The organism is Blastocatellia bacterium, from assembly GCA_025054955.1.
Lineage (GTDB): Bacteria > Acidobacteriota > Blastocatellia > HR10 > J050 > JANWZE01.
The window spans coordinates 1-49,483 of sequence record JANWZE010000099.1 but is presented as its reverse complement, the minus strand read 5'-3'; the positions used below and the strand labels follow the sequence as shown (position 1 = coordinate 49,483).

Annotated in this window: 36 protein-coding genes and 1 pseudogene; 20 read left to right on the top strand and 17 right to left on the bottom strand. The window is 55.6% G+C overall.

The window, feature by feature from the left end:
* The 11 genes and pseudogenes from NZ823_12245 to NZ823_12195 form a co-directional block, all read right to left on the bottom strand.
* On the bottom strand, positions 1-513 hold a 513-nt coding region (locus NZ823_12245), incomplete at its 3' end, for an RHS repeat-associated core domain-containing protein (GenBank protein ID MCS6805892.1).
* 1,176 nt (positions 514-1,689) lie between these two features.
* A pseudogene (locus tag NZ823_12240) lies at positions 1,690-5,535 on the bottom strand (DUF6531 domain-containing protein).
* 635 nt (positions 5,536-6,170) lie between these two features.
* Complete coding sequence (locus NZ823_12235; protein ID MCS6805891.1) at positions 6,171-6,404, bottom strand: hypothetical protein; 234 nt, start codon at positions 6,402-6,404, stop codon at positions 6,171-6,173.
* A 16-nt stretch (positions 6,405-6,420) separates the two neighbouring features.
* On the bottom strand, positions 6,421-6,831 hold the full coding sequence (locus tag NZ823_12230; GenBank protein ID MCS6805890.1) for a response regulator: 411 nt from the start codon (positions 6,829-6,831) through the stop codon (positions 6,421-6,423).
* Positions 6,832-8,120: 1,289 nt separating this feature from the next.
* A complete protein-coding gene (locus tag NZ823_12225) occupies positions 8,121-10,460 on the bottom strand; it encodes a response regulator (protein ID MCS6805889.1) in 2,340 nt (779 codons plus the stop codon).
* Positions 10,457-11,098, bottom strand: a complete 642-nt coding sequence (locus NZ823_12220; GenBank protein MCS6805888.1) for a response regulator — start codon at positions 11,096-11,098, stop codon at positions 10,457-10,459. The genes NZ823_12225 and NZ823_12220 overlap by 4 nt, the downstream gene beginning before the upstream one ends.
* 56 nt (positions 11,099-11,154) lie before the next feature.
* Positions 11,155-13,953, bottom strand: coding sequence for a response regulator (locus NZ823_12215; GenBank protein ID MCS6805887.1), 2,799 nt, complete (start codon positions 13,951-13,953; stop codon positions 11,155-11,157).
* Positions 13,954-13,983: 30 nt separating this feature from the next.
* Entirely contained in the window at positions 13,984-14,634 is a 651-nt protein-coding gene (locus tag NZ823_12210) for a YfiR family protein (protein ID MCS6805886.1), read from the bottom strand.
* A 32-nt stretch (positions 14,635-14,666) separates the two neighbouring features.
* Positions 14,667-16,724, bottom strand: coding sequence for a TonB-dependent receptor (locus tag NZ823_12205; protein ID MCS6805885.1), 2,058 nt, complete (start codon positions 16,722-16,724; stop codon positions 14,667-14,669).
* 494 nt (positions 16,725-17,218) lie between these two features.
* Positions 17,219-19,939 carry a hypothetical protein gene (locus NZ823_12200; GenBank protein ID MCS6805884.1) on the bottom strand — a complete coding sequence of 907 codons (2,721 nt, stop codon included), beginning with the start codon at positions 19,937-19,939 and terminating at the stop codon, positions 17,219-17,221.
* Positions 19,940-20,471: 532 nt separating this feature from the next.
* Complete coding sequence (locus NZ823_12195) at positions 20,472-21,440, bottom strand: nuclear transport factor 2 family protein (GenBank protein MCS6805883.1); 969 nt, start codon at positions 21,438-21,440, stop codon at positions 20,472-20,474.
* 436 nt (positions 21,441-21,876) lie between these two features.
* On the opposite strand from NZ823_12195, the gene NZ823_12190 reads away from it, so the two are divergent.
* From NZ823_12190 to NZ823_12180, 3 genes are read left to right on the top strand one after another with little or no spacing between them, the layout of a single operon-like run.
* Positions 21,877-22,383 (top strand): MarR family transcriptional regulator, encoded by a 507-nt coding sequence (locus NZ823_12190; GenBank protein MCS6805882.1) that lies wholly within the window; start codon positions 21,877-21,879, stop codon positions 22,381-22,383.
* Between the two features lie 12 nt (positions 22,384-22,395).
* On the top strand, positions 22,396-23,271 hold the full coding sequence (arsM, locus tag NZ823_12185) for an arsenite methyltransferase (GenBank protein MCS6805881.1): 876 nt from the start codon (positions 22,396-22,398) through the stop codon (positions 23,269-23,271).
* 12 nt (positions 23,272-23,283) lie between these two features.
* Complete coding sequence (locus tag NZ823_12180; GenBank protein MCS6805880.1) at positions 23,284-23,739, top strand: GNAT family N-acetyltransferase; 456 nt, start codon at positions 23,284-23,286, stop codon at positions 23,737-23,739.
* Between the two features lie 88 nt (positions 23,740-23,827).
* On the opposite strand, the gene NZ823_12175 is transcribed toward NZ823_12180, so the two are convergent.
* The 4 genes from NZ823_12175 to NZ823_12160 all read right to left on the bottom strand — a co-directional run bounded on the left by NZ823_12175 (position 23,828) and on the right by NZ823_12160 (position 27,409).
* Positions 23,828-24,202: an Hpt domain-containing protein gene (locus NZ823_12175; protein ID MCS6805879.1), complete on the bottom strand. Its 375-nt coding sequence runs from the start codon at positions 24,200-24,202 to the stop codon at positions 23,828-23,830.
* The gene (locus NZ823_12170; GenBank protein MCS6805878.1) at positions 24,199-25,410 is read right to left on the bottom strand and encodes a hybrid sensor histidine kinase/response regulator; all 1,212 of its coding nucleotides are present in this window, start codon (positions 25,408-25,410) and stop codon (positions 24,199-24,201) included. The genes NZ823_12175 and NZ823_12170 overlap by 4 nt, the downstream gene beginning before the upstream one ends.
* Before the next feature lie 25 nt (positions 25,411-25,435).
* Positions 25,436-25,879, bottom strand: coding sequence for a response regulator (locus NZ823_12165; GenBank protein MCS6805877.1), 444 nt, complete (start codon positions 25,877-25,879; stop codon positions 25,436-25,438).
* A 66-nt stretch (positions 25,880-25,945) separates the two neighbouring features.
* A complete protein-coding gene (locus tag NZ823_12160; protein MCS6805876.1) occupies positions 25,946-27,409 on the bottom strand; it encodes a response regulator in 1,464 nt (487 codons plus the stop codon).
* Positions 27,410-27,709: 300 nt separating this feature from the next.
* Here NZ823_12160 and NZ823_12155 point away from each other — a divergent pair, with 300 nt between their 5' ends.
* From NZ823_12155 to NZ823_12125, 7 genes are all read left to right on the top strand, one after another.
* Positions 27,710-29,239, top strand: coding sequence for an ABC transporter substrate-binding protein (locus tag NZ823_12155; GenBank protein MCS6805875.1), 1,530 nt, complete (start codon positions 27,710-27,712; stop codon positions 29,237-29,239).
* Between the two features lie 121 nt (positions 29,240-29,360).
* A complete protein-coding gene (locus NZ823_12150) occupies positions 29,361-29,489 on the top strand; it encodes a hypothetical protein (GenBank protein ID MCS6805874.1) in 129 nt (42 codons plus the stop codon).
* A gap of 126 nt (positions 29,490-29,615) precedes the next feature.
* A complete protein-coding gene (gene mazG / locus NZ823_12145; protein MCS6805873.1) occupies positions 29,616-30,407 on the top strand; it encodes a nucleoside triphosphate pyrophosphohydrolase in 792 nt (263 codons plus the stop codon).
* A 30-nt stretch (positions 30,408-30,437) separates the two neighbouring features.
* Positions 30,438-32,483, top strand: coding sequence for a sodium-translocating pyrophosphatase (locus NZ823_12140; GenBank protein MCS6805872.1), 2,046 nt, complete (start codon positions 30,438-30,440; stop codon positions 32,481-32,483).
* Complete coding sequence (locus tag NZ823_12135; protein ID MCS6805871.1) at positions 32,480-32,635, top strand: hypothetical protein; 156 nt, start codon at positions 32,480-32,482, stop codon at positions 32,633-32,635. The genes NZ823_12140 and NZ823_12135 overlap by 4 nt, the downstream gene beginning before the upstream one ends.
* A gap of 380 nt (positions 32,636-33,015) precedes the next feature.
* Complete coding sequence (locus NZ823_12130; GenBank protein ID MCS6805870.1) at positions 33,016-33,927, top strand: PDZ domain-containing protein; 912 nt, start codon at positions 33,016-33,018, stop codon at positions 33,925-33,927.
* Between the two features lie 314 nt (positions 33,928-34,241).
* On the top strand, positions 34,242-37,415 hold the full coding sequence (locus tag NZ823_12125) for a hypothetical protein (protein MCS6805869.1): 3,174 nt from the start codon (positions 34,242-34,244) through the stop codon (positions 37,413-37,415).
* A 235-nt stretch (positions 37,416-37,650) separates the two neighbouring features.
* Here NZ823_12125 and NZ823_12120 read toward each other — a convergent pair whose 3' ends face one another.
* Positions 37,651-38,241 (bottom strand): nicotinamidase, encoded by a 591-nt coding sequence (locus tag NZ823_12120; GenBank protein MCS6805868.1) that lies wholly within the window; start codon positions 38,239-38,241, stop codon positions 37,651-37,653.
* Between the two features lie 153 nt (positions 38,242-38,394).
* Here NZ823_12120 and sucC point away from each other — a divergent pair, with 153 nt between their 5' ends.
* Complete coding sequence (sucC, locus tag NZ823_12115) at positions 38,395-39,558, top strand: ADP-forming succinate--CoA ligase subunit beta (GenBank protein ID MCS6805867.1); 1,164 nt, start codon at positions 38,395-38,397, stop codon at positions 39,556-39,558.
* A gap of 57 nt (positions 39,559-39,615) precedes the next feature.
* On the opposite strand, the gene NZ823_12110 is transcribed toward sucC, so the two are convergent.
* Positions 39,616-40,038, bottom strand: coding sequence for a carboxypeptidase-like regulatory domain-containing protein (locus NZ823_12110; protein ID MCS6805866.1), 423 nt, complete (start codon positions 40,036-40,038; stop codon positions 39,616-39,618).
* A gap of 82 nt (positions 40,039-40,120) precedes the next feature.
* On the opposite strand from NZ823_12110, the gene tgt reads away from it, so the two are divergent.
* The 9 genes from tgt (at position 40,121) to NZ823_12065 (ending at position 48,405) form a co-directional block, all read left to right on the top strand.
* Positions 40,121-41,278 carry a tRNA guanosine(34) transglycosylase Tgt gene (gene tgt, locus NZ823_12105; protein MCS6805865.1) on the top strand — a complete coding sequence of 386 codons (1,158 nt, stop codon included), beginning with the start codon at positions 40,121-40,123 and terminating at the stop codon, positions 41,276-41,278.
* A gap of 18 nt (positions 41,279-41,296) precedes the next feature.
* Positions 41,297-41,572, top strand: a complete 276-nt coding sequence (yajC, locus tag NZ823_12100; protein MCS6805864.1) for a preprotein translocase subunit YajC — start codon at positions 41,297-41,299, stop codon at positions 41,570-41,572.
* A 16-nt stretch (positions 41,573-41,588) separates the two neighbouring features.
* Positions 41,589-43,256 (top strand): protein translocase subunit SecD, encoded by a 1,668-nt coding sequence (gene secD, locus NZ823_12095; GenBank protein ID MCS6805863.1) that lies wholly within the window; start codon positions 41,589-41,591, stop codon positions 43,254-43,256.
* A gap of 10 nt (positions 43,257-43,266) precedes the next feature.
* Positions 43,267-44,772: a protein translocase subunit SecF gene (secF, locus tag NZ823_12090; protein ID MCS6805862.1), complete on the top strand. Its 1,506-nt coding sequence runs from the start codon at positions 43,267-43,269 to the stop codon at positions 44,770-44,772.
* A 111-nt stretch (positions 44,773-44,883) separates the two neighbouring features.
* A complete protein-coding gene (locus tag NZ823_12085) occupies positions 44,884-45,660 on the top strand; it encodes a TonB family protein (GenBank protein ID MCS6805861.1) in 777 nt (258 codons plus the stop codon).
* A gap of 41 nt (positions 45,661-45,701) precedes the next feature.
* Complete coding sequence (locus NZ823_12080; GenBank protein MCS6805860.1) at positions 45,702-46,436, top strand: MotA/TolQ/ExbB proton channel family protein; 735 nt, start codon at positions 45,702-45,704, stop codon at positions 46,434-46,436.
* Positions 46,437-46,438: 2 nt separating this feature from the next.
* Positions 46,439-46,882 (top strand): biopolymer transporter ExbD, encoded by a 444-nt coding sequence (locus tag NZ823_12075; protein MCS6805859.1) that lies wholly within the window; start codon positions 46,439-46,441, stop codon positions 46,880-46,882.
* 142 nt (positions 46,883-47,024) lie between these two features.
* Positions 47,025-47,477 carry a biopolymer transporter ExbD gene (locus NZ823_12070; protein ID MCS6805858.1) on the top strand — a complete coding sequence of 151 codons (453 nt, stop codon included), beginning with the start codon at positions 47,025-47,027 and terminating at the stop codon, positions 47,475-47,477.
* Positions 47,478-47,577: 100 nt separating this feature from the next.
* The gene (locus NZ823_12065) at positions 47,578-48,405 is read left to right on the top strand and encodes a tetratricopeptide repeat protein (protein ID MCS6805857.1); all 828 of its coding nucleotides are present in this window, start codon (positions 47,578-47,580) and stop codon (positions 48,403-48,405) included.
* Positions 48,406-49,483 lie beyond the last annotated feature (1,078 nt).

The following is a 49,483-nucleotide window of genomic DNA, read 5'->3' as shown; positions in this document are numbered from 1 at the left end:
GCTCTTGACGGTTGTGACAAAGAGTGGCCCTGGGGTGTCTCCTGCCCCGCCCACACCGATGCGATTGTCTGAGTTGGATTTAGTGCTCCTGACGGTTGTGACAAAGAGCGGCCCTGGGGTGTCTCCTGCCCCGCCCACACCGATGCGATTGTCTGAGTTGGATTTAATGCTCTTGACGGTTGTGACAAAGAGTGGCCCTGGGGTGTCTCCTGCCCCGCCTGCGCAGATGCAATTGTCTGAGTTGGAGTTACTGCTTATAAGGGTTTTGGCCAGGCCGAAGGGGTCAGTCAACGAAACCGGAGCGTTGCCAACATACGAATACCCATTGCCAAACTCAGTTTCATCACCCCACATTCCGATTGTATCGCGGGTGATGAAGCGCCCGACCAGCGGATCGTAGTACCGGGTGCGATAGTAGTAGAAACCCGTCTCAGGATCATACCGGCGAGCGGTGAACAGATACGGATTGCCGACTGCGCTCAACGCGCTGGGCCGACCATACGCATCGTACATCACTTGATCCACCACCATGCCGTTGGTGTCGGTCAAAGCTACAACGTAAGTCTTCGCATCCTGATGATAGAAGAACGTCCGGTCTACTCGGCCGTCATTGTTGTCATCGCGGTCGAGCGTCAGCGGCTCGTCTATCCAGTCGCCGTAAACGTACTGCTGGGTCGCATTAGCTCGTCGCTCTTCGATCTCCCGCCAGCCGTCGTAAAGATAACGCACGCGGTCATTCAATGCGCCAGCGTTGGTCACGATACGCTCGGTCCTACGATCGAATGCATCGTAATGATAAACGGCGATGACGGCGTTATCGGCTTTGCGCACCACGCGCCGCAGCCGATTAGCAAAATCGTATTCGTAGCGGAACGTGCCGTCGTCAATCAGATTGCCCTCGTCATCGTGCAGCCGGGCCACGCCAGCCAGCGATACGTACTCGTTTAGGTTGTTTGCCCGATTCGGCACGCCACGGCGATTGACCCAGTTGTTGACGCCGTCAATCTGCCAGGTGTCCGGCTGTTCACCTTGCCGGGCAAAGCGTCCTAAGCGATAGGCTGAATCATAAGCGTAATCTTCGCGCAGGTTGCCCAGATGCTGCTTGACTTCAGACACGGGGTTGTTGGCGCGGTCGAAATCGTTGGTGAATCCGGCCACGAGCGTGTTATTCGCGCGGAGGAATCGGTGCTGCACGATGCGCCGCACGCCATCGTATCCGACATCCTGCTGCCGCGCGTTGTCAAGATACGTCAGCCGAACGCCGTTTGAGAAGCTGCGCTCCAACACGCGATCAGGGCCGATGTAATCGTAATCGGCGAGCCGTGTTCCGCCCTCGGTGACCTGATTGAGACGGTCGAGGCGATCAAACGTGTGCGTGATCGCTCGGTTGTTGGGGTAGACCAAGCCAACGCGATTGTCATCGCCGGCGAAGCGGCTGGAGACAGCCAAGCCGTTCTGCACCTCTTCCAGTTTTCGATCCAACGAATCGTAAGCTACCGTGACCGTCGCGTCGTCGCCCGGATCATTCGGGTCGTTATTGTCGAACGCGCGTGTCAGCCGCGACAGCCCATCGTATTCGACCTGTTGGAGCGTCGTGCCGATGACTGACCAGGTGAGGTTCGGGTCTTTGAAGCCGCCGGCTGGATGCGGCGTGGAGGACGTGGCTCGCGTGACGTCAGCTCGGACCGGCCGGTTGATGCCATCATACGTGTTGCGGATGACATTGCCGTTTGCATCAATCACGCGGACCAGATTGTCATCAGCGTCATACTCGGCGACGTTGATCGTGCCGTCATCCATGATCTCTCGCGTCATGCGATTCAGATCATCGTAAACGTAGCGGCAGACGTTGCCTCTGGGATTGGTCGCTTCGATGATGCCGATGCTCGTGTTCTGATCGCCGGGCATGCTGCCATCATCGGCGCGCGCCACCAGCCGATTGTTCAAGTCCCACTCATAGTCAATGCAGATCAACCCATCAGGATTGGCCGGATTGGTTGTGTCAATGGGATTGCGGCCTTGCCCGTCCACGCGCAGATGGAGCACGTCGGCCAGCTTGCGGTCAAGGCCATCGTAGAACATCTCCATCGTGTTGCCAGGCCGATTGATTCGCGTTGTTGCCGCAACCAAGCCCAGCGGGTCAGCAATCAGATCAGCCGGATTGGCCGAGTGTTGTGCGTCGCTGGTGAAGATCAGATTGTCTCGGCTGTCGTAATGATTGCGCAACGTCTGACCGACATTATCGGTTGTGCGAATCAGCCGGTTGAGCGAGTCATAAACGTTGATCGTGGTGAAGGTTTGGCGCAGATTAGGCACGCGGCCTGCCTGCACGTCCGCAGGTTGCGTGACGTCCACTTCGACCACGCGCACGATGTTGCTGTTGTCGTCATACGTCGTGAGCACTTCATTCTGCTCAGGATCAACCTGACGAATGATGCGACCGACGCCGTCATAGAACGTGCGCGATGTGTCCAGATCATCTTCGACCAGAAACGTCATGCGGCTATTGCGGTCATACTCAAACCGCGTCACCACGCGGCCATCGTTCGCTGCGCCTAGTGGCCCGTCTGTTAGCACGGGCGGGCGAACGTAGGTAACGCCGCTCTGCCGATAATCGAACAGAATATCGTTCTGCTCAAAGAGGCGGCTCAATTCATCGTACTTGTATTCGACCTGACCGAGCAGCGGCTGACGAAATGATTGGGGCGTGAGCGGCTGTGTAAACGTGGCGGCTGCATTGTTGCGCGGAGTTGGGCCGCCTACGGGGCCGAAGTGCGACAGGCGCACCACGTTGCCTGCCGGATCATAGTTGATGAAGCTCTGATTGCCGACAGCATCAATAGTCGAGACGGGCCGGTCGAAGCCGTCATAGAGCGTGATGGTCGCTTCCGGTTGACCGTCGCCGGTGTTATCCGCGGCGTCAATGAACATAGTCAAGTTCCGATTGCCATCATAGACCCGCGATGTCGTAGAAATCTCGCGGCTGTCGGTGATCTGGCTCAACTCCGGGATGTCGGCGTGAGCGTCCAGGCGCACGAATTGATCGGTCAAGCCCCCGCGCGTTACAGTGAACAGCAGATCGCGCTCATCAAACACTTGCGAAACGACGTTACTCGGCTGTCGGTTTGCGACGGCCATCGGACTGATCTCCAGCACCAGATTCTCATTCCGGTCGTAGCGATACCGCGTCACCTGCTCGAGCCTCGGCTGCGCGCTAATCTCTTCGCGCACCTCGATGAGATTGTCCAGGATGTCGTAGCGCATGGCGGTTTCGACGAAATCGCCGACCAACGCCCGGTTGTTCGAGTCACGATTCTCCACCTCGCGGCGAATCACATTGTTGTTGTGATCGTAGAAGATGTTGACCAGGTAGCGGAATGCGACCATGCCGGCGCGACATTCAACCAAATTCGTATCCGCGCAGCCGCCCCAGCGCGGCTCTTCCGGGTTGCCGAGCGCCGCGCTCACGTCGGCGGCGCGAATGATCTGCACGACTTGATTGAGTTGATTAACGCTGTAGTCAGTCGCTACGCCGCGCCCGTCAATCTCGCGGATGACATTGCCGACGCGATCATAGAAGAAGCGAAGCCGAATCTGCGCTGGCGGCGGGTTGGTGCGCGAATTGCGCACGGCGGCACTCACTGCGTCGGTCGTGATGCTCCTCAGATAACCAAATGGGTCGGCGTTGAGGCCCGGCGTCAAATCCCGACCGTCGCCATCCGGGTCATTCTGCGGATAGTAGTCATACAACTCGACGTTGCCTTCGGGATCAACTTTCCTGGTGATCTGTCCGACTCGATTATAGGTGTAGAGCTCTTGAATCGGTTGTTGTGTGGCCCCTTCAACGGTGGCTTGATTCGAGCCGGGCAGCAATTGCACCGTAGGCGATTGCTGCCGGATAACCTTGCCGTTGATTTGATTGGTCACACCGTCGCCGTTGAGGTCGCCAAGGTTGAGCTGCACGCCTGCCGCTTGAAGCAGCGCCGAAACCTGGCTCTGAGTGAGGCCGGTTCGCGTGGCCAGCGCCGCCAGGTTATTGCCTTCCTGATAATCAAACGTGTAGGTCGTAGTATATCGAGCCGGAGAGGTCGCGCCGCCGTTTTGCGGTAGATAGCGCGGGTCATTACCGCGCGCTTCAGTAACGCTGCGCACTTGATTGTAGATCGGCTCATACGTGTAGCTCGTGATGATCGTCTGTTGATCGCCGCCGCGTCGGGCGTCGGGCCGGCGAATCTCGCGTAGGATATTGCCTTGCTGCAAGCGATCTGGGTTGTTGCTATCGTAAACGTACTCGGTCGAGTTGCCTTCAGGATAGATGATTCGCGTCACCTCTCCATCCTTGTTATATTCATAGCGCGTCTCGAAGAACTCCGGATCGTCCGGTCGAATCTGACGATTGGTGAACTCGCGGATACGCACGATGTTTCCCAGTTGATTGAACTGATACTCGGTCCGATTCCCATTGCGGTCGGTTACAGTGGTTTGCGCTACCGGCGTGATGAAATCATTGGCTGGAGCCGTTCCCAGCGATTGATACTGATAGCTGATCGTGCCGCCTGCCGGGACGCCCGTTTCATTGATGCCGCCGATGGTTTGCCTCAGCACGCGCTCGAACGTGGGCGAGCGGGGATTGGTGTCGTATTCGATGCGGATACGCGGCGGTCCGCCTGCGGCGACTTCGTTTGGCGCCGTGATGCTGACCAGATTGTGTTGCAGTTGTTCGTGCACACCAGAACCGACGATGTAACCGTACCGTTCAGTTTTGCCCTGCGGGAAGTCATTGCCGTTGGGTGTGCCGGTGACGGCAGGCGACGTGACGGCCACCAAATTGCCGTCCCCGTCGTAACTGAATTTGATGGAGCGACCGGCGAAATCCTGCACTTCGATCAAACGCCCTGTATCCGCGTTGTAGCGATACTCAATAGGCCGACCGAGCGTGTCCAGCACGCGAACCAACTGGCCGAGGTCATTGTAGATAAACCGCATTGTGTTGCCGTCCCGGTCGCTCAGGCTGGTCATCGGCGCCAGGCCGTTGGGGAAGGGCACGGCGTAGGTGACGGTCGTGCCAGAACGGTCGCGCTCGGTGAATGAGCCATCACGGTTTCTCACCAACGTGGTATAAAACCCGTTGGGCGAAACATAGCGATTCTCAACGAGCTCATAGCGGTCGGCCCGTCCGTAACCGTCCATGCGCACGACTGCGCCGTCGGGTTGGACAAACAATCGCCGATTGTAGTTGAACTCCCAGTTGTGGCCGAGCGGTCCTTCGAAGATGACACCGCTGCGATATTTTCGCTCGAATTTCCAATTAAACCCGCGTCCGGGAATCTCCAGATCAGTCACCATGTGATTGAACTCGCCGCTGTGGAGGAAGACGGTCGCAGCGCCGGCGTCATTGCTGATGCCCTGATACAGGATGTTGATGATCGGCGGCCGTCGGCGGCCACATCGTTCGGGGACCTCGACTTGACCGATACCGCGACTGTAGGTCGGCTCCGCGCGGCAGCCGCAGGACGGCTCACTGGGATTCTCCATCGGCAGCGTGAAAATCGGCGGACCGTTGTAGAAGGAAACGAATCCACCACCTTCCACCGTGAAGGCGCGTGAGCAACCATATTCCAACACCGGTCCGCCCAACGGCGATAAGTCAGCCCGTAGAGTGACATCCCGTGGTCCGACTTCAGCATTCGAGTCAACAACGAACGCGCCCGTGTAGGTGACCTTTCCTGTCGGGTCCAGACTAACCTGGAATAATCGAGCCTGAATCCCTGCCGGCCGAAAGCTGACTGTGGTCGCATTCAGCACGAGTTCGGGTTGAAACAATAGGAGTGCTAGGGCCAGTGGGTTGAGTGCTACATCCGGCCCCAAGGTGAGTGTGACAGAAACGGTTGCTGCCTGCCGGCCACGGTTCGGTTCAATTTGACAAGGCACGGCTGTTTGTGTGAGCGTCGCCGCTGATGTGGATGCTGTGGTCAAGCCTGTTGCCAGCCTCGCTCCACTTGCTGGCCACAGCAGCAGCCCGAGCAGCATCCCGACAAGCAAACTCCTAGCCATGCTGGAATGATAAGCGCGGATCGTGTCTGCTGCTGGAACCAGTCTGCTCGCCTGCGTGAGCCTCTGCGAAATCGTGTTGGTGTGAAATTTCTTCATCATAGTCTCCTCCCAAGTTTTCATGCTTCGTGGCGGGCCATACACATGGACGATTCCCATGAAGAATTTTCATCGTTCGTACCCCGGCTGCTAAATTCCCGCCTCCTGGCTCCCGACTCCTCCTCCTCGGATGTGGCGCAAGTTGCCCACCTGCGGATCGAAATAGTGGCCGTTTGTCCTTGCCATTCCTGTGTCAGCGTCAGCGCGTCGCCGTTGATGACCCGGCGCACGTCCCAATCTTTTGAGTGCTTCATGGGGTTTTCTCCTCCATCATGATTTGCATGAGTCCTGGTCAACCTGAGGCTTGAGGGAAATTCCCAGAGCGTGAAGCCGCGCCAGCAATTCAGGTATCAGGATCGCCTTCTCCCAGTAATCATCGGCGCCGCGCTGCCGGGCTTCCCGTTCAATCTCCGCCGATCCATAGCCCGTCAACAGCACGACACGCGTCATTGGGGACTGTTGCTTGATTTCGCGAATGAGATCAAGTCCTTCCCTATCGCGGCCGCCCTTCAGCCGCAGGTCCGTAATCACCAAATCAAAGGTCTCAGCGCTGTACAGCGCCTCGGCTTCCTCGCGCGATGATGCCGTCCGAATCACTACAGTATCTGATGCCAGCAATGATGCCAAACCCGTCCTCATAGCATCATCGTCGTCCACCACAAGTATCCTTTTTCTCTCCATTGGTGCCTCTCTCATCTCATTCGGGCCATCAGCTCCGGCCACTCATAGTGCAAATGGTATGCCATAGTTCGCGCATGGCGACGGCCATCGGCTAATTGATTGAATGTACACCAGTTGGGAGAAACGTTCCATGCAGGCGCAGGTCAAGCCATTGGACAAAGTGTCCGAAAGTTCGGACACTTTTCTGTCAGATTTTTCTGACATGTCAGATTTTTCTGACACAGCCCGCGGAGCACCAAGGAATCGCTCATGGGCAATAAGTCCGCAACGGACGGATTAAAGGCAACGCAAGACCGCGCATGAATCCTGAGTTTGGTCATGCCGCGGCCGCGTCGCGGCTCAACGACTGTAGCCGTGTACTTCTGTGCACGATGGGCAGGATCCTTAGCGGCGTTTTGTCGCGTTAGCGACGGCGGGGTCTATCTGCGAGCACTGCTCAAGCGTCGCTGACGCGAAGCAGATATGGGCCGATGGGGCGTTTTCGGCGTTTAAGCGCCCGGCTACATTCAGGCCCGCCGCAGCGCGGCGCGTTTATGGACTGGCTTCGGACGGTAGTCTTGGTAAGAACCGACCATCATCACCACTCTGCCCTGCGTAAGCGCGTTTATAGACTGGCTTCGGAGGGTGGTTTTGGTGAGTGACCTGCGGGCGTTGGCGTTCCGTCTGGGCCAATGTGTTCGGCAGGAAGGCCTCAGCATTAGGACGAGCGGGGGTAGCGTGGCGAAGACTGAAATCTGTCGCCACGTTGAGCGCGGACAGGATCGAGGCCAGAGCTTCCGTGTCAGGCGAACGCAGGAACCAAGCGCGTTCCATCAGGTTTCTGAGTTCGTAGTAGGTGGACAAAAGTTCCGGGACATTTTGGGGGACGAGTTGGAGGGACGGGAAGCTTTGCAGTGCGGTGACGTGTCACCGCTTTCCGGCCAAAGTTGCGACAAGTCGCAGCACTCCAAAAACGCTCCGAACTTTTGTCACGTTACTGTGCACACTGCCCGGCCAGGCGTGGCTCATGAGAATTTCCACACTTCGCTGGAGAGATGGCCGGCAATGAAGCTTGAGCGCCATGAAACGCGTCGAGAAAGTGGCGTGCTCCCAGCAGAATCTGTTCTCGTCGCTTCCGCAGGGGGTCCAGGTCATATCGAAACGCGTTTAACCGGAAAAGACTTTCCCGGAAACGACCTGCTGCCGCGTCGTCGGCAAAATTGCTCTGATGCTTGGTCGGTCCACTTGATTGAGCAGTGCATTGTGCCAGCAACGTCATTATTGGTGATGCGCTGACCGAGGCGAACCAGTTACCTATTGCCGCTCGGTATGGACTCAGTTGTTTGGGTTGCTGGTGATTGATTGATGAGTTGTTGCAACAGCGAATGAAGCTCGTGCATTTTGTAGGGTTTGATCACGCATCCTTTGAAGCCGAACTTTTCAAAATCAGCAACAACCGGATCGTTTGAGTATCCGGTTGATACAATCGCGTTCACCTGCGGATCAACTTGCAGAAGCCGTTGAATTGTTTCCTTACCGCCTAAACCATGAGGAACAGTCAGGTCAAGGATGACCGCATCGAACGGCTCACCTTCTTGACGCGCTCGTTGATAGATTTCGATAGCCTGCAGGCCGTCCTGAGCAAATTCGGCTTGGTAGTTGAGGCGGCGTAAGACGTGGGCCGTGACGTCGCGGATGATTTCATCATCGTCCATCACGAGAATTTTGCCGCGCCTGCTCGGGTGTTGCGGTTGAGCCGGAGGATCAGGAGGAAGTTGTTGATGTGGCAACGCTGGCAGATAGACAGTAAATGTGGTTCCGACGCCCGGGTGCGATTCCACAGTGATGTGCCCGTCATGTTTTTTCACGATGGAGTAACAGGTGGCCAGTCCCAAACCATTGCCTGTTTGCTTAGTGGTGAAGTAGGGATCAAAAATCTTATCGAGATATTCCTCTGGGATGCCGACGCCGTGATCCCGGACGGTGAGCTTGACGTAATGACGACCGCTCAGCGGCAGCGTGTGGCGATGATCTAACGTCACATTCTCGGCTTTAATCTGGATGGTTCCTCCATGAGGCATGGCTTGATCGGCATTGATGACGAGATTGGTGATAAGTTGGCTGATTTGACCGTGGTCGAATTCTGCTGTCCACAGATCGTCTGCCACAGCAAGGTCTAGACGCACATTGGAGCCGCGCAGCGCGAATTCGGCCGTTTGCTGCAAGATGGCAGCCAGCGAAGCGGCTCTTTTGATTGGCGCGCCGCCTTTGGAGAAGCTCAGCAATTGTTGCGTGAGGTCTTTGGCGCGGCTGGCCGCGTTTTCGGCTGCACCCAACCGTTGGTACGCCTCATCCTCTGGCGACAGCGCGAGCTTGGCCAGCGAGATGTTGCCCAGGATGGCCACCAGATAATTGTTAAAATCGTGAGCAATGCCGCCGGCCAGAATGCTCAGGGATTCGAGTTTTTGTATCTTCAGCAGCTCGTCTTCCATCTTGCGTTGATCGGTGATGTCGCGCACGATGCCCAGCGTGCCGGAGAATTGTCCGGCGTCATCATATTGTGGTGTAGCCGTGACCAGCAGCCGACGCTTGCAGCCGCCGGGTTGAATGATATCCAGCTCATACCGACTGTGCTCGCCGCGGCGTCGCCGCTCTGTTTGCGACCGGATGATTTCCATCTGTTCAGCGTCAGTGAACTCGCTAAGATGCCGTCCCACCAACGTGCCCAGCGCCACCCCGAAGATTGCGTCGCTGGCCGGATTGCTGAAAGTGACAACTTCATCTGGGTTGACAATGGCAATGCCTTCATCCTGGTTTTCGATCATTGCGCGCAGCTTCAGGATTTGTTCTGCGAGCCGTTCGTTGATGCGCATCAGGAGCCGGGCGCTGCGCGCTTTGCGGCTCAGCTCGATCAGGTATTCCGGGTCAAATGGGTTGCGCAAGCAACCATCGGCGCCTTGTTGCGTCCAGAGCAGTGGCTGAGCCGGATCAGTCTCACCAGCAGTCATCATGATGACGGCCTCGTGAGCCGATTGCTTCAATTCAATCAGCAGGTCTTCGGTTGAGAGATCAGGCAGTGGATGGGCAAGCACAATGACGACCGGGTTGACGTGTTGGACCTGTTGCCGCGCTTGTTGGCTGGTCGTCGCATGGTGAACTTCGTAGCCGTGGCGTTCAAACGCTTCGGCCAATGCCATCGCTTGCGTGCCGTCAGGTTCGACGATCAGCACGGGGCGCGAGCGCTTGGCTGGGCGCTCTTGCATCAGCGTCCGCGCACGTTCGCTGAGCATTGCTGGCGTGTAAGGAGAACCGAGAAACGAGTCAGCCCCAAGCTCAGCGGCAAGCTGGTGAGGGTCGCTGCCTGAAAAGATCGCCGAGACGGCCAGAATCGGGATGTTGCGCAACGCCGCATACTCTGCTGAGCGGAGCAGACAACAGAGCTGCCACCCCTGCGTGCCGGGTATGCACAGCTCTGTCAGAATGAGGTCAATTGGTTCCTCACTCTGCAAGACTTCAAACGCTTGCTCAGCGCTTGCGCAAGGCACAACGCGCCATCCATCTTTCTCTAAGGCGCTGGTCATCAAGCGGCGTTGCGAAGGAACGTCGTTGAGGATCATCACGGTTGATTGTTTATTATTGTTGCTGTTCATAGCGGGTGGCTCAGATGGAGCGTTTCGGCTTGCAATTCTTCCAGTCGGTTCAGTTCGTTCATCACTTTGACATAGCAATCAGGGCAAATGCTATGGCTGAACCGTGTATTTGAATGAGCGCTAATGTAACTCTCGGCTTGCTCCCAGTAATCTTGGTCATTGCGGATGCGTTTACAATAGGAGCAAATCGGCAACAGCTTCTGCAATTGTTTGACGTGCGCCAGCGCTTCTTCCAGTTGCTTGACACGTTCGGCCAGCTTCTGTTGTAACTGCACGACACGAACCGCCACTTGAACGCGGGCGTGCAGTTCCTGCCGATCAAATGGCTTGATGACGTAATCATCGGCGCCCGCTTGCAAGCCGGCCACAATATCGGCCTTATCTCGTTTGGTGGTCAGCAGGATGATGTAAATCGGCTGGTTTGTGCTACGCTCGCGTACTTTCTGGCAAATCTGGATGCCATCCATGCCGGGCATCATCCAATCCAGGATGGCCAGCGGCGGCGCGTCCTCTTGCTGCAAGTGATGCCAGGCCTGAGGGCCGTCGGCGCATGCGATCACATCATAACCCCACTTGGTCAGCGTGAATTGCAAGAGATGGCGTGAGATTGCGTCGTCTTCAGCAATTAAGATTCGCATCGTTGATTCTCCGGCGCTCATAATCATCGGCGTGGTCTGCACCGTCATGCAATTGATCAAGCGTGTTCCGTCTGCAAGTGCTTCAGGCGCAGCAGAGCGGGCTGGAGTCGCTCCAGTTCCTTCATGAGATGATTGTAGGCACGGCTTGCTGCCTCCAGGTCATTGTGGCGCGCGAGCGTTTCCAGTTGCAGGGCGGCGTCGAACGTCGCATGGGCTGAAAAATTGCCCACTGCGCCTTTGAGCCGATGCGCGGCGCGGGCTGCCGCTTCGCCGTCGTGTTGGGCAATGGCAGACTCAAGAGCCTGCATCATGTCAGGCAATTCTTCTTGGAAGATGTCCACCATCTCGGCTAGCAGCGCCGCGTCACCATCAACGCGGGCGAGCGCTTCTTCTGTGTTGATGATGTCGTTGATGGGCGCTGCGCTGAGATCGTTGTGGACGAGCGCTTCATCTGTGTTGATGATGTTGCTGACGGGCGTTGCGCTGACATCAACCGCGTCAGTTGGGAACGCGCGCGAATGCAGCGCCACGTCTTCAATCATCTGGAAGAGCGCGTGTGCCTGAATCGGTTTGGGAATATAGCTGTCCATGCCTGCTTGCAAGCAGCGCTCGCGGTCGCCTTTCATAGCGTGGGCGGTCAAAGCGATGATCGGGATGTGGCCGCCGTTGGTTTTCTCTTGCTCGCGGATGGCAGCGGTGGCCTCCAGGCCATTCATTTCGGGCATCTGCACATCCATGAGGATCAGATCAAATGGCTGCTGGTGCAGCGCGGCCAGCGCGTCACGGCCATTGGCCGCAATGACACACGTATGTCCCCACTTGGTGAGCAGGCTTTGCATCAGTTTTTGATTGACCAGATTATCTTCGGCCACCAGGATGCGCAGCGGCTGCTGGCTCAGGCCCCAGTCCGGCTCTGGCGAGGCGCTCGCTGGGCGCTCTTGAGGCTCGGATGAACCGAGCGCCTGTATGATGGCGTCAAGCAATTCGGATTGGGTGATGGGTTTAATCAGGTAGAGCGAGATGCCCAGTTGACGGCACCGTTGCAAGTCGCCGGCATGATCGTCGGAGGTCAGCATCATGATCGTGGCATCGGCCAGTTCATCATGTTGCTTGATTTGCTCGGCCACCATGAAGCCATCCATGTCGGGCATGTGACCATCAAGCAAGACCAGCGGGAACCGTTGACCGGCATGATACGCTTGTTTCATCAGTTCGATGGCGACTTGGCCGGTTTCGGCCAGCGTTGGTTTCATCTGCCAGCTTGCCAGTGTTTCCTGCAGTATCCGGCGATTGGTGGCATTATCGTCCACGACGAGCACCGGCATGTTATGAAGCTGCGCGAAGCTGACCGGCGTCGTGTACGTGGTCTCAGGCTTGGCCACGCCGAAGTAGGCTGTGAAATGGAACGTGCTGCCACATCCCAGATCGCTTTCCACCCAGATGCGGCCACGCATCAGATTGACCAGCAGTGAGGAGATAGCCAACCCTAAGCCTGTGCCGGTATGGCGTCGGGTTGAGGACATATCAGCTTGAGCGAATGCCTCGAAGATTAGTTGCTGTTTGTTCTTGGCAATGCCGATGCCGGTATCACGGACAGCAAAGTGCAAGCAGACCTCATCGTCTGGCCAGTCTTCCACGTTGACGTGGAGGACAACCTCGCCTTGATCGGTGAATTTAATGGCATTGCCGATGAGATTGTTCAAAATCTGGCGCAGTCGTCCAGCGTCGCCAACAACCCATGTGGGCGTATCCGGCGCGATGTGCACGGCCAGTTCCAACCCCTTTTGATGGGCGCGCAAGGCCAGCGCCCGCGCGGCATCCCGAATCGTCTGCTCGAGGTTGAACGGCGTCTGATCCAGGTCGAGCTTGCCCGCTTCAATCTTGGAGAAGTCCAGGATGTCGTTAATCAGGGAGAGCAGGGAATTGGCTGACGATTTGACTACGGTGGCATACTCGTGCTGTTCGGGCGACAGTGACGTATGCAGCAACAATTCAGTCATGCCGATGATGCCGTTCATCGGCGTGCGGATTTCATGGCTCATATTGGCCAGGAAGGCACTCTTGGCACGCGTGGCTTCTTCGGCCTTGCGTGTGGCCGCCGCCAGTTGCAAGTTGGCCGTCTCCAGGTACTGATGTTGTTGCAGCAGCCGTTGGTCACGTTGCTGAATTTGTTCGAGCATCTCATTGAAGGCGCCGATCAACAGACCAATTTCGTCGTCGCTTTGCTTCTCAGCGCGCAGCGCGTAGTTCTTTTCGGCGGAGATCATCTGAGCCGTTCGCGCCAGATGCAGAATCGGCCGGGAGATGAGACGCTGTAGACGTGCTGATACCAGAAATGCGGCAAGGCCAGATATGCACATGATGACGAGCACGATCAAGCCGTAGCGGGTCAGCCGCGCATCGAACTCGGCCAGCTCTGAAGCCAAGTAGATCGTGCCGATTTTTTCGCCGTTGAGCATGATGGTATGAAACTGGATGAGCTGCTCGTTCTCGAACGTATATCCATCAGCCTCTGGCCTGGGTGGCCAGGCAGCCTGCGCCTGATGCGGGCGGCGATAGCTGGCAAAGGGCAGACCGTTCTTATCGTAGATGCAGGCAGCGGTGATATGAGGCTTCGCCCACAGCGCGCTGAGGACTTCGTTGGCAGCTTGCTCATCGTTGAAGGTGAGCGCCGCCGTGCTGTTGGTGGCAATCATGTTGGCCAACGCAGCCAGATCACGTTGCATCGCTCGCTTGAATGAGATCAGCTCATAGATGAGAAAACTGCTGCACGCCAACAACAGGGCGATGCTGCTGGTCACCATAATGACCGTAGTCAACTTCGTTTTGATGGAACGACTGCTGAATCCACGCATAAGCTGCGTCTCCAATTTTGTGGCTCGGTGTTAATTCATCACTGACTTGGCCAGGACGAGCAGTTTGGAACTGATTTTGAGGCCCGCGCGGTCGGCCATCCGTTTGTTAATGTCAAACCGCACTCGATTATTCTCGATAACGAAATTGATGATGCCACCGTGTTCGAGAAACTGCTCCATGTCGCTGACTGTGACAACACCGGCTTCGGCCAGCGCGCCCGTAATCTGTGAGAGCCGCTTTCTTTCAGACCGACTGACAAACACAATGTGGCAAGACCGCAACGGCTCGACTGTCTTGGCCCGTTTGATCAGCACCGGTCGTCCGTCAATGGATTTACCTTTGATCACTCGGTCGAGCACGTCATCAAAGGGGTCTTCACCAAGGATGCCGATAAGGATCGGTGAACCCGCATGCGGCAAATGTTGCGCCGGCCATTCGATGAACTTGGCAAAATTGAATAAGAAGGCGGCTTTGACTTCGTATTCGCTGGGCGTCCCTGATTGCGCCCACGCGTATGGCAGCATCGTCAGCACCACGTAGAGCAAGAGCACGCCGCAGAGACACACCCAGCCGTTGATGTGACATCGCGGATTCGGCGCGGGGCTGCCAACGGAGATGGACAAGCTGGCTGGCAATTCGGCTCGATTTGTCCCGCACGACAAGCGCTGCCAGTGTGTCATGATGTTTCTTGCTCCGCCTCAATCCGGCGCGATCAATCGCGCGAAAACCGATAGGTCAGCTTCACGCGATACGTTCGACCGTCCTGCCAGATCACATTCTGCCGGTGCTCTTCCGAGCCCGGATCGCCATAGCGTGTGTTCAATAGGTTGTAGACGCCCAACGATACATCTAGTCGTTTGGCCAGCCGCACAGCCAGTAGATTGAGATTGGAGATGAAAAAGGATTTCGCTTCGCCACCCTGCACCGTGCGCCGCCGGCTCATGTACTGCCCTTCAAACCCCACCAGCAGCTTGTTGCGGACCAGCGGCGCGCTCAGATTGAGCTTACCTAGGTGCTTGGGTGAATTGGTGAGAACGTCGTTAGTGACTTGGCTGCGCACTTGCTGAACAGCGTAGCTGACGCGGCCTTCCAGACCAATGGGCAACTTCGTTTCCAATTCCAGCTCCACTCCCTTGGCTTTGACCCGATCCACATTGTTATAGAAAATTTGGCCGTCCGCCGGGTCCACTTCCTGATTGATCAGGTTGCTCAGCGTGTAGTAGTAGCCGGAGGCAGACAGACGCAGGTGGTCACCGGCGTATTGCTCCCAGACAAGCTCCGTCATGTTGATTTCTTCTGGCCGAAGATGCGGATTAGCCTTATTGCCAGCTCCCTGATAAAACATCTCGAACACGTTCGGGGCGCGGAAGGCTTGACCATAGAGAGCCTTAAACGTCGTCTTTTTCAACGGGCTGTAGATCAATGCCAGTCGCGGATTAGTTGTGCCGCCAAACGTATCATAGTGATCGTGACGCACGCCCAGATTGAGTCGGAGTTTCGCGCCGACGGTGAATTCATCTTGAATGAAGAACGCCTGGATATCAGAACGGCTCCGAATTTTGGAATGCTCAACGAATGGGTCACTATCGTAGACGCCTTGAGCCTGTTTGAAATTATCGCGATATTCAAAGCCGCCGGTGATCCTATGTTTATTCAGTACGAGTCTGGACGCTTGCGCCTCAACGCCCCACCACTGGCCATGCGCGTAATCTCGGGTGGCGACCAGAAATGGCCTCTCATCTTCGGAATAATCGTAAACGTAGGTGCCCTTGTAAAAATAGCGGTCGTAATAGACTCGTCCGCTGAGGCTCCAGTGCTGACCAAGCTGACGAGCGTATTTCACGTCCACATAGTTGCGCTCGTCTTTCGTGCGCATGCGTGGATCATTGAAGACCGTGCCGAACGAGGCGGTGGGAATACCCTTTTTGCGGCTATGAAATAGCCCCTGCACAGATACGTCTTTCACCCGCAGATTGGCAAAGAAGCTACCGTATTGCTCGTCGTCGAGCTGTTGAGCGATACCATGATTGGTGGCCTCGTCGGCAAATTCTTCAAAGAAGAGTTGCCGGGGTCCAGCCGCATCATAGAACGAACCGGACAGCAGGAGGTCGAGTCCCTTATTGAACTGACGACCATAACTGATCCGGCCTTTGTACGTATCAAAGCTCATCCGCTCTGCCGAGAGCTCAAGCCCGCGGACCTGCTCAGCCCGCTTGGTGATCACATTGATGACAGCGAAGAAAGCATTGGTGCCGTAAAGCGACGAACTCGGACCGCGAATAATCTCAACACGCTCGATCAGGTCTACATCCACTCCAAATTCTGTTGCCACAAAGCCGCTGTCGTAGAGGTTATCGTTGATGCGATGTCCGTCAATGAGCACGAGGATGCGACTGTTGTAATCACCGGGCCGGCCAAAGCCGCGCACACCGACATAGCTATAGTTGCGATCATAGGTGACGTAAAATCCGGCTACGCTGCGCAACAGATCGGCCAGCGTCCGATAGCCGTAGCGTTGAATCTCGTCTGCTGTGATGATGGTCACCGAAGAGGGCGCTTCGGTCACTTTTTGTAAGAATTTGGACGCGCCGTAGACGGCTTGCACTTCGATCTTCATCAGGTCTTCTAGATTCAGGTCTGCTAGATCCCTGGGATCATTGCGCAGCGTCTGCGCCCAGCTTGTCGTCGCCATGAGCAAGCTACAGATGGCGGTCAACCCAAACAGCCTGATCCATCCTGTGATTGCGGTTTTCTTGACTAGAGGAGGCATAAGACACCTTGACTCCATATTGATGTGAGACCCTCGGAAACAATGCAACTGGTGTGCCGATTGACGATGTGTTGAGCGATTGTGAGCTATTGGGTGGAGACCCGTTAAATCTCTTGAGGAGTTGTTCATGTGGTCTGGACGACGCCCAGAAACGATGAAAACGCCACAGGCAGGAATGCCTGTGCCACTTTTTCTGAGGAGTTGTTCATGTTGTGTGGACGACGCCCAGAAACGATGAAAACGCCACAGGCAGGAATGCCTGTGCCACTTTTTCTGAGGAGAGCATAAGTTGACGGCGGTTTGAGGAGACTGAGTGAGCGTGGAGCAAGGAACCAACACGGCAAGGCGCAATGATTGCTTCAGAGCTGAAACGTTTTGTTCACTTGTGATCACGCATCCGACGTCATGCCAACAGAGCTGAACCTCATCTGTCGCCGATGAAGTTGGTGCTTAGAGAGGGCAGGTCTGCGCATAGCAGTGATTATTAACGGTGACTATGAACTGGGTTGGGCGGCTCGCAGGCACTCAATGATTTCATTGAGCTCAGCAATTCGTTGCTGCGACTCCCGCTCGATGCGCTCACGCTCGCGACGCAGCATTTCGTTGGCCAATGTCAACTCGCTGATTCGTTCCTGGGCGCGCCGTTCGGCTTCTTCATACGAGCGCCGGGTTGTCTTAATCGTGTTGAGCAGTTCATTGATGCGCCCCTGCGCTGCGAGGTTGATTCGCTCGAGCTCGCCGCTGGTCTGAGCGGCGGGCTCATCGGCCGCCGATGGAGCCTGTTGGCGCGCCGCTTCCAGCTCGCGTGAGAGCGATTCATTGGCCGCCGTTAACTGCTCAATGCGTTGCTGCGACGCAGCCTGCTCGTGTTGAAGCGTTTCGATGGTTTGTTTCAACTGAGCGATCTCTGCCTGCCATTGTTGCTCAGCGTGATCACGGTCCTGACTCAACATCTGATGAAGCGTCGTCAATTCCTGGATGCGCTTGTGCAAGGGAAGCGTCGCCTCCTCGGCTTGCTGCTGCAACTTGCGACACATTTGATGGAGCGAAGCAATCATCTCTTTCAGTGTTGCGACCTCTGCTTGCGATTGCTGCTCAACCTGATCACGAGCGACACGCAATGCTTCGTTTTCGGCCAGCAACTGAGCCAGTCGGTCCTCAGCTTGTTGTTGATGCTCGTCACGTGCGGGACTCAAAGTTTCGTTCTGCGCTTCCAGCTCGTCAATGCGCGCCTGCAATCGCCGCTCTGTCTCTTCATGGGCGTGGCGCAGTGAGGCTATGGTCTGATGAAGCTCGGCTATCTGCGCCTGCGCTTGCTGCTGGGATGCTTCGGCTTGTTGGCGAGCCTCATCACGCTCTTGCTTGTGCGCGTCAAGCATCTCGGTCAATTCGCTCAGACGACGTTGATGATCCTGCTCAGCGTCATCCAAGGCGCGGCGAAGTATCTCAACAGTCTGGGCGAGTTCGTCACGTTGTGCCTGCCACTGCTGTTGGGCTTGATCGCGCGCCTGTGCGAGCGACTGATTTTCAGCGAGCAACTCCTCGATGCGTTTTTGCGCCTGCCACTGGGCCTCCGCATGAACTTGCTGGAGCGTGGCGCTATTAGCCCTGAGATCGTTGATCTGTTGCTGGAAGGCCTGTTCGCTGGCTTGATGCGCTTGTTGAAGCGATTCATAGCCTGCGATCCATTGATCAATCTCAGCCTGCATCTGTTGTCGAGCATCTTGCCATTGGCGTTGCGCTTCCTCATAAGTTTGTTTGAGCGCCTGCAACCGCTCATTTAATTCCAGAATCTGTGTCTGCGCCTGTTGTTCAGCTTGCCGAAGCGCCTCATTGGAGATGATTAGATTGTTGATGCGCTGTTGGGCTTGGCGGGCTGCGTGAGCTTGCGCGCGCTGGAGTGTTTCGTTAGCCGTCGTCAATTCCTGAATGCGCGCGGCGGCCTGCTGCTGCGCTTCGTCATGAGCGCAACGGAGCGACTCATTGATGGCCGTGAGTTCGGCGATGCGCTCTTCAGATTGACGTTGCAGTTCAGTGGCGTGCTGTTGAGCGTCAGCGACGGCCCGTTGCAGCGCGTTGATCTCATCGCTCAGCGCCTGAATACGCGCGGCAGCCTGCTGCTCAGCTTGCTCGTGAACGTGGCGCAGGGTTTTGATCGCGTTGGTCAATTGATTGATATATTCATCGGCGTGCCGTTGCGCTTCTTCAGCGTGGTGTTGAATCTCGTCGCGCGATTGTTGCAATGAGTTGACCATCTGGGTCAATTCGAGGATGCGCGCGTCAGCCTGACGTCGGTCTTCTTCGCTTTGCTGCTGCAACTGCTGGTAGTCTTGTTGTAGCGCGTTGATCTGGTCGGTCAGCGCCTGAACGCGCGCGGCGGCCTGCTGCTGGGCTTCGTCAGCCTGTTGCTGCAACTGCTGGTAGTCTTGTTGTAGCGCGTTGATCTCGTCGGTCAGCGCCTGAATACGCGCGGCGGCCTGCTGCTGGGCTTCGTCATGAGCGCAACGGAGCGACTCGTTGATGGTCGTCAATTCGGCGATGCGCTCTTCAGATTGACGTTGCAGTTCAAAGGCATGGTGTTGGGCTTCAGCTACGGCCTGTTGCAGCGCGTTGATCTCATCGCTCAGTTGCTGAATACGCGCGTCAGCCTGACGTCGGTCTTCTTCGCTTTGCTGCTGCAACTGCTGATAGTCTCGTTGTAGCGCGTTGATCTGGTCGGTCAGCGCCCGAATGCGCGCGGCGGCCTGCTGCTGCGCTTCGTCAGCCTGTTGCTGCATGTGCTCAAGCGATTGTCGCAACCGGTGGATGACTTGTTGAAGTTGGCCGATACGTTCGTGCGCTCGCTGCTGGCTTTGCTGGTGAGTGCGATGGGCAACCTGCATCAAATTTGTCAGTTCATTGACCCGCTCCTGCAAGCGTCGTTGAACTTCATCATAAGCGTTTTGGTTCGACCCGTTATCACTGACTGAATGCGCAACGTCCAGCGCCGGCTGCGATTCTAGCTCAGGCGGCATCGCCAACCACCATTCTTCAGGCCATGGCAAACTGACCGCCTCCTGGTTCAACGGTTCTGAAGAGCCTGGATGGCCATCATAGTTGATGCCAACCTCAGTAGTGAAGTCCAAAAGGTTTCCCCGTTGGGTTTCCTTTCTCGAATTGCCAAGACCCTCACCAGATTCCTCGGATTCATTGTATGAGCGGTTATCTTCGTCCATGCGATGCTCTCCAACAAGCTCAGGCTAATTTCTATTGCGCTGAGACAATGAACTATCTCTTGCGTTACTGAGACCCACCCCGTACCACGCACTGAGAGTGCTTGTGAACTTAAAGCGTGAGCAATTTCTGTGCCGTTCAGGTCAATTGCAGCAAGTAAGCCCATGTGCTGAGATCGTCATGTTAATTGTGGGCAAGTAGCCGGTTAACCGCGTCGAGGTAGCAGCGCAAGCCTGATCGGCCAGCTAAGATGACGGCAACATTTGATTCAGTCTTGAAACATACGATTCAGCTTCAAAGGTTCAGTAGCTGTTCCCTCATTGCAGCGAGCGGAGGTGAGTGATGGAGGATGAGAATGATCGGCGGATACAGTGCCCTGTGGAGGATGCAGTGGTGTGTCAGGCCGGCGCGGCTTCATCCTCTGCCGTTTGGTTGCGTCGCAATCCGTGGCCTCGCCAAGCCCTCGTCAGAAGGAAGCTAGGCGCTGGAACATCTGCGAGCATGATGAATGTGGCAGCCAATGTGGCGATTGCCTCAATCAACCCGTCGCCAGACGCGCTGAACACGACCTTCGGGAGTGATTATTTCAAAGCTCAGGCGGTCGGCTGTCACCTGAACATTCTCCAGAACCAGCTCTTGACCGGTTTGCTGTGGCATCAGTGTGTGTCCGAACGTGAGGATCAGTTTATTACCCTCGTGGCGATATGTGCCGGCAGCAGCGTCAACCTCGCGCAACAATTCTTTGAACTCTTTCTGCGAGTAATCGGGCAGGCGCTTGTTCTTCGGTTGACGGCGGTCGGTCGCTGTGACGATATAACAGAAGCGATGATCTGTGAACGTCATCGTCGCAGCCAACGAGGGTGTTTGACCGCTGGTCAGGTTTTTGGTCGCCACGAGCATCCAAGCGCCCTCCACGCTCGGCGCAGACGAAGTGGTTGTGCTGCCGGGAGCCGGCGCCTGTTTCAGATCGAAATTGATCAGCGTCACCTTCCAGTCCTGACGTTGCCGCTGGAGGATGTAAAACGAATGACCGGTCAATCGCAAGCTCAGACCGTGCGCCGTGCGCATTGTTTGTTGGGTCTCAGCGTATGCCCATGCCGTTGTGCCTGTCACATGCGTCTGGAGACGATCCAGCTTCAGTTCCATGCTGGGAAAATTCTTAAAATTCACCTCTAGATATTCCAGCACGGTCGGAAGCGTTTCTATGCGTCGTCCCGCTTCGATGACAATCAGGCCGTCTGAGCAAGTCCGACGCAAGCTCTCTGCATCGTTGCTCGCCCAGGCTTGAGCGACTCGTTGAATTGTCTGTTTTGCATCGGGCGGCGGCGATGTTGGGGCTGGTGTGGCCGGTTTCCTTGGCTGCCGTTGCGCGTGCACTGTTGTGTTCAAGCAGAGCAAGAGGCACAACAAGAGAATCACATGGCCAACCGTGATGCCGACCGAATGCCACCAATCGTTACTCGATGTTTGAATGCTGCTTCTGACCGACGACTCACAACACAAGAGGTGTTCCTTGCTGATTGTCGCCGGATGAGTCCGTTGCCATTGGTAGCGTATGTCGGACCAGCGATTGTGTATTCCCGTTGTGGCTGGCGTTGCGCGGTCAGAAAAAAACGGGTCTGCCCTTCTCAGGCCAGGCGACGAATCTATGGATTGTGCAGATTGAGCCATACCATTTCTGTCTACCGTTAGCGTTGATGTGGAAAACGAGCGAAAAGCATGACTCAGCAGCGACGCACAAAGCAAGAGATGACGTATTTTTCCAGGTTCGCGAGCGCGAATGTGGCTCGCTTTACCATGACGAGCATTGTTTTGTTAGCCAGCATCGCGGTGGTGACGGGCGCCGCTGACGATGTTCTCTTTGGGAAACAAGAACGACTTGACACGTCAGTTGCATCCGTCAATACTTGTAGCCTACAAATATCAGGATGACATAGTAATGAGCCAAACATTAGAACAACAAGCGCGAGCGCTCCATCAAGTCGTCAGCGAGTTGGTGAAGAAGTATCAATTTCGTGACCGGAACGAGATTTGTTGTCACGGGGTGTCAGTCTCGCAATGTTACGCGCTGGAGGCAATCGGCGAGCGTGGACGCATGACGATGGGCGAGCTGGCCGGGCAGCTTCATCTGACGGTTAGCACAATGACACGAATCGTGGATCAACTGGTCGCGAAGGCATTAGTGCATCGGGATGTGGACGCGCATGATCGGCGACTCTGTTGGGTGGAATTGACGCCCGCTGGTCGGACGTTGCTCGGTCAGATTCAGGGCGAGATTCTGGCGACAGAGAAAGAGATTCTGAGAAAGATCAAACCGGCAGAGCGCGCGGCGTTGCTCTCGGCCTTGCGCGAGCTGTGCAAGGCGGTAGACCAGTGGCGGCAAACCAAGCTCGCTGCCGGCTCGACGCCAACCTCATTGATGAAGATTCGCAAGAAATCGAAATAACATGGAGGATTTATGAATCGGACGTTGACACCTGATGAAATCAAGCAAGCCGTCCGGGAAGGGTATACGAAACTTCTTGATGCAAGCTCGTGTTGCGCTTCGACCGGTTCGACTACGCCGGTTCCCATCACGCTGGAACGGAAGCGGACCGAGCTGGCCAGCGTTGTGGGATACGCCGCAGAAGAATTGCGGATGCTGCCTGACGGGGCAGTGGTCTCAGCATTTGGGTGCGGCAATCCGCTCTCGTTTGCGGAGCTCAAGGCGGGGCAGGTTGTGTTGGATATTGGTTCAGGAGCCGGTATTGACTGTTTGTTGGCGTCGGAGAAAGTCGGGCCGACGGGTCGCGTCATCGGGCTTGATATGACGCCGGCCATGACCGCGCGGGCGCGAGAGAACGCGCGCGCTGCGGGCGCGACTAACGTTGAATTTCGGTTAGGCGATGCCGAACAGATGCCCGTCGAAGATGAGAGCGTGGATTGGGTGATTTCCAACTGCGTGATCAATCTGGCGCCGGACAAGCGGCGCGTGTTCAGCGAGGTCGTTCGTGTGCTCGTGCCGGGCGGGCGCGTCTCTATTTCGGACATCGTGCTGGGCGATGACTTGCCTGATGAAATCGTTCAAAGCGTTGATGCGCTGGTCGGCTGTGTCGCCGGGGCGATCAAGGAGTCAGAGTACTTGCAGGCCATGCGAGACGCTGGCTTGATTGACGTGGCCGTGACCGCGCGAATGGTTTACACCGAAGAGCAACTGGCGGGTTTCCTGGCCAGTATGAACCACAGTGACAACAGCGATGCGCAGTTGCTCTGGAATCGTTATCGGGACCGTCTTATCGGGAACGTTTGGAGCGCGCGCATCTCGGCGCGAAAGCCACGACACGATGAGAACTGAAGGCGAATACTCATGACTCAATCGGTTGGGCACAACGTTGCCATTGAGGTGGCCAGCGCGTCAGACCTTGCGCCGATTCAGTCGCTGTTGGAGCAGGTTGGGCTGCCGAGCGCCGAGGTGCAACTGCACATCCGGCTGTTCTTGGTAGCGCGAGCAGATGAGCAAGTAATCGGGTGTATCGGGATGGAACAGTATGGCGAGTCATGTTTATTGCGCTCCCTGGCCGTTCATCCTGATTATCGTGGGCGTGGGCTTGGCCGCATGTTGATTGAACGCATCATCGCGCGCGCACGTGAGCGAGGCGCCCGCGAAGCAGTGATCTTGACCAACACCGTCGCGCCACTGGCCGCCAAATTTGGTTTTCAGACAGTGCCACGTGAGTCGGTTGCTTCGCCGGTGGCTGATTCGTGGGAATTCCGGGCGAATTGTTGCCGCTCGGCAGTCTGCATGCGTCTGCGCTTGTTGTGAGCTCATGTGAGGACAGCTCATTGTTCAGCAGGAACGACAAGAGAGGAGCGAGTCCTGAGGGTCAAGTCGGAGCAAGGGAATTTTTACCTCAAGACTCGATCCTCTCTTCTCGATCCTGACGAGCTGCTGCGCTCATGATTGAGTGCAAGCGCGTCACGATGGACAAGAGCGTGCGACGGCGCTCCGGTGTGAGTCGTTGGGGATTGTCCAGCACCGTCTTCAAATCGCTCTCCAGCAATCCAGCCCAACTGGTCACTTCTGGCAAGTCGTAGGTTTTTCCTGAGCCACGCAGTTTGTGAGCGATGACCATCAGTTGAGTGAGTTCTTCCATGTCAAGCAGCGGTTGGTCCCAGCGTTGCAGCACCGAGCGCACGGTCTGCAGTTGACTGAGACTATGCTGAATGTATTGAGAGCGCAGCTTGAGCATTTCTTGCCGGAAGATTTGTTCCACATGGGACGTCATGCAGTTACCTCCGCGAGCCTGTGTTGCAACAATTCGTTCATTGCGAGCGTGAGCGTCTCTACGGTGACCAGCGATTTGGTGAGGAATTTGGTCGGGCCAAGTCGAAGCGCTTCTTTTTCGGCGTCGTTGAGGTCCTTGGTGGTCAGGACCAACAGCGGCAAGTGGCGTGTGTCTGGATGGCGCCTGAGTGTTTGCACGACGCCGAAACCGCTCAGCACAGGCATCAAGATGTCCAGGATAATCAAGTCAGGATGCAGTTTCTTGACCTTCTCAATTGCTTCTTCACCATTATTCGCCGTTTCCACCTGATGGCCTGAGTGCTGAACAATGCGGGAGACAACCATGCGCAATCCCGGATCGTCATCCACCATGAGCACGAATGAGTTCCGTGGTCGGTTGCCGCCTCTGATGCCGGTTGGCGGCTGCGTCTCCGTCGGCGGCGCAGGTGTGATGGGGTGGGCGGGCGCTCGTGGCTCACGAGTCGCAGTGGGTGGCGCGATGGGCAATGAAAAGTAGAAGCAGCTTCCCGCTCCGGGCTCGCTTTCTACGCCGATTCGGCCGCCATGCTGGTCAATGATGGCTTTGCAGATAGCGAGTCCCAAGCCTGTGCCGCCCAGTTTACGCGTGACCACTGATTGGACTTGCTGAAACTTATTGAAGATTCGATCATGGTATTCCGGCGGAATGCCCATGCCATGATCTTTGACCCGAATGGTTACCCAACCGTCGCGGTATTCACTGGAGATCACCACCTGATCATCAGCCGGACTGAATTTCAATGCGTTCGATAGCAAGTTCATCAGCACGCGTTGAATTTGGTCGGCATCAGCTTGAACCAAAGGTAGGTCTGGCTCCAACGAGGTGACAATCAGGACCCCTCGTTGTTGCGCGAATCCGCCAATCTCCATGACACTTTGTTCAACCACTTCGGTTAAATCGGTTGGGGCGGTTTTCAAGGGGACTTGCCCGGCTTCGATCTTGGACAGGTCCAAAATTTCGTTGATCAACTTGATGAGGCGGTCGCTGTTAGAATAGGCGATGGTCAACAGATCACGCAGATCATTGTTCAGCTCGCCGCACGCCCCGCCTAGGATCAATCCCAATGAGCCTTTGATCGAAGTCAACGGCGTGCGCAATTCGTGCGACACAAGCGAGACAAATTCGTTCTTCAGACGTTCGATATCATGGTGATTGCTCTGTGATTTCATAGATTCTTCTCATTGTTGTTATTCTTCATGAAATCATCGTGCTCGGTTCTTCTTCGGAGAAGAGTTCAGGCAAATCCATCGGTCTACCCTCCAAGATTCGCAAAAACTGCTGCACCTGGGCGGGCAGGGTCATCGGGTCGAATGGTTTGGTGATGTAGCCGATAGCGCCCAAACTGAGCCCATAACTGACCTCACTCTGCTGAGCCTTAGCCGAGATAAACAACACAGGAATATCTTTCAGGTGGTCGTGTTGTTTGATTCGTGTGAGCGTTTCATAGCCGTCCATGTCCGGCAGCATCACGTCCAGCAGGATCACATCGGGCTTGATCTGTTCAGCCAGACGGATGGCTTCGATCCCATTGTCCACAACGGCGACCTCGTAACCTCCGACAAGCGTCAGACTCAGCTTTGCCACCTTTTGGATGTCGGGTTCGTCTTCGACCAGCAAGATTCGTTGTGCGTCCATCATCAAGTCCTCATCATCGCATTGCCAAGACGTGCTCGACATCATCGCGTTTCCAAGATACGTTCGACCTCATCGCATCCCTAAGACGCGCTCGACGCGGGCAATCAGCTCATGCGGGTTGAACGGTTTCCCCACGTAATCCTCCACGCCGAGCGAGTAGCCGCGCACAATGTCTGTCTGCGCCGTCATCATCGTCAACATGATCACCGGCACAGGCAATTGCCGATCACCAGCTTGCTCACGGAGCTGTTCAAGAAGCTCAAAGCCGGTCAGGCCGGGCATCAGATGATCTAAGATCACCAGGTCCGGTGGATTCGTTTGAATCAAGTCAATGGCCGTGCGGCCATTGTCAGCCACAATGGTTTGGTATCCAAGAGCCTTGAACGTTGCTTCGAGCAACGCACCCAGGTAGGGATCATCATCGGCAATTAGAATCTTGCGCCGGTCAGCCTGTGGCTGTTGATTGGTAGGCTGGTCGGCCACGCGCATGGAGCCGTCGGTTCGAGCCTGGGCTAAGGCGTGCTCGGCCGCTAGAATCAATTCACTGTAACTGCTCCCGTGTTGTGGAAAGCTGACCAGACCGGCGCACAAGCCGACGCCGATCATTCGCTGAAACGTGGCCGACAGTGACTCCAACACGCCGTGGACTTGGTCAACGTCGTGGCCCGGCATATACACAGCCAGCGTCACGCGACCATGGTGAGCCAGCCGATCCTCCCGTTGCAGGTGATCGGCCAACAGCTCTAGCAGGTGATTGGTCAGACTGTCGCAGCGATCATCCTCTGCCATCAACAAATCCCATGCGCCCTGCGCTTCCAACAAAGTCAATGTGGCGACCGAATGGGTTTCAAAGCGCGTTTCCAGATCATTGGTGACGTAATGAATGAATCCTTGCAGTAAGTCCGGCGACGGAGTGCGGCGATGTGGGCTGGCTTGCATCTGTTTACGCCAGAGCACCCCTTTCATTCTCACCAGCAATTCTTCCTCGTCAGCCGGTGTGGCCACAAACTCATCTGTAGCCCATTGATTGGCTCGGTGCCAGTGCAGTTCGTCTTGCGGGTCCACCAACAGCACCAAGGGAATGCTCAAACCAATCAGGTCTTGCCTCAGTTGATAAAACGCCTTTTCCTCCTCACGGCCAAATCGGAGTCGTGCGTCACAGATGACCGCTTCAATGTCGCGATGACTTAGAATGGCAAGCGTGGCCTGCCGGGGATTGCGGACAATAGTCGAGCGATAGTTGCCACGTCGCAACGTTGCTTGAATGCTCTTGGCCAACTCGGTATCGCGGCTCAAGATAAGAAAGTGCGACATGGAGTGTTCATTGCTCAACACGTTGTTCAATAAGGCACCCATGGTCTTGCACCGGCTAGTCAGTTGTGCAACTGCTGTGCCATGCCACAGGCGTGCCCGCTTGGGTGACATGGAACCGATTAACTCTTTTGGAATCAGCACCGGACTCGTGGTTGGGCCGACCCGTATCAGCGTGCCGGTAACAGCCACTAACCCACCCTGTCTGAGACATTCTTTCAAGGTTGAAAACCGTTTTTCAGCGTGACGCCTCTCGAAGAGGTAGGCTGAGTTTTCCACAATATCTGTGGAAAAGTCTGTGGAAAAGTGGGGCTCAGCGCGTCTCAAATTCCGATTTTTCAATCAGGTTTAGCATTTTGCATAATTTTTGTGCAATCCGGCGTTCACGTGGAGTTCACATTGAGACTGCTGTGCTGGACGGAGCATCGTCACTGTGATATAAGTCTCGTCCGTGCTATGCAGTTCAACGCCCGACGTCAGCTTCACCGACCGGCTCTGGGGCGACTCGTGTGCTGGCTTGTAATGCTCTGCTGTGGTGGTGTCGGATGTGTTGGCTCCGGGCAGGTTGATCACGGAACGCTGGTCGTCGCGATTGAGTCAGCGCCGCTGACGTTTGATCCACGTGGCGCGACCACGTCAGATACAGCGCGCGTTCAACAGCTCATTTACCATACGCTGGTACAGAAAAACGAGCGGTTCGAGTTGGTTCCCGAATTGGCCGAACGGTGGCAAGTGGACGCGGAGATGAAAAATTTCACGTTCTTTCTACCGCGCGGCATCACCTTTCACAACGGTAAAGAACTCACGGCTCACGATGTTGCATACACATTTGAGACGATGATCGCGCCCGGATTTGATTCGCCCAAGCGTGCCGCGTTCAGTCGGCTTCGCAAAGTCGAGGTGGTGGATGACCGTACAGTCGTGTTTCGCTGTCGTGAACGATACCCAGGGCTGTTGGTAGATTTAGTTGCAGTTGGCATCATCCCGGAAGGATCGGGGCCGACGGCTGCCGCCAATCCCATTGGCACGGGTCCGTTTCGTGTCGTCAACTTTGTTCAAGGGCAGCACATTGATTTGGAAGCGTTCCCCACGGCGTTTGGAGGTGCGCCTCGTATTCAACGGCTCCGGCTGAAGGTTGTGCGCGACCCGACCACGCTCGCCTTAGAGTTACTGAGCGGCTCTGTGCACTTTGCGCTCAACACGCGATTGTCGCCGGATTTTGTTGAAGAGCAGCGTCGGCTCGGAACGTTGAACGTGACCATTGCTGATGGCGCGCCGGTGGAATACCTACTCTTGAATACATCTGACGCAGTGCTGGCCGACCGCCGCGTCCGTCAAGCGATTGCCTACGGATTAGATCGTCAGACGATCATCAAGAACCTGCTGCAGCAGCAAGCGCGATTGGCCAGCACCGTCCTGCCACCGACTCATTGGGCCTATAATGCCAATGTCAAAAGGTACGATTATGATCCTGAGATGGCCCGCCAATTGCTCGATCAAGCAGGTTACCCTGACCCGGACGGCGATGGCCCGCAGCCGCGCTTACGCCTAAGCCTGAAAACATCCTCAGCCGAGCAGCCCCGTCAGATTGCTACGATCGTGCAAGAGCACCTGCGCAACATTGGCATTGAGGTTGAATTGCAGTCGTATGAGTTTCAGACCTATGCGAACTTTCTCAATCGCGGGCAGTATCAGATGGGATTTCTGCGGTTGGTTGGCGGTTACTTTCCAGATATTTTCAAAGCTGCTTTCGGTTCGCGCTCAATTCCCTTTGACCCAACCATCAGTGAGCGGGAGCGGACCGGTTTTCTCAACCGCGCGCGCTATCGCAACGTCGAAGTGGATCGCCTGATTGAGCAAGCCGAGGCAACCCAGGATCGCCAGGAACAGGTGAAACTGTACGGACGCATTCAAGAGATTGTGGCGGAAGACGTGCCGTGGATTTACCTCTGGTATCCATCAAATGTGGCAGTGATGAGCCGGCGCGTCGGGAGTGTGCGGATTCCGCCCTCAGGTGATTTCTTCTTCTTCAAAGAGCTCACGTTTCAGTAGAAGTGACGTCGCCGCGACCGTGGCGTGAACAAACGTGTGTGACAAGGAGTGCGACAATGCCGAAGAGGGAATTACAGCTCGTCTCAGTGGTGCCAATGTTGTGCTAGTAGGAGGTGTGACGATGCCGAAGAAGAAAGACCAGCAAAAACCCCGACCTCAAAAGCCTGGCCTGGATAAAGTGCAGCGGCTGGCGATGCAACTGCGTCAACCGAATCGGCCCCGCCGCTCAGTCAGCAGTGGAAAGAAATAGAAGCCCAGATGCTCAACTGTAAGCAGTAATTTTGCTCCTCACGGTAGGTCAGCAGCAGAAAGAAATAGACGAACGCATGGTCATCTCCTTGCTGCTCGGATGTGGCTCACGTATAATGCCGCGCCTATGTCCAACATTACATTTGAGCAGTTAGTCCAACTGGCTGCCAAGCTGCGTGGCCCCGACGGTTGTCCCTGGGATAAAGAGCAGACCTATGAAAGCGTCGCCCCCATGACAATCGAAGAGGCTTATGAAACCCTGGAGGCGATCGAGCATCGGGATGTCCAAGCTCTGAAACATGAACTCGGTGATCTGCTCTTTCACGTGACATTTTATGCGCAGATTGCCGCCGAACGGGGCGAGTTCACCATTGATGACGTCATCAGCCATGTCTACGAGAAACTCGTGCGCCGGCATCCACATGTGTTCGGCGATGTCAAGGCTGAGACGGCCGCCGAGGTGCTCCACAATTGGGAGAGAATCAAACAAGCTGAGAAGACCGCCAACAAGAGCGGCGAGGTTCCATCGCTCTTGGAAGGTGTCTCCAATAAGATTCCCGCGCTGCTGGAAGCGTTCCAATTGACCGAACGGGCCTCGCGCGTGGGATTTGATTGGGCCAATGCCGAACAGGTGCTCGGCAAGATTGAGGAAGAACTGAGCGAGTTGAGGCAGAAGATGCAAGCGGCTGAGACAAGCCCAGAGGGGATCAAAGAAGAGGTCGGCGACCTGTTGTTCGCCATTGCCAATCTCGCTCGCAAGCTTCAGGTTGATCCGGAGCTCGCTTTGCGCGGGGCCAATCGCAAGTTCAAGCAACGATTTCGTCACATTGAGCTCGAGCTGCACCGGCGCGGCCGCTCGCTGCGCGAATGCTCGCTGGAAGAAATGGACGCATTGTGGGACGAGGCCAAAACGGCCTGACCCAATTTATGGTTCTGGAGCTATACAATCATGAATGACGCGACATTGATATTAATGATGCCGCTGATCGGCCTTGTCGGGTTGGCCTTTGCTGCGCTCACCTACCGGCAGGTTCTGCGCCAACCGGCTGGCGACGGAGTGATGATCGAGATTGCTAATGCCATTCACGATGGCGCGATGGTCTTTTTGCGGCGGGAGTATTCGATTTTGCTTGTCTTTATCGTCGTCGTCGCTGTTGTTATTACGTTCGGCTTGCCGCACGGTGGGCTGACGGCGTTGTCGTTTGTCTTCGGCGCGTCATGTTCGATGGCGGCCGGCTTCTTCGGTATGAAAGCGGCGACCCGCGCCAATGTCCGAACGGCTGAGGCGGCACGCGGTCGGGGACAGAGCGAGGCGTTGCGCGTCGCGTTCAACGGCGGCTCCGTCATGGGCATGTCTGTGGCCAGCCTGGGATTGGTGGGCGTTGGGTTCTTGCTCTATCTGTACACCATCATTGCCGGAACGCCGCCCGAAACGGCGTCAGCCATTATCAGCGGTTTTGCTATGGGAGCCAGTTCCATTGCGCTGTTTGCCCGTGTCGGCGGCGGCATCTACACCAAGACAGCCGATGTCGGCGCTGATTTGGTTGGCAAGGTTGAAGTCGGTATCCCGGAAGATGACCCACGCAATCCGGCAACAATTGCCGATAACGTCGGCGACAACGTCGGTGATGTGGCAGGCATGGGCGCTGATTTGTTTGAGTCCTATGTCGGCGCGATCGTGGCCACCATTGCCATTGCAGCTACGACGGCGGAGTTCACCGGTTCTCGCTTGATGTGGATGGCGCTGCCGCTGCTGATTGCCGCCATCGGCACGCTCAGCTCGTTGATCAGTGTGATCGCTGTCGGCGCGCTGAAAAAGATGAATCCGGCCAGCGTGCTCAAATCGGTGACGCTGCTCTCATCTGCGTTGATGGTGGCAGGGACGTTCGTTGCCGTGTCAGTGATGGGGTTGGAGTTTCCCAACAGCCCCGTCCCCTATGGTCCGTTTTGGGCTGTGCTTGCCGGCGCTGTTGCCGGCTTAGTCATCGGGTACATCACCGAGTACTACACTGCGCAAAAGCCGATTCTGCGCATTGCCGAAGCTTCGCTCACGGGGTCTGCGACCAACATCATCACCGGATTGGCTGTCGGGATGCAGTCAACGATTTTGCCGATGTTAGGAATTTGCTCAGCAGTGCTCATTGCGCATGCCGTAGCCGGGTTGTATGGCATTGGCATTGCCGCCGTCGGGATGCTGGCAACGACAGGACTGGTGATGTCAGTGGATGCCTACGGTCCGATTGCCGACAATGCTGGGGGGATTTCCGAGATGAGTCATCTGGGGCCAGAGACGCGCAAGATCACTGATGGTCTGGACGCACTCGGCAACACGACGGCAGCCGTCGGTAAGGGATTCGCCATCGGCTCAGCGGCACTGACGGCGCTGGCGCTATTTTCGGCATTCCGCAGTTCAGCCGGCATGAGCGTGATTGATCTGACCAATGCCTATGTGGTTGTCGGTCTGTTCATCGGCGGTATCGTGCCGTTCTTCATTGCGGCCAGTACGATGTCCTCGGTTGGCAAGGCGGCATTCAAGATGGTTGAGGAAGTGCGCCGGCAGTTTCGTGAGATCACTGGATTGATGGATGGCACAGCCAAGGCCGATACGGCGCGTTGTGTAGACATCTCCGCGACGGCGGCGCTACAGGAGATGATCCTGCCCGGCGTCTTCGCTGTGCTGGCGCCGATCCTGGTAGGATTTATCTTCGGCAAACAGGCGCTCGGTGGGATGCTGGCCGGCGCAACAACGACAGGCGTTTTGCTGGCGCTATTGATGGCTAATGCCGGCGGCGCCTGGGATAATGCCAAGAAGCATATTGAATCAGGCCAGTTCGGCGGCAAGGGCAGCGAAGCCCATAAGGCGGCTGTCGTCGGTGATACGGTCGGCGATCCCTTCAAAGATACCTCAGGACCTTCGATGAATATCTTGATCAAGCTGATGTCAGTGGTCAGCCTTGTCATTGCGCCAGTATTGGGCGAAGGCCTCTTCCAATGAGCTTGGAGGCTGCCGTCGCGTTGCTGGTGAGGGGGGCGCTGAGCGCCCATGTAGTCGTCGTGCTGCTGGTGATGTGGATGCCGAGCGCCCGCCTATCGGATCATTTCTCGGTGAGGTTCCATTGGCGGTTGGTAGCCAACAAGCCGATGTGATCGCCTCTGCATGAGTTCACAGGGGCACGACGCGGGCTGGGCTATTCTTGCCGAGGTTGATCAAAAGCTTTCCACATCGTTTCTCTGAGGTGGCAAACCTTGAGGCGGTCTTCTTCAGCCACGTGTTGATGCTGAACCTGTTGATGCGTCCAAGCATCAGTAGCCAAGCATCACTATAGCGATTTTCAAATGCCTTTACCCAGGGAGCGCCTACCTTGAGGGCTCATGCACGCTGCAGTGTGCGCTCCCAGCGTAGATTGATTCGCAAACCGCTCTAGTCCAGAAATGGTCGAAACTCGTCTCTCCTTTGTAGCGTAGAAGGCTGTGGCTCAGTACAATGTGTCGTGGCCATCACCAACTCAATACCGGGGAGCATCATCATGACGTCAAGGTGTCCACAGTGTAACGCAGAAACGACTGAAAACCAGCGATTCTGCCGCTATTGTGGTTATCGGCTGGATCAAAGTCTGCCGGATTACGTAGCCACAGAGACACTAGATCATCAGACACAGCCAGCGTCATATACGACACCGCCGCCGTGGATGACGCCAGCGCCGATGGGGCAAGAAACAACCCAGATGCGCCCTCGTGGCGGCCTACGGCGCGGCCGTCGGCTTGCTATCTGGATCGCCGTTGGAGTGGTATCGCTCAGCGTAGTGGTTGGTGGGATCATTACGCATCGGATATCGAACCGTCGCGCAGCGCCCGCGGTGGCAACCCTGCCCGCTTCTTATATTGGCGTCAATCTCGAAGATGAAGATCAGGGAGTGATGATTGAGGAGGTTTACGACGGGACGCCTGCCGACCAGGCTGGCTTGATTGGTGGTGATGTGATCGTTGAAGCCAACGGCGCGCTGGTGCGCAGCGAACGGGAGCTGCGCCGAGTGCTGCGATCAACACCGCCACACTCAGAGCTTCGGCTCAAAATTCTGCGCGATGGTCAACCGATGGAAGTGATCGTAGTGACGGGTATCGAGGACGATTTCCGTGATCGTGGGCCAGACGGGCCGGTCGGTTTTTTCGGCATCGGTGATGATGGCGAACGTGTCCGTGTGCCCGGCAGAGAGCTGTGGGGTGTGCAACTGAATGACGTCCTGCCCAATGATCCGGCTGATTTGGCCGGCATCAAAAATGGCGACATCGTCATTGAGTTCAACGGCCACCCCATCCGCACGCCCAGTGAGCTGAGTCGGCGCATCCGTCAAACAGCGCCATACACAACCGTGCAGGTCAAAGTCATCCGCGATGGTCAGGAGCTGGTCATTCCTGTCAAGCTCGGCAAGAACGAGTAACGACAGCGACGGCAAGCCGCGTCCATTTTTCGTTCCCTTCATCTCCGATTATTCTGGCAAGAACGGCCGACGAAACGAGGGTGACAAGCGATGAATGGTGACCCCAGTGTAGTAACAGAGCATCGAGTGACGCTCATGAGAGTGAATGAGCACTGCATGTTGTCGCGTTCACACGCGCCGTGTCCGTTCTTGACTTGACCTACCAAGCCAGATCGCCATAGAATTAGCCTCTCCGAACGATAGCAAATTCTTATCACTGAGGTCAGACAGCGGCGGAGTCCGATGCTTAATTTCTTCGGGTGAGGAGGTCTATTGTGCGAATCCAAAAATTACTCGTTACTTCTTGGTTGGCTTGGCTCGTTGCCTTGAGTTTGATCCCGAATCAGCTTCTGGCTCAAATGCGGCTTGCCAGTGATGGGCAGTCGCCGATTCCGGCGACCGTGTTTGAGCGATTAGAGTGGCGCAGTATCGGCCCGGCTAACATGGGTGGACGGACGACCGATGTTGAAGGCGTGCCCGGCAATCCTAATCTGGTTTATGTGGCAACGGCCTCTGGTGGATTGTGGAAAACAACCAACGGCGGCGTGACGTGGACGCCCCTGTTTGAACGGCAGGGCACCATTTCAATTGGCGACATCGCCTTGGAGCCGGGTAATCCCGACGTAATCTGGGTGGGCACAGGTGAAGCCAACGTGCGCAATAGCGTTTCATTCGGCGACGGCGTCTACAAGTCCACCGACGGCGGCAAGACATGGCAGCACCTAGGACTCCAACAGACACGCCATATTTCGCGCATCCTGATCAATCCGCGCGATCCAAACATCGTCTATGTCGGCGCATTAGGACATGCGTTCGGACCCAACGAGGAACGTGGCGTGTTCATGACTACTGATGGCGGCCGCTCGTGGCAAAAGACGTTGTTCATTGATGCGCAACACGGCGTGGCCGACATGGATATAGACCCATCCAATCCAAATATCCTCTTTTGCGCCATGTGGCATTTCGAGCGCAAGCCTTGGACGTTCCGCAGCGGCAGCGAAAAGAGCGGCATCTTCAAATCAGTTGACGGCGGCCGCACATGGAAGAAATGCGAACAAGGATTGCCCAAACTGGTGGGCCGATTGGGCGTCAAGGTGGCTCCAAGCAATCCGCGCATTGTGTATGTGATCGGCGAGACCAAAGAAGGAACGCTCTTTCGCTCTGATGATCGTGGCGAGACGTTCAAGCAAATTTCTAAACAGGCCAATATCGTCTCACGCGGATTCTATTATTCTGACCTGCGCGTTGATCCGACAGACGAAGACCGCATCTACGCGATAGCTTCCATGTTGTTCGTCTCCAACGACGGTGGCAGAACGTTTCGTCGTATTTCGCAACGCACGCATGTGGATTATCACGCCTTGTGGATTGATCCGACCAATCCACACCGCATGTGGCAAGGGCAAGATGGTGGCGTGGCCGTTTCCTATGATCGTGGCGAGACGTGGGAATACGTCAACAATATGCCGTTGGGGCAATTTTATCAGGTTCATGCCGATAATCGGTTGCCGTTTTATTACGTCAGCGGCGGCTTGCAAGATAACGGCACGTGGATCGGTCCGAGCCGCACACGCGAGCCGGCGGGCATCCTCAATGACGACTGGCGGCTGATCAGTTTTGGCGACGGCTTTCACGTCGTCAGTCACCCGAACAATCCCGACCTGGTTTTAACTGAATCGCAAGGTGGCAACTTGATGCTCACCGACATACGCACCCGCGAGCAACAAGATGTCAGTCCGCAGCCCCGTCGGAACGATGGCGGGCCGGCCGGCGAGTTGAAGTATCGCTTCCACTGGAATTCGCCTATTATCGCCTCGCCGCATGACCAAAAGACGGTTTATTTCGCCGGCAATGTGCTGTTCAAGTCTACTGATTTCGGTCGAAGCTGGACTGTCATCAGTCCCGACTTGACCACTAATGATCCGAATAAACTCAAAGAAGCCGGCGGGCCAGTCTGGAACGAGAATACCACGGCCGAATATCACTGCACGATTATCAGCGTTAATGAATCGCCAGTTCGCGCCGGTGTGATCTGGGCCGGCACCGATGATGGGAATTTGCAGGTCACCACCGACGGCGGTCAAACCTGGACCAATGTCATCAAAAACGTGCCTGGTCTGCCAGCCTATTCGCCCGTGTCGCATGTCGAGCCATCGCGCCTCAGCGCCACCACCGCCTACGTTTCGTTTGATCGCCACATGCTCAATGACCTGCGTCCGTATATCTACAAGACGACCGATGGAGGACGAAGCTGGACCAACATCTCCGGCAATCTGCCCAATAACGCCTATGTCTGGGTGGTCCGCGAGGACCCAAACAACCCCAGCCTGCTGTACGCAGGGACCGAACTTGGTTTGTTTGTGTCCTACACGGGCGGATTCAACTGGATTTCACTCGGCATGAAAAATCTGCCCACTGTGGCCGTTCATGACATACTGGTGCACCCACGCGAGAACGACCTGATTCTGGCCACGCATGGCCGCTCGTTGTGGATTTTTGATGATGCGACGCCAATTCAACAACTGAACGCCGACATCCTGAGCCGCGATGTTCACCTCTTTGACATGAAGCCGGCCTGGCGGTTTGCCACGCGCATGTCGCGCTATGGGATCGGCAACAAACCGTTCACCGGCCCTAATCCCCCCTATGGCGCGCTCATCACCTACTATCTGAAAAACAAGCCCGACGAAAAGAACGCCGTCAAGATTCAAATTCTGGACGCCGATGGCCGGTTGATCCGCGAACTGAAAAACATTCCGCAAGAAAAAGGACTGAATCGAGTGGCGTGGGATTTGCGCTATGAGGGCCCGCGATTGCGACGGCCGCCCAGTGAAGAAGAGACCGAATTCACCGGCGGCCCGCGCGGACCACAGGTTGTGCCCGGAACGTACACAGTCAAACTGACGCTGGGCGAGACATCGCTCTCCAAACGGGTTGAGGTTCGCCTTGATCCAACGTTCTCGGTGCCAGCCACTGACCTTCAAGCGCAGCTCGATTACACGCTCAAACTGCGCCAGATGCAATCGGCAACCAATGATGCGCTGCGCGCGCTCGATAGCATCAAAGACCAACTAACCCAGCTTGACAAGACGGTCAAAGACCGCGCCCCAGACACATCAGAGGAGTTGAAGAAAGCCTTGTCGGAACATCTGAAGCAAGTCGAGTCGTTGCAAAGTGGGCTGACCCGTCCCCGCGATATACCCGGCTTCAGTAGCGGTCCGAAACTGCTAGAGCATATCAATTCGCTCTTCTTTGATCTGGATGGCACGAATGCCGCGCCGACGCCCTATCAACGCGAATTCTTCGGCGAGCTTCAAGCGGAGGTTCGGCAGAAGCTCGGTCAGGTCAACCAATTCATCGAGCAGACCGTGCCGAAGCTGAACGAGGCGCTACGAGATAGCAAGTTGTCAACCATTGTGCCCGGCAAGCCAATTGAGATTCCACAATAGAGGGGCAGTTTCGCTGCACGGCAAGCCTGGCCAGGCGACGTGAATGGAGCGACAAGCTCTGCGCGGCCTCATTTGGCTCTGGCGGTGTTCCTCGTTCTCATGCGCCGGAGTGGTCTGCGACAGGAACGTGAGCGCTCATTCGCAGCGCCTCCAGTGGTAATCTCTCAGCCAGGAGCGTGTGGCGCCGGAACGATTGGGTCTCGACCCGCCCAAGAGCGCCCACGGTGGTAACGCTTCAGGCAGCGGCGTGTGTGACATCCTGGAAAACGCCCTTAGTTGCCCCAAGGCGAAGGAGCTCTTCAATGGCATAGGCCGAATCGGCTTCGTTCACGCCGCGCACGGCGTCTTCGAGGATGGTCACATGAAAGCCCGCTTTCAGCGCATCGAACGCTGTGTGCTTGACGCAGTAATCTGTGGCAAGCCCGCCGATGTAAAGGTGGTCTATGCCTCGTTCGCGCAGAGCAACGGCGAGCTTGCGGCCCTGGCTATCCACGCCCTCAAAGGCTGAGTAAGAGTCAGCATCATAAGCCATGCCTTTTGAAATGATCTCCGCCTCGTTGGGCAATTTCAAATCAGGATGGAATTCAGCTCCCTTTGTGCCTTGAATACAGTGCGGCGGCCAGATGCCTCCATAGGCTTTGAAGTGGCGTGTCACCGGCGGATGCCAATCACGGGATGCATAAATGGGCTGTCCCGCTTGCATGAATTGCTCGATGTAGTTGTTCAGCACCGGAATGATCGCCTCAGCGTCTGGTACGGCCAGGGCGCCGCCTGCGCAGAAATCGTTTTGGACATCAACGATGAGTAACGCGCTGGTTATATTCATAGCCCTCACTCCTCGTAAGGCGTAATTTTATTTTTAGAGGCGCAGCGTGTCTACGGGCTGTCGGTGCGAGCCTTGACTTTTACTAGAGCACGCCATAAAGTGCCGCTCTCGTTGCCGGTCGAAAAGTGGCAACGGATTAGGAACGTTCAGACTATGAAGATTCATGAATATCAAGCCAAGCAATTACTGAAGCAGTTCGGCGTGACTGTGCCGCGTGGGATCGTGATCACCGAGCCAGAAGCGGCTCGTGCGGCGGCTGAGCAGCTTGGTGGTCGCGTCGTTGTCAAAGCGCAGATTCATGCTGGTGGTCGCGGCAAAGGCGGCGGCGTCAGACTGGCTGCTTCGCCCGAGGAAGCTGTCGAACTGGCCCGCGCCATGCTGGGCATGACGTTGGTGACGCATCAGACGGGGCCAGAAGGCCGGCAGGTACGAACACTGCTGATCGAAGAAGCGCTCAACATCAAGCAGGAATTTTACCTGGGTATCGTGGTGGATCGCAGCCTCCAATTGCCCGTCTTCATGGCCAGCGCTGCCGGCGGTATGGATATCGAAGAAGTCGCAGCCACCAATCCTGAAGCGATTCTCAAAGAACCGTTCAACCCGATGCTTGGATTGCAGGGGTTTCAAGCTCGACGATTGGCGTTCGGATTGGGCTTCTCCGGCGAGCTGGTTGGCCAGGCCACCAAGTTCATGACGGCGTTGGCTGATGCGTTTGTCAAGCTGGATGCTTCGCTGGCCGAGATCAATCCGTTCTTGCTGACACAGGAAGGTCACCTGCTGGCGCTTGACGCCAAGGTGAATTTCGATGACAACGCGCTGTTCCGTCATCAAGAGTATGCGGCGCTGCGTGATCTGAATGAAGAAGCGCCGTTGGAAGTCGAAGCCTCGAAGTACGACCTCAATTACATCAAGCTGGATGGCAATATCGGCTGCATGGTTAACGGCGCAGGGCTGGCGATGGCCACCATGGACATCATCAAATTGACCGGGAACGCGCCGGCCAACTTCCTCGATGTCGGCGGCACAGCCACGACGACGCGGGTGGAGAATGCCTTTAGGATTTTGCTCTCGGATGCCAATGTCAAGGCAGTGCTGATCAATATCTTTGGCGGCATCGTGCGGTGCGATGTGGTGGCCGAAGGGGTTATCGAAGCGGCGCGAAAGATCGGATTGAAGATTCCGATGGTCGTTCGATTGGAAGGAACCAATGCCGACAAAGCTCGCCAGATGCTCGACAATTCAGGATTGACGATTACGAGCGCAACCAGTATGCGCGATGCTGCGGAAAAGGTGGCTGCGGCCGTTCAGTCTCGGTGATGAGCGCCGGCCGCTGCTGAGACAGATCGCTCCAGGGAACCAGTGGCGCCGCCATGCTCAGAAACCTGCGCGAAAGACATATTTGATATTCGCATCATCCAGACAGACGAGCGGGCGGCGATAGCGCATCATCTGGCGTTTGAAAGGTGCCCGGTCTGCCGGCGTCATCGTTAAGTCCAGCCGCGTTGTTTCACTGCGCTCGATGACCACATCGAACACGTCTATCGTCGCGTAGTTGCTCTTGGTGATGGTGACCAGATAACGCCCCGGCCATAGTCCAAGATATGCGAAGCGGCCTCGCTCATCAGTCGTAGTGGCGAATTCGTGATCAAAAGCCATTGCCATGATACGGATGTGGGCTCCGACCAGCGGAGCCATTGTTCCGTTTTCACGAAGCGTGCCCAACAATGAACCGGTTGTTTGCGCGCTTACCGTTGACGCGATGGTCAATAGTACCACCGATAACAATAGCGGTTTCATGATCGTCCTCGCTTCTCAAGGTTGACAGCGCTTTCTATAATAGCCCTCCCATGCCAACCCGTCAAACGATCAACACCAGCCTATGAGTCGCGATTCGAGCCGCCCGTTTGGGTTTGAAGTCATCGCCACCGATGCCACGAGCCGTGCGCGCCTGGCATTGCTTCATACAGCGCATGGCTCAATTGAAACCCCTGTCTTCATGCCTGTCGGCACAGGTGGGACTGTCAAATCGCAAACGCAGGAAATGCTGGAACAATTGGACGCCAGGATCATCTTAGCGAATGCGTACCATCTATACTTGCGGCCTGGACATGAAGTGATTGAGCAGATGGGAGGTTTGCATCAATTCATCTCGTGGGACCGCGCGATTCTGACCGACAGCGGCGGATTTCAAATCTACAGCTTGGCGCCGCTGCGCAAGGTCTCTGAGGAAGGCGTTCAATTTCAATCGCACTTGGACGGCTCATGGCACTTGCTCATGCCTGAGACAGCGATGGATATCCAGATTGCGCTCGGTTCAGACGTGGCCATGGTGCTCGATGAATGTGTCCGCAACCCAAGCCCGTACGCTGTGGCCGAGCAAGCTGTCGCGCTGACAACACGCTGGGCGCGGCGTTGCCGACAGCGCTTTGATGAACGGGACGCTGCGCGACGGCAGGCGCTGTTCGGTATTATCCAAGGCAGCACGTTTGTTGATTTGCGACAGCGCAGTCTGGAGGCACTGGTGGAGATCGGATTTGATGGATACGCCATTGGCGGATTAAGTGTCGGGGAAGGCAAGCAAGAGATGTACGACACGGTCGAGGCGACGACAGCCAGCATGCCGGAGTCAGCGCCGCGCTACTTGATGGGTGTCGGCACGCCGTTGGATATACTCGAGTGCGTGGCCCGCGGCGTGGATATGTTCGATTGCGTGATGCCGACCCGCCATGCGCGCAATGGGCAAGTGTTCACCACCGACGGACCGGTCAATATCAAAAATGCCACGTGGGCGCGCAATCCAAATCCTATTGATGCGCGCTGCCAGTGCTTTGTCTGCCGGCGTTATTCACGGGCGTATCTGCGGCATCTATATATGTCCAATGAAATGCTTAGCGCGATCCTTTGCACCCATCACAACCTCTATTTTTATCTTGACACAATAAGTAAAATGAGGCATGCTATCGCGCTTAAAAAATTCGCGGAGTTTTACGCTGAGTTCACTGGCCGGTATCAAGCGAATTCCAACAATCCAACATAACGATGTGGGTCGGTTGTTATGAACGCATTGACAGCATTTATCCCCTTTCTAATTGTCCTGGCCATTTTCTATCTGCTGATCATTCGCCCCGAGCAAATTCGGCGAAAGAAATTGCAAGAGCTGATTAACAACCTGAAGGTCGGAGACAAAATTGTTACGGTCAGCGGGATTCATGGGACGATCCTCAGTGTACGTGACGACCGGCTGACGATTCGCTCGGATCAATCTCGGCTGGAGGTTTCACGCTCGGCGGTGGCTGGGTTGGATTCGCGGTCTGACTCAACTAATAATTAGAGCGGTAGATTAAAGTATGACCAAAAATGTTCGTGTTCGTCTCTACATCATTCTGGGTGTAATGTTACTGGCGTTGTTTCTCCTGTTTGGTCCATTCCGCCTGACCGATCCGTTAACTGGGGAGTTCTCGGCCTCCGTCTTCAAAAGTAACTTCACGCTGACGCAACTGAGAAAGAACCTGGCTGATAATATCAAGCTTGGCTTGGACCTCAAGGGTGGGAGTCATTTAATCCTCAAGGTACAGACAACCGACGCCCTGCAAGCCGTCACCGATGGCAACATCGCCAAGGCCCGCGATATCTTGCAAAAGGAAAACATTCAAGTGAAGAACGTCGTCTCGCCGCGCATTGGGCAGGTCGTTGTCGAGATGGACGACACCACCCGCATCGAGGACGTGAAGAAATTTATTGGCGAGGATTTTGGGCCCGGCTGGGTTGTGGAAACACAAGGCAAGAACGTCGTCTTCACGATCAAGCCTGAAGAAGCCGCTGCGTTAGCCAATCGCGCCACTGAGCAAGCGTTGCGCATCATCGAGACGCGCGTCAACGAGTTTGGCGTGGCTGAGCCGACCATTCAACGACACGGGCCGGCCTCGGCGCATCAAATTCTGGTGCAATTGCCCGGCGTGGATGACCCGGAGCGCGTCAAGAATTTGATTCGCGCCGAATCGCGCCTGGAGTTAAAGCTGGTCACCAACGGCCCGTTTGCCTCCCGCGACGAAGCGCTGAAAGAGTTGGGTGGAACCGTTCCGCCGGATAAGCAAATTTTGCCGGTCGAATCACGCCGTCGCAGTGCCGATGAGCCGAAGACAGAGCAGTATTACGTTGTGGAAAAAACGCCAGTGGTGACGGGCGCTGAACTGCGACGCGCTCAAGGTGTCATCTCACGAACTGGGGCCAACACCTACGAAATTCTCTTTTCGTTACGCCCGGAAGGCGCCAAGAAATTCGGCGAGTTCACCGGCAGTCACATTGGCAAACAATTAGCAATTGTGCTGAACGACGTCATCAAAAGCGCGCCCAATATCAAAAGTCGCATTGAGGCTGAAGGTGTAATTGAAGGTGATTTTACCAAGGAAGAAGCTGATGACCTCGCTCTGACGTTGAATTCAGGAGCACTGCCGGCTCGCCTCACCTATTTAGAGGAGCGCACCGTCGGACCGAGCCTGGGTGCTGACTCAATTCGGCAGGGCGTGGCGGCGGCGCTTGTCGGACTCGCGTTAGTCGTTGTGGCCATGATCCTGTATTACCGTCTCTCCGGCGTCAACGCGGTGGTCGCCCTGGTGCTGAATGTTTTCCTGTTGCTGGCCGCTTTACGGTTGTTCGGCGCGGTGCTGACACTACCTGGCATTGCCGGTATTGCGCTGACTATTGGCATGGCTGTGGATGCCAACGTGCTTGTGTTTGAGCGTATTCGTGAAGAACTCAAAAGCGGTAAGGTGGTGATGTCGGCGGTGACGCTGGGATTCGATCGCGCATTTGTCACCATCTTCGACTCCAATGTCACCACGATTATCGCTGCCCTGTTTCTCTTTGTGTTCGGCACTGGGCCAATTCGCGGATTTGCCGTCACGCTGGTGTGCGGGTTGCTCGCCAATCTGTTTACGGCTGTGTTTGCCTCCAAGACATTTTTCCTGTGGCTGCTGAGCCGACAAGGGGCGGCTCCGGAACGGTTGAGTATCTGAGAAACGTGTCATGTACGAGCTAATTAAGAATCCAAACGTTGACTGGTTGGGCCTCAAGCGTCCGTTTATTATGCTCTCAATTGCCTTGCTCCTGGCCGGCATGATCTCCGTGGTTGTTCAAGGCTTCAATTTAGGCATTGACTTTTCTGGCGGCGTGCTGGCCACTGTCAAGTTTAGAGAACGGCGTCCATCGGAGGATCAAATCCGTCAGGCTTTGAGTAAACATGGAATTGATGTAGGTAAGGTTATCATTCAACCCATTAGTGATCCGATCACAGGCAATGAGAATCAAGTCTTAATTCGCTTGCCGCAACGACAGGGAGCGACCAACGTTGGCTATAGACCATCGGCAGGAGACGTGCTTGCTGCTTCATTACAACAGGCTCAGCCACCTCAGGCAACAACGCCCTCAGCGCAACCACAGTCCGGGACCAACCGGCCTCAGTCTGGTGAGACGGCATCGCCAGCATCGGGTGCCCAACCGCAAGCGCCAACCGACTCGTCAGGTCAGGCTGGCACGCCGCCCGTTGCAGTTTCACCGGCGCCGGCTTCACCGGCAACCTCTGCCGCGCCTGAACCCGTTGAGCGAATTGGCGAGGAAAAACGGGCTATTTTAGCCGCGCTGGCCAGCTTTAATGATCCGGCTGATGCCGCCAGCAAAACTGACCTCAATACAGTTGGACGTGAGACTTTGCGCAATAAATTGATTGAGTCGGACCCCCTCGGACTCAATGCCTCAGGACAATCAGCCGCTGCCGCTGAGTACACCAAGTACGCTGACCTGATCATTGATTATAGAGACAAACAGAGTGGTGGACTCATCAATCAAATCGCCGACTTAAAAAATATATCGGGCTTTTCTTCGGCGCTGGCCGATGCATTGCCGAAACAGTTTTTTGCCGGCAATGTGGCGTTGACCGGCTATGAAGAGGTCGGCCCTCAGATCAGCGCGGAATTGCAACAGCGCGCGATTTATGTCACGTTAGCATCGTTTGTCGGAATTCTTCTCTACATGGCATTTCGCTTTGAATGGATTTATGGTGTAGCGGCTGTTGTGGCGGTTTGTCATGATTTGTTAGTAACGCTGGGTGTGTTTTCCATCTTACAGGAAGAAATTTCTCTCAATGTTGTGGCCGCATTGTTGACCTTAGCCGGTTACTCGGTCAATGATACGATCGTTATCTTTGATCGCATTCGCGAGAACCTGAAACTAAGACGTAAAGACAGTCTGCCGCAACTGGTCAACGATAGCATCAATCAGACGCTCTCGCGCACAATCTTAGTCTCTGGGCTGACCTTTCTCGCCGTGTTGGCATTGCTGATTTGGGGAGGGCCAGTATTGCGTGGTTTGGCGTTAGCGTTGACGATTGGTATTGTCGTTGGCTCCTATTCAACGCTGGCTATTGCCAGTCCGATTATGGTCTGGTGGCAACAACGCAAGGAGCTACGCGCCTCTGGTCACCAGGAGGTTGCATCAGCTCGGCGTGATGTAAAACGTAAGATGGTTGCCAGTTAAGTTCTGCTTGACTGGCAATTCAAATCGGATTATACTGAGGGCGCTTGTTGGCCTGACAATTCAATGAGAGCAAAATAGCCGTTGACCCATTGGCAAGGAGACGGGGGATATATGTTTGAGAATTCTTTGATCGAATCAACCACGAAGAAGGTCAAAACTCAGACCAAATGGTATTTTCTTGGCACGATGGTCGCTTATGCGGTGGCTTTGTTGGTCTCAATCGTGACCGGCATTATGCTGGCGAACCCTGAGTTTAAGGAACAGGTGATGTCGGCAGCATTAGTAGCGCCACCGCCGCCGCCGCCACCACCACCGCCACCGGCTGCAGCTCCTGCTGCACCGGTTATCCCCAAATCAGCGATCATCGTTCCCAAGGGATTTGTCGCTCCGACCAAAGTCCTGAAAGAGCTCCCGAAGGCTGACATGCCTGTAGTGCAGGTAGAGACAACCGGAGCAGGCTTTGGTGTCCCGGGCGGCGTTCCGGGTGGTGTGCCCGGTGGTGTCATTGGTGGAGTTGTAGGGGGTGTGTTAGGTGGCACGGGAGCAGCGCCTGCGCCGCCACCACCGCCGCCAAAAGAAGAGCCGAAGGTTGAGGTTCCCAAAACGCCTCGTCGCGTTTCTGGCGGAGTGCTTCAGGGCAACGCCATCCGTCGCGTTGAACCGACGTACCCGGCCATTGCACGCAGCGCGCGCGTGTCCGGTACGGTTCAAGTCGAAGTGGTGATTGATGAGGCAGGGAATGTCATTTCAGCAAGCGTCATTGAAGGGCATCCGCTGTTGCGGCAAGCGGCGCTGGAAGCGGCGCATGGGTGGAAGTTCCGCCCGACATTGCTCAGCGGTGTGCCGATTAAAGTCACTGGAGTTTTGATTTTCAATTTCAGACTATGAGTCTCAATTGAACAAATCTTGATGAGGAGGCATTTGATACCATGATTGAGATGTTGTTTGGAGCAGGAGGGCCGCTGGCTCTCTGGTTGCAGGAAGGGGGACAGGAAATTAGCTTCACCTTGTGGGATATGTTGCGCCGTATGGGTGGCGTGGCATTGGCGACAGTGATCATTTTGGCGATCATGTCTATGTACTCAATTGCCGTGACGATTGAGCGGTGGTTGAGTTTCAATGCTGCAAAGAAGCAGTCGCGGGAATTTGCGCCGAAAGTAGCCAATGCGCTGCGCACCGGAAAGATTGACGAAGCCATTAGCATTTCGGATAAGTTCAAGAAGAGCCATCTGGCGATGGTCGTCAATTCGGGTCTCCAAGAATTTCAAGCCCACAAACTCTCAAAGGAGATTCCTGGAGAAATTATTGATTCGGCCAAGCGTGCCTTGCAGCGAGCTATCGCGGTGAAGACGGCTGAATTCAAACGTGGCTTGTCGGCGCTTGCCACGATTGGTTCGACGGCCCCGTTTGTTGGATTGTTTGGCACGGTCGTCGGCATCGTCAATTCATTTCAGGGCCTGAAGCTGGCTGAATCGGCTGGTATCGGCGCTGTCGCCGGTGGAATTGCTGAGGCATTGGTGGCCACAGCATTTGGCATTTTCGTGGCGCTGCCGGCGGTGTGGATGTTTAACTATTTCACCAGCCGTGTGGACTCGTTCGTTGTCGAGATGGAGAACTCTTCATCCGAGTTGATTGATTACTTCCTCAAGAAGCGAGGTGAATAGCTATGGGCATGCAAGTTGGCGCCAATAGGGGGCTTGTCGCCACCATCAATGTCACGCCCATGGTGGATGTGATGTTGGTGTTGCTCATCATCTTCATGGTGGTGACACCCTTCTTGCAACAGGGCGTGACAGTTGTGCTGCCCAAGGGACCGCATGGAGAGGAAGATCAGGCCATCAACAAGGAGTCAGCGGTCATTGTGGCGATCCCGGCGGATGGAACCTATTTTTTGGGACGCGATTCTGTGACACTGGAACAGATGAAGACGCGCATTGAAAAGATGATGGAAAATAAGCCAATCGGCGAGCGCGTCGTCTACGTCAAAGGTGACAATCGCGTCAAGTATCAATATGTGGTTTCAGCCGTGGATGCCATCCGAAGCGCCGGTATTGATCGAGTCGGACTCGTTGTTGATCCAGGCAAAAAAGGCGAAGCCCCAAAGCCATGACGTGGCTGGAGGCTGATTCCTTGGGCTAGCCCTTGCACTGGCGCGGCATCTCAATTTGATGCGGCGTTCGTGTGAGGGAGGGCAGTAGCTTGTCGAGTACGGCTTCTTTCGGCAAAGCTACTGAGAGTTTTGAGGAGTAAATATGGCGATTGATGTTGAAGAAAAACCGGTTGATCGGGGTATGCATGCAGAACCCGATATTAATGTGACGCCTCTGATTGATGTATTATTGGTGTTACTGATCATTTTCATGGTCATCACCCCGTTGAAGCCGCACAAGATTGAGTCGAAAATTCCCGAGCGGGCGCAAGGCAATGTTGACGTGGTCAATCCGTTGGTGATTGTGCTGGGCTTGGATGTCAATCCACAAGGGATCGTGACTGGCGCCAAAATCAACCAAGAGGATGTTACCCTTGACAGGCTTGGAGCACGGTTGAAAGAAATTCTTGACCCATTGCCTTCAGATCGTAGAACGATCTTCGTGCGCGCTGCTCGTAGCGCAATTTATGGTGAGATCGTGAAAATTATTGATATCGCTAAGGGCGCCGGCGCCTCCCCAATCGGGTTACAGATAGATGATCTACCGGAATCCTAGAGGGGTGACAGGGATGATAGCTGACCGAGACAGCTTTCTGAACGTCCCTGCTTAGAGGCGATGTGGTCCCATTGAATATCGTGAAGGAGGCTCAGCGAGCGTGAACGTTTATAAACAGATCGTGGCCGTCGGTGCAGTGGTCTTGGCACTCACACTGAGCGGATGCCAATTTATCAACACGATTAAAGCCAAGGATAACTTGAATCAAGCAGCCTATGCGTTTAATCGTGGCGAATATGATACGGCATTGGAGTTGCTCAAGACAGCTCTATCGCAGGATCCCAATTTACCCCAATTGAAGGCTTACTACGGGGCTACTCTATACGCCAAATACAATCTGAGTGGTGAGGAGGCTCTGGCAAAAGAGGCCTTACAAGTCTATCAGGAGATTTACGAGCAGGAGAGTCAGAAGCCGAATCCTGATACTCAAAGCCTCAGCAACGCGATTGCTTATATTGCCACGATTTACGGCAACCTCAACAATAAGGATGAAAAGCGCAAATGGATGCTCAGGCGAGCCGACGTGCCTGGAATGACTGATAAGGACAAAGCAGAAGTTTACTATACACTCGGAACCGAATACTGGGGCGAGGCAACCACTATCACAGCAAAATACCGGATAATGAAATATCCTGAGCCGGAGTATAATGTTCCGGATGCCGAAAAGCCGAAGGTAGTGGAGCTTGCCAATAAGGGCTTGGAATACGTTGATCGCGCCCTGTCGTTAGCCCCTGAATATTCGGATGCATGGGTTTATAAGAACCTCCTATTGCGCGAGAAGGCTTATGTTGAACGCGATCCTCAGAAGAGGAAAGCGCTCATGGATGAGGCGAACAAAGCTCGCGACAAGGCGATCGAATTGACAAAACGCAAAGAGGCTGAACAACAGCAACAGCAACAACAACAGCAGCCACAACCACAGCAGTAAAAACCCGAGTTCGCGGCCGCTCGTCAGAGAAATTGTCCAGGTTCTCACCTCTGGCACGATGAGGCTGCTGTTTTTGCCTTTTGGTACAAATGGCCTTGGCGCCAGTTCAGCAGCGTGTGGCCGCTTTCTCATCTGACACCAATCGAGAGAAGAAGACCACGTTCTTTGTAGGGGCGTTGCCGTGTGGACGCTCGCTGAGTGAGATGGTAGCCAGAGTTGCAACGTCTGGGAGCCGTCATCCCTAGAGCGGTTTGCGAATCAATCTACGCTGGGGCGCGCACTTCCAGCGTGCGTGAGCCCGCAAGGCGGGCGCTTCCCGGGTAACGGCAATTGAAAATTGCTATAGTTCGTCGCGCGTTCGACAGCGCCACCCCGTTCTCTCATCGGCTCGTTCATGCTGTGCAATCGCTGGCCACGAGTGCGTTGCTCTGGCGCTTCTGCAACGCGCCACCGCCGCTTGCGCTGCTATTCCAGACGTTGCATGTCTGGCTGCCTTCGCGTGCGCCGCTTGCGCGGCTCAGCAGAAGCGAGCGTGGCATGAAGAAGCAATCCCATACACGCATGGAAAATTGGAGGCGGCTGCTTAGGACGTTCTGCTGCTGCTCCTCATGTCGCTTCATCAAACACGACCTTTCTCCAGACTATTGGAATTATGCCCCTGACTCTGACTTCTGGCTCCTGACTTCTGACTTCCGACTCCTGCCCCCTGACTCAAGCATGGCCTTTCTCCAGACCACTGGCATGAGTTTTATCAACCCGCAGCCCGCAATCGGTATGTGTTTTATCAACCCGCAATCGGCAGTCTGCAATCTGCGATCAGGATGATTTCCTCTCGAAAATACCCTGAAGACGAGTAGACGAAAACCTTTGACCGGCGGCTCTCGGTCAACCGAGAGGGTTTTCGTGTTTTTGGCACATCAAGTCTGCACGGCTCACAGTCTGGCATTCTCTGGCTTTTTTTTATAGAATCACTCTCTCGCAGCAGCGGTTTGGTTAGACCCGAGCAGTAGCGAAGGGGCTAGTAAGTTACTGCAGCGGCAAATCAGTTGGCTGATTTCAAACGTGCCGATTTGAAATG

Bases quoted from the DNA above. Each gene is read 5' to 3' on its own strand.
- NZ823_12155 (MCS6805875.1), top strand. From the start codon at position 27,710: ATGCTCTGCTGTGGTGGTGTCGGATGTGTTGGCTCCGGGCAGGTTGAT.
- NZ823_12220 (MCS6805888.1), bottom strand. From the start codon at position 11,098: ATGCGAATCTTAATTGCTGAAGACGACGCAATCTCACGCCATCTCTTG.
- NZ823_12175 (MCS6805879.1), bottom strand. From the start codon at position 24,202: ATGACGTCCCATGTGGAACAAATCTTCCGGCAAGAAATGCTCAAGCTG.
- tgt (MCS6805865.1), top strand. From the start codon at position 40,121: ATGAGTCGCGATTCGAGCCGCCCGTTTGGGTTTGAAGTCATCGCCACC.
- NZ823_12180 (MCS6805880.1), top strand. From the start codon at position 23,284: ATGACTCAATCGGTTGGGCACAACGTTGCCATTGAGGTGGCCAGCGCG.
- yajC (MCS6805864.1), top strand. From the start codon at position 41,297: ATGAACGCATTGACAGCATTTATCCCCTTTCTAATTGTCCTGGCCATT.
- NZ823_12165 (MCS6805877.1), bottom strand. From the start codon at position 25,879: ATGATGGACGCACAACGAATCTTGCTGGTCGAAGACGAACCCGACATC.
- NZ823_12225 (MCS6805889.1), bottom strand. From the start codon at position 10,460: ATGAACAGCAACAATAATAAACAATCAACCGTGATGATCCTCAACGAC.
- NZ823_12205 (MCS6805885.1), bottom strand. From the start codon at position 16,724: ATGCCTCCTCTAGTCAAGAAAACCGCAATCACAGGATGGATCAGGCTG.
- NZ823_12110 (MCS6805866.1), bottom strand. From the start codon at position 40,038: ATGAAACCGCTATTGTTATCGGTGGTACTATTGACCATCGCGTCAACG.
- NZ823_12190 (MCS6805882.1), top strand. From the start codon at position 21,877: ATGAGCCAAACATTAGAACAACAAGCGCGAGCGCTCCATCAAGTCGTC.
- NZ823_12215 (MCS6805887.1), bottom strand. From the start codon at position 13,953: ATGCGTGGATTCAGCAGTCGTTCCATCAAAACGAAGTTGACTACGGTC.
- NZ823_12150 (MCS6805874.1), top strand. From the start codon at position 29,361: ATGCCGAAGAAGAAAGACCAGCAAAAACCCCGACCTCAAAAGCCTGGC.
- arsM (MCS6805881.1), top strand. From the start codon at position 22,396: ATGAATCGGACGTTGACACCTGATGAAATCAAGCAAGCCGTCCGGGAA.
- NZ823_12080 (MCS6805860.1), top strand. From the start codon at position 45,702: ATGATTGAGATGTTGTTTGGAGCAGGAGGGCCGCTGGCTCTCTGGTTG.
- mazG (MCS6805873.1), top strand. From the start codon at position 29,616: ATGTCCAACATTACATTTGAGCAGTTAGTCCAACTGGCTGCCAAGCTG.
- NZ823_12135 (MCS6805871.1), top strand. From the start codon at position 32,480: ATGAGCTTGGAGGCTGCCGTCGCGTTGCTGGTGAGGGGGGCGCTGAGC.
- NZ823_12210 (MCS6805886.1), bottom strand. From the start codon at position 14,634: ATGACACACTGGCAGCGCTTGTCGTGCGGGACAAATCGAGCCGAATTG.
- NZ823_12235 (MCS6805891.1), bottom strand. From the start codon at position 6,404: ATGAAGCACTCAAAAGATTGGGACGTGCGCCGGGTCATCAACGGCGAC.
- NZ823_12085 (MCS6805861.1), top strand. From the start codon at position 44,884: ATGTTTGAGAATTCTTTGATCGAATCAACCACGAAGAAGGTCAAAACT.
- NZ823_12070 (MCS6805858.1), top strand. From the start codon at position 47,025: ATGGCGATTGATGTTGAAGAAAAACCGGTTGATCGGGGTATGCATGCA.
- secF (MCS6805862.1), top strand. From the start codon at position 43,267: ATGTACGAGCTAATTAAGAATCCAAACGTTGACTGGTTGGGCCTCAAG.
- NZ823_12200 (MCS6805884.1), bottom strand. From the start codon at position 19,939: ATGGACGAAGATAACCGCTCATACAATGAATCCGAGGAATCTGGTGAG.
- NZ823_12075 (MCS6805859.1), top strand. From the start codon at position 46,439: ATGGGCATGCAAGTTGGCGCCAATAGGGGGCTTGTCGCCACCATCAAT.
- NZ823_12120 (MCS6805868.1), bottom strand. From the start codon at position 38,241: ATGAATATAACCAGCGCGTTACTCATCGTTGATGTCCAAAACGATTTC.
- NZ823_12140 (MCS6805872.1), top strand. From the start codon at position 30,438: ATGAATGACGCGACATTGATATTAATGATGCCGCTGATCGGCCTTGTC.
- NZ823_12230 (MCS6805890.1), bottom strand. From the start codon at position 6,831: ATGGAGAGAAAAAGGATACTTGTGGTGGACGACGATGATGCTATGAGG.
- sucC (MCS6805867.1), top strand. From the start codon at position 38,395: ATGAAGATTCATGAATATCAAGCCAAGCAATTACTGAAGCAGTTCGGC.
- NZ823_12130 (MCS6805870.1), top strand. From the start codon at position 33,016: ATGACGTCAAGGTGTCCACAGTGTAACGCAGAAACGACTGAAAACCAG.
- secD (MCS6805863.1), top strand. From the start codon at position 41,589: ATGACCAAAAATGTTCGTGTTCGTCTCTACATCATTCTGGGTGTAATG.
- NZ823_12170 (MCS6805878.1), bottom strand. From the start codon at position 25,410: ATGAAATCACAGAGCAATCACCATGATATCGAACGTCTGAAGAACGAA.